We start from the raw sequence: 56,869 nt of genomic DNA on the forward strand, positions 1-56,869 counted from the left end.
ACGCGCCGAGCCCCGGCATCATCGGCGCGTGGCGGGCATAGGCGGTGAGCCCGGACGCGGACGGCACCGGCGCCGCGCGAACCGCCGCCTCGAGCTCGGCGGCGAGCGTGGCCTGCATCCGGGCGTCGGCGAGTTCCTTCCAGTTGATCACGCCATACAGGAAATCGATGCCCGCGTCGCTCGACGAGAATGGCATGAGGATGCCGCGGTACAGCGTCGTCCGCCCGCGGCTGTTGACGAATTCGGCCTCGAACCCGATCGGCGCGCGATTCGCGATGATCTGCAGATAATGATCGGTCAGCCGCGACAGCAGCGACCGGCTGGGCACGTCGGCGATCGACGTGATCGGCCCGACCAGTCCGCATTCCTCGCGCAGCTTGGCGCCGAGATAGGCGATTCGCGGATCGTCGATCGTCATCACCGCTGCGGCATCCCGATCCGCACCCGTGCCCGGATCGGTGCGGAAGTCGAGCAGCACGCTGTGCGGGCCGAAATCGGCGATCGAGCCGGGATCGAGGTCCGCGATCGTCGGATAGGGGCGTCCCCTCAGCAGTGACACCCAGTGGTTATAGGCGCGGACATGCATCCGGCGTTCGTCCCCGCCCAGATCGAACATCACGTCGTTGACGCCCGCGTCGGTCGCCCCGCCGGGAAGCCCCGTGCCGGCCTCGTCGATCTCGCCGTATTCGCCGTCCGGCTCGCGTCGCATGCCCATACCGAAAACTTCCCCGTTCACTTACGGCTGCTTGTGCACGCTGCTTGGTAAACGGCACGTAAATGCGGGTTAGCGCTTGTCACGGCAAATTTCCCCTGTTAAGCGCCGCCCCCTCGACCGGAGATATCCGTCATCGGGCCGCTTTAGCTCAGCTGGTAGAGCATCGCATTCGTAATGCGGGGGTCACAGGTTCGAGTCCTGTAAGCGGCACCATACTACAGAAGCGCGGTTGAGCAGGGCGAATTTCAAGATTTGCTCGCGTTGCGCGCTGACTCGTAGGATAATGTTGCTCAGATGTTCTCACCGCAGCAATAGGCGGGGGATGGCATGGTCCAGACATCAGGCATCCGTAAGCGGACCGCATTTTCACGGTGGCTACGGACGGGCATGGTGCCATCGGCGCTAGGTCCTGACGGTCTCGAACTCAAATCAATCCATGGCATGATCCGGCGGACGGCCGGTTTACATTTGCAGGCGCGGGGCGCCGTGATGGACCGACCCAAACCGATACGACGAGCGCCAGAAACGATCGTGCGCGTCTGGGAGCGGTCGCGCTCCAAGCCTAGGGGATAGTTATACATCGCGGACCGCAAAACCGCCAAAGGCTGAAACGCCCCGCGCCCGATCGCTCACAGGCGACGACCCGAAATCGGTAGAACGCAGGTCGGCCAAGGTGCAGTCCACGCGGATCCCGGGAGCGCGGCCCGGTGGTCAGCCGAACCCCGTCGCCGAATTCGTTGATGGCGTCGGTCAGGGACTTATGATGTTGGGGAAGGAACCGTGGCGGGAGTCCATGCTGCGCTAACAACAAATCCGGTAACGACTGTTCGCAACGCCGGCCGTGGCATCGCGGCCATGATCGACACCGCAATCACTGCTGAGGATACCCCGGCCCATATCCAGGCCTCCCGCGCGGCAAGCGCCGTTGCCAACGCCTCGGCGCGGGACATCGGTCGCGCCGCAGGAAAGGTTGCTGGGAACGTCGCGCTGGCGGTAGCGCCGGGGGCGGCGCTCTCCAAGGCTGCCGCATTGCGCCGACTCGCTATCGCGAGGCCGCGTATAACCTTTGACCCGCCGCAAATCGGCTGGGTCAAGGAGACGACCACGTCAAAAAAGGCATGGAAACCCTATAACGATTCGGCGCCCGGCGCGCGCGCCGGTCAGGCGCCAACGTTGATGCGGACGATGCCCAACGGTTCTAAGCGGCCGGTGAAGTTTGACGGCATTCAGGGCGATTTTATGGTCGACCGAAAATGGGCTGTCGTAAACAGGCCTCGTTCGCGGGCCCAGATTTTGCGGCAGCCGGAGGTATTGGTACAACACCGTCTGATCGGGACGTGGGAGGTCCCTACGCCTGTCGAGAAAACCAAGGCACTGAAACTGCTCAAGCAGATGAGCATCACGAACATTCACGTAAAGGTTGTGAAGCCATGATCGCTATGCAGGTTGCAGAAATTATCGCGGAGTATGCCGTGTTCCTCGAACTGACCGACGACGAGGAACTTAACCCTGATACCGCCGTGAAAATGATGGAAGCCTTAGCTAGCCATCTTCAAGAGATGGACAAGGGATTTCTCCGTGAGCTCGTGAATGCGTTTCCGATCATAGCGGAAGAATATAGTGGCGAGGCGCAAGAGGTGGTGCGCAACATATCTTATGGCTACTATCTTGAAGAGGCCCTTGCAGTTGAAGACCCGGTCAAGATGGCTACATTGGATGCGTTGCGCGACGCGAGGGGCTGAACGGCCGTCGCTGTGACCCATGAAACCTTCTAAATCCCACTTCGTAGCGCCGCGGTTGCGCGCGAGCGTCGTGAGGCTGTGGCGCAATAGGTACGAGCGCCACTCGCGGCCCATCGGCAGTCCGAGCTTCGTAAGCATGGTGTCCCAGGCCCGGTCGACATTCTGCACCGCTCGCCCGCGATAATTGACCAGCCAGCCGCGGCCGGCGCGGTCCCTCAATTTGATTTACGTGAGGTCGCGTATTCGGCCCATAGCCAGCGATCGAGCGTCAGAAGGACGGGCAGCAAAGCTCGATGCTTCTTGTTTTGCGTCCCGCCCTGCAGGTTCAGGTCGATCGTTCGTACACCTGGCCACCACTGCAGACTGCCGCGTTGCCATAGCGGAGTGGTGACGTTAGGAGACAACATATCATCGCATATGAGGAAGTCTCTTGGCACGCTGGACGATGCGGACTGTGACACGATTATCGGGCGGGGCTGTGCCGCTTCGGCTGCGGCACACGCTTGGCGCGATCGGCATGATGGCAGGGTCGCCGGCGGTTGCGCAGGCCGTGGAGGAACCGGCGGAGCGGAACGAGATCGTCGTGCTGGGGACCCGGACATCGCGGGACGCGACGCTTTCCTCCGATCGCGCGACCGAAGTCATGTCGCAATCAAGCCGGTCACTCGAACAGGACATCCTGCGTGCGGCGGGGACGTACCGGTTGAGCGACGCGCTGGAATTGGTGAGCGGCAGCAGCCAGCAGAATAATCGCGGGGGCTTTGCCGATAATTTCGCGATCCGCGGCTTCCTGAGCACCGCCGATGGCGGCGGCGAATATTATACCGATGGCTTCATCGCCAATCGCGGCAGCGCCCCTGCGCGGGACCCCGCGACGATCGAGCGTATCGAGATCCTCAAGGGCCCTGCCGGCGCCGTCTTTGGCGATATCGATCCCGCCGGACGGGTCAATATGGTCAGCAAGACGCCGCGTTTTGCATCACAGCGTCGGCGACGCTGCACTATGGTTCGTTCGACACGCGTCGCATCGAACTCGACGCGACGGGGCCGCTGACCGGGACGCTGGCCGCGCGGATCGTGGTCGCGACCGAAGACAGCGACGGCTACCGCGATTTCGTGACGGTGAAGCGCCGCGTCGTGTCCCCATCGCTGACCTTCCGGCCGAGCGACGCCGTACAGCTCACCTATCTCGCCCAGCATATCGTCTATGACGCGCCGTTCGACCGCGGTGTGGCGGCGGTCGATGGCGATCCGCTCGCGCTGCCGGCGTCGCGGTTTCTCGGCGAACCCTCGAACGGGCCGACGCGCGCGCGCGACACCCGCCACCAGCTGACCGGCGAAGCGCGGCTGGGTGGGACATGGTCGCTCGTCGGCGGCGTCGCCTATCGGACCGGCACGTTGCGGGGCTTTTCGGCGGATCCGTCGCGCGTCGTCGACGGACACACGCTGTGGCGGCAGCGTCGCGAACGGGGTTACGAAGTCGAGGATCTGTCCGCGCGTCTCGAAGTGCGCGGCGAAGTGCAGGCGCTCGGGCTTCATCGTCCGAGCCTGGGCATCAAGGGCAACACGCTCGACTATCTCGAACTGCTGAACCGGCGAAATCCGACAGCAGACAATCCCTATGCGATCGACGTCTTCAACCCCGTCTATGGCGAGACGCAGGCCCTGCCGCTCCTGCCCAGTATCGATCAGCGCGAAACGCGGCGCGTGGTGTCGCTCTACGCGCAGGACGCCTGGGCGGTGACCGATCGGCTCGATCTCGTCGGGGGCATCCGCCTCGACGCCTATCGGCAGCAGCTCGCGCGCAATCTCGTCAAGGCGACGACCGTGTCCAGGGGGCGCCCGGTCAATTTCCGCCTCGGCGCGCGCTATGCCGTCAGCGACGCGCTCTCGGTCCACACCAACTGGGGTGAGTCGTTCCAGCTGAATTCCGGCAGTGGCGCGGGGGGTGTCGCGTTCGCCCCCGAACAGGGGCATGGCTACGAAATCGGCGCGGCGGGCCGCTGGCGCGGTATCGATGTCGGCCTGACCTGGTTTGATATCAAAAAGAGCAACGTCCTCACGACGGATCCGAACGACGCCAATTTCCTGGCGCCGGTGGGATCGCTGACGAGCCGCGGCGTCGAATTCGATGCGTCGCTGCGGCTTGCCGCGCGGTGGCAGGCAGTGGTGAACTATGCCTGGACCCGGGCGCGCACCGACGATCGGTCGTTCGCCACGCCGCTCGCGCTGAACGTCCCCGATCATTCGGCGACCGCCTTTATCGTGCACCGCTTCGATCCCGGCACCGGCCGGGACTGGCAGATCAGCGGCGGTGTCGCCTATGTCGGCAAGCGGTCCGGCGCGACCGACGCCAGCGGGCTCATGCTGCCCGACTATGTGAAGGTGAAGGCGTCCGCCGACATCCCGCTATCGAGTTCGCTGACGGTCCGCGCCGAGGTCGATAACCTGTTCGACGAGCGCTACGCGCAAAGCTCGTACAATTCGGTCTGGATCTATCCAGGCGCGCCACGCACCGTGCGCGCGTCGTTGCGAGCGGAATTCTGAATGGCGATCACGACGGACCAGACGCGCGCTGCCGCACCCGATCGCGATATCCCGCGCAGGCGACTGGAGAGCATCGACGCGGTGCGCGGGATCGTGATGATCCTGATGCTGCTCGACCATCTGCGCGAGACATGGCTTGTCCTTGTTCCCATGCCCGATCCGGTGGATGCCAACACGGTCATGCCGGCACTCGCGATCGCGCGCTTCGCCGCCAGCTTCTGCGCGCCGATCTTCGTCGCGCTGACCGGCCTTTCCGCCTATCTCTTCGGCGTCAGCCACACGCCGCGCGAAACCGCCGCGTTCCTGGCAAAGCGCGGGTTGCTGCTGATGGCGATCGACGTGCTGTACCTGTCGCCACTCTATTGGGGGATCGTGCCTCAGCCGACCTTCTGGCTGCAGGTGATCTGGTGCCTCGGCCTGTGCATGATCCTGCTCGCCGGGCTGATACGGCTCCCCCGGCCGGCACGGATCGCCCTGGGACTGGTGCTGGTGTGTGGCCACAATCTGCTCGATCCCGTTCGGCTGCACCAGGGGGACACGCTGTTTCCGGTCTGGGCGTTGCTGCACCAGCGTGACGTGATCGCCCTGCCGTTCGGGTTCCTGGCCAGGACGACCTATCCGATCCTTCCGTGGCTGGGGGTCATGCTGCTCGGTCACGCGATCGGGCCGTGGTTTGACCGCATGGTCGAATCCGCGCAGCGCAGGCGATATCTGACGCGGCTCGGCATCGGGATGATCGTTGGCTTCATCACGCTGCGCGCGTTCAACCTCTATGGCGACGCGCCCTGGCATGTGGTCGATAACAGCCCGCTGCGGACGGCGATCAGCTTCCTGTCGATGACGAAATATCCGCCGTCGCTCCTGTTCCTGCTGCCGACCCTGGGCGGCGGAGCGCTGCTGCTGGCGCAATGCGAGCGACTGGCGAGCTCACGGCTCGTGTCCGGTCTGGCCGTCTTCGGTGCCGCACCGATGTTCTTCTATCTGTTTCATCTCACCATGCTGCGCATCCTCTATCACGCGGCGCTGGCGTGGTGGGGGCCGACCGATGGTGCGGTCTTCATGGTCGACGGCTATGCTGGGTGCTCATCTGGTACGTCGTCCTGATCATACCCTTCTCGCTCCCGACGATGTGGTTCGCGCGGTTGAAGCAGCGTCGTCGGGATATCGCTTGGCTGCGCTTTTTCTGATGGCAGGTCCGCATCGGCGCGGTGACGACGCGATCACGCGGCCCCCGCCGGGCATGCCGCAGCTCAGGCGGCGTATCTGACGGCCATCGCGACGATATGCTCGATCACCTGTTCGGGGATCGGGTTGGCGACCTCCAGCCCGAATCCCCCGAGATAGGACCACGCCACCCAACCGGGATATTGGGCGAGCCCGGGTATGTCGAGCGAGAGAAACCGGCCGATCGTGACGCCATATTCGGACTGGATATTGAAACCCCGGGACGAGACATTCTGAACGATCGCCGCGTGTGTGTCGCCGAAGCCGGTGACGATCGTCACGGGGAGGCTGATCGCACGCCGCGTGCAATTGCGTCGATCGAGCAGATCGTGGCTGATGTCGCTGGCGAGGCGGCGGTAGGTCTTCATACGCCACATCTAGGCCATCAACCCTAATGCCGCGTTAAGCACGCGTCGCTCGCGTCAAAAGGCGGCGAACCCGTAATCCGCGTCCTCGTCGATACCAACCGGGGCGGGGGGCGTGGTGGTCGCCGATCGAGACGAGCGCAGGCGCGTGTCGCGCTGTAGGTCCGGTTGTTCGGTCATCTGCCGAATTGCCCCGGCGCCACGCTGCGCGCCTTCGATGCGGAATTTCGCCGCCTGGTCCGACAGCGCTGCGACTTCGGCGGTCAGGTTGCGCGCCGCCGCGGAGGTCTGTTCGACCATCGCCGCATTCTGCTGCGTTGCCTGGTCCATCGCGCCGACCGCCATGCTGACCTCGGTAATCGCGCTCGACTGCGCACGATTGTCGTCCGCGATCCCGGCGAGCAGCGTGTGCACGCCGCGCACATCCGTCGAGATCGCCGACAGCGCACCATCGACCCGCTGCACGCGTTCCACCGCGGTGCCGATATCGGCCTGCGTCGCGGTCAGCTGGTCGCGCGCGCGTCCGGCCTCCTCCTCGGCGCGCATCGCCAGCGCGGAGACGAGATCGGCGACCACCGCAAACCCGCGACCCGCCTCGCCCGCACGCCCTGCCTCGACCGCGGCGTTCATCGCCAGCACGCGCGTCTGGAACGCGATCTTGTCGAGTCCTTCGATCACGCTGTCGATCCCCGTCGCGCTTTCGCTGACCCGGGTCATCGCCTGGACCGCCTCGTCCGCGATCCTGCGCCCGTCCGCCACGGTGGTGATCGCGCCGTCCGCCCGCTCGACGGTCTGGCCCGCGGCGACCGCGGTAGCCCTGAGGCGCTGATCCATCTGCGCGATCGCCGCCGCGGTCTGCTCGAGGCTGGCCGCGTTGCTTTCGGTGCGCCGGGCGAGATCCTCGCTCGCCTGCGCGATCTCCTGTGATCCGGTCCGGATCATCATCGCCCCTTGCGCGACCGATCCGATCAGCCCGCGCAGGCTGGCGAGCGCGCTGTTGAAGTTGCTCTTGAGCCCGGTGAACGGCGCGTGCAGATCGGCGACTACCTCGCGGTCAGATCGCCCTGCGCCAGTGCGGTGAGGCCGGTACCCAGGCTGTCGACGATCAGTGCCGCCTGGGCCTGTTTCGCTGCCTCGGCCGCCTGGAGTTGGTTCCGGAACGCCAGCATCGCCTTCGCCATGTCGCCCAGTTCATCGCCGCGATCCGCGCCGGTCACCTCGGCGGCGAGATTGCCGTCGCCGAGTGCGCGCATCGTGCCGGCGAGGACCACGATCGGCCGGACGACCCGGCGCTGTGCGACCATCACGAATGCCAGCGTTCCGGCAATGCCGACCGCCAGCGTGATGGCGAGCAGGATCATCGCGATCGTGCCGAGCTGCTCCGCTTTCTCGGCGGACCGTGTCGAATTCGTCTCGATCGCATCCGACGCCGCGCCCATCGACACTTCCAGCACGCGGAACTGATCGAAGAACCCGGGCAGCATCGCACGCGCGGCGACCGGATCGCGGCCGACGCGATCGATGACCTGCGTCGCAGCGCGGACATAGGCCTCCATCGGCGCCGCCAGCCTGGAAGTTACCGCGGCGACCGCAGCATCGCCGGTGTACGCCGAATCCGCTGCGATCCCCTCGCGCAGGGCGACGAGATGCTCGCGGAAATCCTTCTGGATATCATCCGGCTTGATCGCGCTGCCGGGCTCCGCTGCCTGGAATGTCGCGAGCACGTCGCTGCGGATCGCGTCGTGCATCATGTCCGCGCCTGGTGATTGGAAAGCAGCGTCGTCGCATCGGTCAGACGGTGCAGCGCGGCGCTCTGCATCCACGCCGCGCCGATGCCGGTCGCACCGCAGAGCAGCATCAGTCCGAACAGGACCACGCCCGCCATCCGGATCATACGGGTCAGCGACATCGCATCACGCGACCGGGACTTCGTCATCATCATGTTTTGCTGGCCTGTTCCGTACTGGGACACGTTTCGATTTCTATAATAGGCGGGAATGCAGTGCTCGGAGGTGGCGCGTGGATATTATGACGGTGCCTCGACTGGTCGGACCCGCCCTATTACTCTCCGCGGCCTGGACGTTACCTGCCTGGGGGCAGTCCGGCCCGCCAGAAGTCGTGCAAGACCCCCCGCCACGTGCCGTCGCGATCACGGGACGCTATGTCGTCGATCTCATGGGCAACGTCGCTGGCGGCGACGCGCGGGGCGCGCGGGTGCTCGACAATCTCGAGGTCACGGCCGATGGCGACCTCGACCGGCTGGCCGGCTGGCGCGGCGCGCGCGCGCATCTCCATGTGCTGAGCAATCAGGGGGGGATCGATCAATGCGCTGGCGGGGACGGTGCAGGGCGTCGACAATATCGAGGTCGCTGACGGCCGCGTGAAGCTGTACGAGGCGTGGGTCGAACAGGATCTTGCGGGTGGACGCGCCGCGCTGCTGGTCGGGCTGTCCGATCTGAACGTCGACTTCTACCAGAATGACTCCGCGGGCATGCTGGTCGCGCCGGCGTTCGGCATCGGCTCGGAGCTCGCGGCGACGGGGCCCAACGGGCCTTCGATCTTCCCCTCGACCGCGCTGACGATGCGACTGAAGACGTCGATCGGCACATCTGGCTATTTCCACGCTGCCGTCGTGAATGCGCGGGCAGGGGTGTTGGGCGATACGACGGGGATCGACCTCGGAATGCACGACGGCGCGCTTCTGATCGCGGAGGCCGGGACACGCGCCAACGGCAAGCTGGCGTTCGGTGCGTGGCGCTACACGCGGCGTCAGGACGACATGCGGGCGTGCGACGGCAACGGCGATCCGGTCAAACGAACGGCGATCGGTGCCTATGTACTGGTCGATCAGCGGCTGGTCGGTGACGACGGCCGGGGCATCGATCTGTTCCTGCGCGCGGGCATATCGGACGGGAAGACGACGCCGTTTCGCGGCGGTTTTCAAACCGGGCTGCTCGCACGCGGCCTCGTTCCCGGACGGCCCGACGGGCAATTCTCGATCGGCGTCGCGCAGGGCCTGTTATCGCAGGCTCTGCGTCAGACGGTGCGCGATGCCGGCGATCACGCCGACGCCGCGGAGACGGGGATCGAGATCACCTATCAGGATCGGGCGGCGCCCTTCCTCGCGGTCCAGCCCGACGTGCAATATGTTCGCCGCGCCTATGCCGGCGCAGGCCGCCGGTCGGCGTTCGTGGTCGGGCTGCGGCTGATAGCCGAATTTTCACGTCGCTGACGGTCAGCCTCATCGCGGCTCCTGCGGATCCCCGAGGACTGGCGTTGCCGTGAGCAACGGCCAGCCGCGTCCGATCCGCGCACCCGGCTCAGGCGGCCTGTGACTGAAGCGCGTGCATGCGAGAGACGAAGGGAAGCGTTTCGACGAACGGCACGGGGCGGCTGAAATAATAGCCCTGCGCGCTGTCGCACTTCTCTGCGACCAGGATATTCAGCTGATCGAGCGTCTCGACCCCCTCGGCGGTCGACAGGATCCCGAGGCTCCCGCAGAGCCCCGTCACCGCACGCACGATCGCCAGGCTGTCGCTGTTGGTGCCGAGATCGCGGACGAACGATTGATCGATCTTGACCCGGTCGAACGGGAAATTGCGGATATGGCTCAGCGACGAATAGCCCGTGCCGAAATCATCGAGCGAGATGAGCACGCCCAGTTGCTTGATGTCACGCAACTGTTTCAGGACGCTCGCCGTGTCGTCGAGCATCGCGCTTTCGGTGATCTCCAGTTCGAGGCGGCGCGGATCGAGGCCGCTGACACGCAGCGCGTGGGCGACGACGGCCGGCAGCGTCCCCGACTTGAACTGCAGCGCGGAGAGATTGACCGCGATCTTGACGCTGTCCGGCCAGCATGCCGCATCCCGACAGGCGCGCGTCAGGACGAATTCGCCAACCGCGCCGATCAGCCCGATCTCCTCGCACACGCTGATGAATTCGTTCGGGGGGATGATGCCGCGCTCGGGATGATACCAGCGTGCGAGTGCCTCAAAGCCGACCACCGCATGCGTGCCGATCGCGACCTGCGGCTGGTAGTGAACCTCGAACTCTTCCGATTTCAGTGCACGGCGCAGTTCGATCTCGAGCTCGCGCCGGCGGGTTGCGAAGACGTGCATGTCGGGCGTGTAGAAACAATAATTGCCGCGCCCGCCCGCCTTGGCGCTGTACAGCGCGAGATCGGCATTGCGGAGCATCACGTTGGGGTCGAGCGCGTCGACCTCGACCATGGCGACGCCGATGCTCGCGCCGATCTGGATATGGTGACCGCCAATCTCGAAGGGTTGCGTCAGTGCCTCGATGATGCGGCGGCACAGTTGCTCGATCGCATGGTCCGACGTGACATGCTGGACGAGGACCGAGAATTCGTCGCCACCCAGCCGGGTCACGACGTCATGATGCCGGACCAGCGTGACCAGTCGCGATGCCACCGCGACGAGCAGCGCGTCGCCGACCGGGTGGCCGAGCGTGTCGTTGACGAGCTTGAACCGGTCGAGGTCGAGACACAGCATCGCGCAACGATCGCCGCTGCGGGCGTTGCGCATCATCTCGTCGAGCCGTTCGCGCAGCATGGTTCGGTTGGGAAGATCGGTCAGGGCATCGTGCCGCGCCAGATGCGCGAGGCGCGCGGACGCGTTGCGCGCTTCGGTGACGTCGGCAACGGTGTCGAGAAAACCGCCATCGACCAGCCGGGTGCGCTCGATCGTAATGGTCCGTCCATCCGGCCAGCGCTGTTCGATCCTCGCGCCATAGGCGGAGGCCGCGCCGTCATATTCCTCGACCAGTCGACGATGCTCGTCGGCCGTACTGACCGACAGACAGGGACTGTTGCTGAGCAGCTGGTCGAGCGTCAGGCCCGGGACGGCATGATCGAGCCCGTATATGTCGAGGAACCGCTGATTGGTCAGCACCAGCCGCCGGGACGCATCGAACAGAGCGAGCCCCTGGTTCATGTTGTCGAGCGCGGCCTTGAACCGCAGGTTCTGAAGCGCGCTTTCCGCCAGCGCGACCTCCAGCTCCTGCGCCATCAGGCGGTTCGCGCGATCCGATCGCCGCCGGTCGACATCGGTTTCGGCATAGGTCGCCGACACCAGCGCGAGCAGGCGATCCGTGTCGATCCCGCCGTCGGGCCGTCGCGCGCGTTCCGCCTGGCGTGCCGCGATCCGGTGGAGCACCGGCGGCTCGGTAGTGATCGGGGGCGGGGGCTTCACGCACATTCCCCGATCAGCGTGATCGTCATCGTCTGATTGTGGAGGCACGGCACCGCGGTCTGATTTTGCGGCGCGATCTCGCCATAGGAATAGAAGCCCGCCAGCGCGATGTCCGGGCCGAGCGCGGTGGCGACCGCGGCGATTTCCTCTTCGGTGCGCTGGCCCATCAGCAGCCTCCGCCCGACACAGCTGATCGCGAGGCACGCTGAGGGTAAAGTCCCCCACGCGGTCGTCTGGTCGAGCGCATGGTGCACCGCGGTCGACGCGCCGTTGATCAGCTCGTCGAACATCCCGCGCATCAGCCGTGCCTTCCACCCCTGCGGCATGTCGCCGGCAAAGGTCAGCGTCCCGGCGTCACGGTCGATGGCGAGCAATGTGCGCACGACGCGAACATCGGGGTGGGCGGGATCCCAGATCTCGAGCGGATAGAGCAGCCCCGATGCAGGCAGATCCACCGCCTCCTCACCGAGATAGCGCTCGTACAGCGCGAGAGCCGGCTCATGGTCGAGTCCGCGCAGTGTCGATCCCGCCGCATCGTTGATCGTGCGTACGGGGCCGAACGGCTGCCAGCCGCCCGCGCTGCCATGCGCGAACCGGACATGGTCGCCGTAGAAGCCGATGGCGGCGACGACGTCTGCGTGGTGTTCGCCGCGTGCCAGGATCCGCGTGTCCGCAAACCGCGCGCCATCGCCTGCCAGCCCGCCGCTCAGCGCGACGCGATCGCCGATCACCGTGCGCAGACCGGCGACGAGGGCGCTGCCATTGACGTTCAGGCCGTTCGACAGGACGAATATCCCCGACAGCCCGTCGGCTGAGAGGTCCTTGCCAAGCGCGGCACCGGCCGAAAACGACAGGTCGGACGATGGCAGCGGCTGGACCGCGAGGCGCAGCTCGGTCCGGTCGAATCCCATGCCGAGGATGACGACCCCGTCGTCGTCGAGCCGATCACCTTCGACCATCGTCCCCGAACTGCAGCCGACGATCATCGCGGTGTCGTAGCGGTGCGCGAGACGGTCGATGAGCGTGCGATCGGCAAGGCGGTCGGTCGGGCCGAACACGATCACCAGATCGGGGGCCGCTGGGAACATCGCCGATTCGCTGTTCGCGTTGATTTGCTTCGACCACATGAGCGCCGTCCCGGAAATGGCAGTGAACGCTGCTTGTGCCGGTGGACTGGTTTCCGGCCTGTTGCCGGCGACCTAAGGGAAACCCCTTAGTCAGCGCGTCGATTCCTCCCCCGCCGAAGCGGACGGCTCGCACATGAACGGCCTAAGCCCATTGAGAACGAAACGGGAACAGGATAGAAGTGCCGTCATCGAGTCGGCAGGAGGATCAGGTGATGGGCAGGGACGATGACGGGGTTGAAACGACGCGTGAGACATTCGGCAGGTGGCTGCTGAAACAGCGCGATCGCGGCGACTGGATCGATCCGGTCGCGGATGCAGCACGCGCCGATCGTCAGTTTCCGAAGGACGGCGACCCGGAAGCCGTACGCAAGCGCCTGCGCGAGATGTCGGCGGATGGCGATGCGTTCGCGGCGATCGACGATGCCGAACTGGACTGGATGGTGCAGTAATGGGCGCGAGACTTCGCCTGGCGCTGGTGCCGGCAGATCCGCGCCAGGCGTTGCGCCAGCTGGCCGACGAACGCGGAGAGAGCCTTTCCGCCCTGTCGCGCATGATCGACCGGTCGCCCGGCTATTTGGCGCGCTTCATCAACGAGGGGCGTCCGGCGGCCCTGACCTGCGACAATCACCAGCAGCTCTGCACGTATCTCGGCGCGGGGGAGTTCGGGCTCGGGATTCGCGACATCTGGGTCCCGCGCACATGACGCGGCGCTGCATCGGGCGCCGTGCGTGACCAATGTCCGATCCTGCAAAACCGCCCACGCGTGCGCGGCTGATCTACACCGCGCTGTGCGTGCTCGACCAGACGATCGACGATTGCTGTCCGCACCCGGTGAGGCCAAATCCGGGGCTGCGGCTGGCGTTGGCCTTGCTGCATTTCTGGGGTGAGGGCGACCGGTCGCCGTTCGACCAGTTCTGGCGGGTGGTCACCGCGGCACCCAATGCGATCACGCGGACGCCGGACACGCGGGCGACCTATGCCCGGACCTATCTTAGCGCGATCTGCCGGCAGGTCGGAATGCCGCTCAGCGTCGATATGCTGATCGGCCTGCGCAAGGCGCGCGGCCTGCCGACCTATGAACGGCCGCCCGCCGCTTGCCTGTGCCCGGTGATGGCAGAAGCGCCACAAGACGACGGCGGCGACCCGATAAAGGCCGTTGGACGCTCGCCCGATCGCGATGCTGCCGTTGGAAAAGGAGGGCAGGGCGCGTGACGGGGCGCTGTCTGTCTCGATCCGGGATTCGCGGACGACATGAGGCTTGTCCGCCGCGGCCATATTTGAGACGCTCGTCGCAGAGCTTACTGCTCCAAGACGGTAAGAGCTCGGCATCCCGCCCGCGACATCGACGGTGTCACACGGAGCGGGCGGGATGCTTCACACATTATCAACTAGTTGATCCTAATCAAGCACTCGAGGCTCTCGCCTCCAGTGACGAGTACCCTCGGCGCCCCGCCATGATCTTTCACACGGACATGCGGGGCGCTTTTCTCGTCTTTGGCCAAGACACGGGATCCATGCCGTAGCGGACAGCTGGGCGGGTCTGGCAAACGCTCCACGACTCCAGCGAGCATATACTCCCAGAGCAGCGGTTCCCGACCCGCGCTATCGATCCTGGCCGGCGAGTAATGCGCCGAGTTGTTCGAGCTGCTCCGGCAATCCTGCCGCCGAGCCCTGCAGTGCCTCGTCGAGCGCCTCCCGGGACGGATAGAATTCGCGAAACGTCAGCAGCGTCAGTGCATCGCGGTCCTCGAAGGTCACCGTCGTGATCGCGCCCTCTTCGCCTTCGTCATTGGTCCAGACGATGCGGTCGTTCGGTACCACCTCGATATACCGGCCGTAGAAGGTCATGATATCGGAGCCGCCGGCGCTGAACCCCAGCCGGTATGTGCCGCCGGTGCGGACGTCGAGGTCGCAAGCGACCAGCGAAATGCCGGCGACGGACTTCGGTACCCACCATCGCTGGAAGAGATCGGCCTGGCTCCACGCCTCATAGACCGTGCTGCGCGGCGCATCGAATATCCGCGTTACGACGAGTTCGCGATCGCCGCAGCGCTCGACCGCATTGCTACCCTGGCCGTTCATCGTTTTCCTCCTGCTTCAGGTCACGGATCACATTCTCCAATACGGCAAAGCGGGCCTCGCAAAGCTGCCGGTGTGCCTCGATCCACATCGCCCCCGCGGCGAGGCCGCGCGCGCCATCGCCAATTTGGCGCCGGTTTATCACCGGGCATATCGGCCCACAGCGTAAAAAATGCGCCAGCTATATGCGCGCTATATGCCATTTCCCGGAATCGATCTCGAATTGCTACGATCGATGCGCCTAATCGCACATCTCTGAAGGCATCGTCGTGTGACGAGCGCCGTTCAAGGGGTGCATCAATGAAGTTCCGTCATGCGGCCATGGTCGTCGCGATCCTCGCTCTTCCCGTCACCGCGCAGGCGCAATCGACACCCGGCGACAAGGCCGAGGCGGCTGCGGATACGGCCCCGCCGGCAACGCTGACGGTCAGCGGTTCGGCGGCGATCGCCTCCGACTATCGGTTTCGCGGCGTGTCGCAGTCCGACCGGGAAATGGCCGTCCAGGGCGGCATCACGGTGTCGCATGAGAGCGGACTCTATGCCGGCGTCTGGGGATCGAACCTTGCCGGCTGGGGGACGTTCGGCGGCGCCAATATGGAGCTCGATCTGATCGGGGGCTACAAGGTGAAGCTGGCCGACAATGCGACGCTCGACGCCGGGCTGACCTGGTACATGTATCCGGGTGGCGCGGACAACACCGACTTTGCCGAGCCCTATGCCAAGCTCAGCGGCACCGCCGGCCCCGCAACGCTGACCGCGGGCGTCGCCTATGCGCCCAAACAGCAGGCGATCGGCAAATGGTATGCGACCGGCGCCGATGCCGCGGCGGGCCTCTATACGAGTCCGGGCGACAAGGACGACAATCTGTACCTGTGGGGCGACGGCGCGCTTGCGCTGGCCGGTACGCCGATCACCGCCAAGGCGCATGGCGGGCATAGCTGGGGGCAGGACGGGCTAGGCCCCAACGCGACCGCGGTCGCGCCGACCGGCGAATATTGGGACTGGTCGCTCGGCGCGGATGCGACCTGGCACAACCTCACCTTCAACGTGTCGTACATCGACACCGACATTTCGGGCGCCGAGGCGATCTATCTGCGCCCCAGTTTCAGCAAGGGACAGGACGGCAGCGGCAATATCGCCGGCGGCACCATCGTCGCGTCGCTCACCGCGGCCTTTTGAGGAGAGATGGTGATGGACGACCTGATCTGGATCCTCGTCATGGTCGGGCTGGTGGCGGCGACGCTCGCTTATGCCCGGCTCTGCGACAACGCGTGAGGACGCACGCATGACGCTCGACCTCTGGCTCGCGGCGCTGACCGCGCTTGGCCTTCTCGTCTACCTGGTGGCGGTCCTGATCCGCCCCGAACGCTTCTGAAGGAGGCGGACACCATGACATTCCAGGGCTGGATCCTGATCCTCGGCTTCGTCGCCATCCTGCTCGCGCTGACCAAACCGGTCGGCGTGTGGCTTTTCACGCTGTACGAGGGACGGAGGACGCCGCTCCACATCGTGCTCGGCCCGGTCGAGCGCGGTTTCTACAAACTGGCCGGGATTGACCCGAATGCCGAGCAGGGGTGGCGGCGGTATGCGCTCCACATGCTGCTGTTCAACGTTATGTTGATGGCGTTTACTTATGCCGTGCTGCGCTTGCAGGGCGTGCTGCCGGGGAACCCGCAGGGGCTGGCCGGGCTCAGCCCGAACCTCGCGTTCAACACCGCGATCAGCTTCACCACCAACACCAACTGGCAGAGCTATGGCGGGGAATCGACGATGTCGAACCTCAGCCAGATGCTGGGGCTGACTATCCACAATTTCCTGAGCGCGGCCACCGGCATCGCGCTCGCCTTCGCGCTGTTCCGCGGTTTCGCGCGGCGCGAGTCCAAGGCGATCGGCAATTTCTGGGCGGATATGACGCGCGTCACGCTCTATGTCCTGCTGCCGATCTCGATCGTCTATGCTTTGTTCCTGATCGCCAGCGGCGTGCCGCAGACGATGGCGGGCGTCGTCGACGTCCAGACGCTGGAGGGCGCGAAACAGTCGCTTCTGCTCGGCCCGGTCGCGAGCCAGGAGGCGATCAAGATGCTCGGCACCAATGGTGGCGGCTTCTTCAACGCGAACTCCGCGCATCCGTTCGAGAACCCGACCGCGCTGACCAACCTCGTCCAGATGCTGTCGATCTTCCTGATCGGCTTCGGGCTGACCTGGACGTTCGGCAAGGCGGTCGGCAACACCAAGCAGGGCTGGGCGATCCTGTCGGCGATGCTGATCCTGTTCCTCGCCGGCGTCACCGTCACCTATTGGCAGGAAGCCGCGGGCAACCCGGTGCTCCAGCGTCTCGGCGTCGCGGGCGGCAACATGGAGGGCAAGGAGGTCCGCTTCGGGATCGCCGCGTCCGCCTTGTTCTCGGTCGTCACGACCGCGGCGTCGTGCGGTGCGGTCAACAGCATGCATGACAGCTTCACCGCGCTCGGCGGGATGATTCCGCTGTTCAACATGCAGCTTGGCGAGGTCGTGATCGGCGGCGTCGGCGCAGGGATTTACGGCTTCCTGCTGTTCGCGATCCTCGCGGTGTTCGTCGCTGGGCTGATGGTCGGGCGCACACCCGAATATGTCGGCAAGAAGATCGAAAGCCGCGAAGTGAAATTGGCGGTGCTGGCGATCGCGGTGCTGCCGTTGATGATCCTCGGGCTGACCGCGCTGTCATCGGTGTTGCAGCAGGGGCTGGCGGGGCCGCTCAACAAGGGGCCGCATGGCTTCTCGGAGATTCTCTACGCCTTCACCAGCGCGGTCGCCAACAACGGCTCCGCCTTTGCGGGTCTGACCGCCAACACGCCCTATTACAACGGGCTGCTGGGCGTCGCGATGTGGGTCGGGCGGTTCTTCATCATCGTGCCGATGCTCGCCATCGCCGGGAGCCTGGCCGCGAAGAAGTACACGCCCGAAAGCGCGGGCTCGTTCCCGACGACGGGCGGGCTGTGGGTGGGGCTGCTGGTCGGCATCATCCTCATCTTGGGTGGTCTCACTTTCCTGCCGGGCCTCGCGCTCGGTCCCATCGCCGATCATCTCGCGATGATCAGCGGCACATTGTCCTGATCGGGGGCCACCATGGCAAAGACCCAGACAAAAAGCCTGTTCACGGCCGACCTCGTCGTCCCCGCGATCAAGGCGTCGTTCCTCAAGCTCAATCCGAAGGAACTCGTTCGCAATCCAGTGATGTTCGTTACCGCCGTGGTCGCGGCGTTGATGACCGTCCTGCTCGTGGTCGGGCAGGATAACCTGTCGATCGGCTTCAAGCTCCAGCTCGTCATCTGGTTGTGGCTGACCGTGCTGTTCGGCACGTTTGCTGAAGCCTTGGCCGAAGGGCGCGGCAAGGCGCAGGCGGCGTCGTTGCGCGCGACCAAGGCGGAACTGACCGCCAAGCGGCTCAAAGGCGACGGGCGCGAGTTCGACGCGGTGCCCGCCAGCCAGCTCAAGGTCGGTGATATCGTGCTGGTCGAGACCAACGACCTGATCCCGTCGGACGGCGATGTCGTTTCGGGTGTCGCCTCGGTCAACGAGGCGGCAATCACCGGCGAGAGCGCGCCGGTGATCCGCGAGGCGGGCGGCGACCGCTCGGCGGTGACGGCGGGCACGCGCGTCATTTCCGATGAGATCCGCGTCAAGGTGACGGTCGAACCCGGCAAGGGGTTCCTCGACCGGATGATCGCGCTGGTCGAGGGGGCCGAGCGGCAGAAGACGCCGAACGAGATCGCACTGACGCTGCTGCTCGTCGGGCTGACGATCATCTTCCTGATCGCGGTCGGCACTGTCCCGGGCTTCGCGTCCTATGCCGGCGGGTCGATCCCGGTGGCGATGCTGGCGGCGTTGCTCATCACGCTGATCCCGACGACGATCGCCGCCTTGCTGTCGGCGATCGGGATCGCGGGCATGGACCGGCTGGTGCGCTTCAACGTGCTCGCCAAGTCGGGACGCGCGGTCGAGGCGGCAGGCGACATCGACGTCCTGTTGCTCGACAAGACCGGTACGATCACGATCGGCGACCGGCAGGCGAGCGAGTTCCGCGCGGTCTCCGGCACCAGCGCGCAGCAATTGGCCGAAGCCGCGTTGATCGCCAGCCTGGCGGACGAAACGCCGGAAGGCCGCTCGATCGTGCTGCTCGCGCGGCAAACATTCAACGTCGCGATCACCGCGCTCCCTACCGGGGCCGAGATCATCCCGTTCACCGCGCAGACCCGCATTTCGGGCGTGAAGATGGCCGACACCTTGATCCAGAAGGGGGCGGTGGACTCGATCCTGCGCGCCAATGCCGGATCGGGCGAAACCGCCGCGGCGACCGAACTGCGCCGGATCACCGACGAGATCGCCCGCGCGGGCGGGACACCGCTGGCGGTGGCGCAGGACGGGCGCCTGCTCGGCGCGATCTTCCTCAAGGACGTGGTCAAGGCCGGCATCCGCGAGCGGTTCGGCGAGCTGCGTGCGATGGGCATCCGCACGGTTATGATCACCGGCGACAACCCGCTGACCGCCGCGGCGATCGCGGCCGAGGCCGGGGTGGACGATTTCCTCGCCCAGGCGACGCCCGAGGACAAGCTGGAGCTGATCCGCAAGGAACAGACCGGCGGCCGGCTCGTCGCGATGTGCGGTGACGGCACCAACGATGCGCCTGCCTTGGCGCAGGCCGATGTCGGGGTCGCGATGAACACCGGCACGCAGGCGGCGCGCGAGGCGGGCAACATGGTCGATCTCGACAGCGATCCGACCAAGCTGATCGAGGTCGTCGGCCTCGGCAAGCAGCTGCTGATGACGCGCGGGGCGCTGACGACCTTCTCGGTCGCCAACGACGTCGCGAAATATTTCGCGATCATCCCGGCGATGTTCGTCGTGCTCTATCCGGGGCTCGGCGTGCTCAACGTTATGCGGTTGGGGAGCCCGAAAGCGCGATCCTGTCGGCGATCATCTTCAACGCGGTCATCATCCCGTGCCTCGTCCCGCTGGCACTACGCGGCGTCGCCTACAGGCCGATGGCAGCCGGACCGCTGCTCGCACGCAACCTCGCGGTGTACGGTCTGGGTGGCCTCGTCGCACCGTTCATCGGCATCAAGCTCATCGACCTTGTGGTCGGTGGCCTCGGTCTCGCATAAGGAAAGACAGACATGGGCAAGGATTTCACCTCCGCGCTGCGGCCGGCGATCGTCATGACGATCCTGTTCGCGGTCCTTCTCGGGCTCGTCTACCCGCTCGCCATGACCGGGATCGGCCAGGCGATCTTCCCCTCTCAGGCGAACGGCAGCCTGGTGCGCGATGCGCGCGGGACCGTCATTGGCTCGACCGTGGTGGGGCAGGCGTTCACGACCGATCGCTACTTCCAGACGCGGCCATCGGCGGCCGGCAAGGGCTATGACGGTCTGGCGTCGTCGGGGTCGAATCTCGGACCGGCGAGCCAGGCGCTGGTCGATCGCGTGACGCCCGACGTCGCGAAACGCCGTGCCGAGGGTGTGGCTGGTCCGGTGCCTGCCGATCTGGTCACCGCCAGTGGTTCGGGCCTCGACCCCGACCTGTCGCCCGCCGCCGCGCTGACGCAGGCGCCACGCATCGCGCGTGTTCGCGGCGTGTCGGTCGAGCGGGTTCGCGCTTTGGTCACGGATGCAACGGATGCGTCCATCCTCGGGGAGCCGCACGTCAACGTGCTGGCGCTCAACCGCGCGCTCGACGGCCTGTCGGCCTCGGGCGCGCCCGCGCGCTGATGCCGGTCTCGGGTGACGGCAGACCTGACCCCGACGCCTCCTGCGCGCTGCTGCGCAGGAGGGCAGGGGGCGTTTCAAGGTGTTCCTCGGCGCCGCGCCCGGAGTCGGCAAGACGTTCGAGATGCTGTCCGAGGGCGCGGCGCGGCGCCGCGACGGCGTCGACGTCGTCGTCGGCGTGGTCGAGACGCACGGCCGGGCGGAAACCCAGGCGCTGACCCGCGGCCACGAGATCATCGCGAGGCGGGCGATCGCCTATGAGGGCCGCACGCTGGAGGAAATGGATCTCGATGCGATCCTCGCGCGGGCGCCGCGTCTCGTCCTCGTCGACGAGCTCGCACATAGCAACGCGCCGGGCAGTCGCCACCCCAAACGCTATCAGGACGTAGAGGAACTGCTGGTCGCCGGGATCGACGTCTATTCGACCGTCAACATCCAGCACGTCGAGAGCCTGAACGACATCGTCGCCAGCTTCACCCGCGTCCGGGTCCGCGAGACGGTACCCGACAGCGTGCTGGAAATGGCCGAGATCGAGGTCGTCGACATCCCGCCCGACGAGCTGATCGAGCGACTGCGCGCGGGCAAGGTGTATCTGCCGCACGAGGCGACGCGGGCGCTGTCGCACTTCTTCTCCAAATCGAACCTGTCCGCTTTGCGCGAACTGGCGCTGCGGCGCGCGGCACAGGCGGTCGACGCGCGGATGCTCGACGACGTTCGTGCACTCGGGCTCGGCGGCACCTGGGCGGGCAGCGACCGGATCGTCGTCGCGATCAACGAACTGCCCGGTGCCGACACGCTCGTGCGCGCCGCCAAGCGCGTGGCCGACGGTCTGCGTGGCCCCTGGACCGCGCTCTTCATCGAAACCCCGCGCGTCGCGAATTTCTCCGACGCCGAACATCAACGCGTTGCCGCGGCGATGACGCTGGCGACGCAGCTCGGTGCAGCCGTCGCGACGGTGCCTGCGACCGATGTGGTGGCGGGTATTCAGGGCTTTCTCGCCGATGCCCGCGCGACGCAGCTGGTCATGGGAAAGTCGCACCGGTCGCGGTGGTTCGAGTTCCTGCACGGTTCGGTCGTCGACCGCGTGATCCGCGATACCCCGGGGGTCACCGTCCATGTGCTGCCCGTGGCTGCAGACCCGCGCGGCCGGGAACGCGGCCGGCGCCGGCCGGCGCGGTGGGGTACGCCCGCCGGCTATATAGTTACGACCGCACTCGTCGCGAGCGTCACCGGCGTCGCCAGTGCCCTGTTCCACATCCTCGATCTCGGCAACGTCGCGCTGTTGTACCTGTTGCCGGTCATGGCCGCCGCCAGCCTCTATGGCCTGCGGACCGGTCTTTACGCGGGGATCGCCTCCAGCCTTGCCTACAACTTCTTCTTCCTGCCGCCGGTCGGTACGCTGAGCATCAGCAATCCCGAAAATCTGGTCTCTGTCGTCGTCCTGCTCGCCATCGCGGTCGCGACGAGCCAGCTGACCTCACGTGTCCGGGCGCAGGCGGATCTGGCCGCGGCGAGTGCGCGGACCAACGCGACGCTTGCCGGTTTTCTGCGCCAGATCACGAGCGTCAACGACATCGACGTCGCGGCGCAGATGATCTGCGACGACGTCCGCGGGCTGCTCGACGTACAGGTCGTCCTGCTGGTGCCCGGGATCGGCAAGAGCCTGGAGATCCTCGCGGCCAGCGATGCCGGCTATCATCTCGGCACGATGGATACCGCCGCGGCGACCTGGGCGCTGGACACGGGGATGGCGGCCGGGAAAGGATCGGGCACGCTTGCGGCATCGGAGTGGCTGTTTCAGCCGCTGAAGGCCGGCGGCCGCGTGCTGGGCGTGCTGGGCGTGGCGAAGGATAGCGCGGCCGACCCGGTCCGCGCCGACCAGCTGCCGCTGCTCAGCAGCCTGCTCGACCAGTCCGCCTTGGTGCTCGAGCGGTTGCGGCTCGAGGTCGAGATGCGCGATGTCGAGACCGTGCGGACGCGCGACCGCCTGCGCGCGGCGCTGCTGTCGTCGGTGAGCCATGACCTGCGCACGCCGCTTACCGCGGTCATTGCCGCGGCGGACCAGCTCGAGCATGGCGCGACGCCCGACCTGATCGCGACGATCAAGGCCGAGGCCGCGCGGCTCAATCGTTTCGTCGCCAATCTGCTCGACATGGCCCGGGTCGAGGCGGGCGCATTGAAGCTTAACATCGAACCGACCGACCTCAGCGATGCGGTCACCGGCGCGGCGCACGATGCGCGGCGCGCGCTGGAGGGCCATGCGGTTCGGCTCGACGTCCCGCCCGATCTTCCACTGGTCTACACCGACCCGCAGCTGCTCCATCATTGCCTGCTCAACCTGCTCGACAATGCGGGGCGCTACGGCGATCCCGGGACCGAGATCGTGATCGAGGGGCGGCACCGGTTCGGCGAGCTTCGTCTGGCGGTCATGGATCACGGACCCGGCCTGCCGCCGGGCAAGGAAACCGAAGTGTTCGAGACGTTCCGCCGCCTCGAAGGGTCCGATCGCGCGGTGGGTGGAACGGGGCTCGGCCTCGCGATCGTCAAGGCGTTCGCGGAGGCGATGGACATGATGGTCGAGGCCGGGAACCGCAACGATGGTAGCGGAGCCGCCTTCGCACTGATCTTCCCCCGCGCGCTCATCGTCCGCGACCTCAAACCCGAAAGCATCGCCTGAATGCCCGCAAAGATTCTCGTGGTGGACGACGAAGCCGCGATCCGCCGCCTGCTGCGCAACACGCTCACCCGCGCGGGCTATGCCGTGGTCGAGGCCGAGGACGGGCGGCAGGCGCTGCAGCAGGCGGCGGTCGAGCATCCGAGCGCGGTCCTGCTCGACCTCGGTCTGCCCGACCGCGACGGGTTGAGCCTCATCCCGCTGCTGCGGACGCACGGCGATGCCGTGATCCTGGTGGTGTCGGCACGCGATGCGGTCGACGAGAAGGTCACGGCACTCGACCTGGGGGCGGATGATTTCATCACCAAGCCGTTCGACAGCGAGGAACTGCTCGCCCGCCTGCGCGTGGCGCTGCGTCATCATGGACTGTCTGAAACCACGCCTAAGATCGTGCGCACCGGTGACGTCAGCATCGATCTCGATCGTCGGGTCGTGTTCCGCGGCGACGAGGAACTGCATCTCACTCGCAAGGAGCATGACGTGCTCGCGGTGCTCGCCCGGCACATCGGCCGCGTCGTGACGCATCAGCGCGTGCTCGCGGCGGCCTGGGGCGGCGAGGAAGACCCGCGCGTCGAATACCTCCGCATCGTCATCCGCAACCTGCGGCAGAAGCTGGAGCACCCGGGACCAGTCGGCAGCGTGATCGCCAACGAACTGGGCGTCGGCTACCGCTTGCGTGCCGATGCGTAGCGAGGTCCTTGCGGATATCTCGATTGACATAGCATCGACGGGCACCGCGACTTGGATGCCTGACCGATGCCGGTGTCCTCGTCAGGCGGCCGTGCTGACGGGCGTTTCCGAAATGAGCGACAGATACAGGTTCGCGAGTTCGTAATGGCGGGCGCAGGCGCTTGGATCTTCGGTGGCGGCGGCCATTGCAATTTCCTGCTCGGCTCGCCGTTCGAAATAGCACCGATCTGCGTCCGTCATCGTCAAGCCCCTCGCGCAGCATCGCCCGCGTGTGTTCCGCCGCCGGCGAGTGCCAGCCATGCGGCGTCCTAGGCGCGGGACCAGATCGCGACAAGACCTATTGTTCGCTATATGTTCTTTGGCTAAGGACCCTCAATCCGTGGCGAAGTCCGTGCGTGTCGGTCGGACTCCGGAGGGCTCGTGCAGTACAGTTCTGGGTGCGCGTCCGTTGACGAATGGATACATGCCAAATCGGGCTGAACTATAGCCGTTTGGGATGTTCATGAAAAGTAAATAGAAATTGTTCTCAGATGCATCCATGGCTTATGATTTCTCCATGACCGATCTATCCTATCCAGTCGGTGATGATACCCAGCGTGTGGTGCTGCAACTCCAGAACGCGATACTCAAGAGGATTGCACGGGGCGAGAGTCTGGACGTGACCTGCCGGTCGTATGCGAGAAGGTCGAGCAGCTGGTGCCCGGCGTGATCTGTTCGGTCCTGACGGTCGACCGCGCGGGCAGGATGCATCCGCTGGCCGGCCCCAGTCTTCCGGAGTCGTATTCGCAGGCGATCGATGGCGCCGCGATCGGGCCGCTGGCGGGGTCGTGCGGCACCGCCGCGTATCTTGGCACCGACGTCAGCGTCGCGGATATCGCGACCGATCCGCGCTGGGCCGATTTCAAGCATCTGGTGGCGCCGCTTGGTCTGCGCGGCTGCTGGTCGAGTCCGATATCAAATCCGGACGGCGTTACCGTGGCGACCTTTGCCTTTTACTACCGCGAAGCGCGGGGGCCGACGGCGTTCGAACGCGTGCTCGTCGAGCATTGCCTGCATCTCTGCCTGATCGCCATTGACCGCCATAATCGCGTCGTCGAACATGAGCGGCGCGCCTTTACCGACACACTGACCGAGCTGCCCAACCGGGCCGCCTTCAATGCGGCATTGGCCGATATCCGGGAACGGGCGGTCGAGCGCTGGGCGCTGTTCGTGCTCGATCTCGACAATCTGAAGGTGATCAACGACACGTTCGGGCATCCGGCCGGCGATGCTGTCCTGCGAATCGTCGGTCAGCGCATCGCGGCGGCGGGGGAGCCCGGGCGGACCTTTCGGGTCGGCGGCGACGAATTCGCGCTGATCCTGGAGTCGGCGGACGATCTAGCCGAACCCGATGCGATCGCGCAGCGGATCCTCGATGCGCTGGGCCGACCCGCCGATTGCGGCGGCCAGATCGTCGTGCCGCGCGCGACCATCGGTGGCGCGGTCTATATCGCGGGCGATCCCGTCACCGACCTGTGCGCCAGAACGCTGATTTCGCATTGTATCACGCAAAGGATACCGCGCGCGGCAGCTTCGTGATGTATTCGGCCGCGCTGGGTTCGAGCATGACGCGGCGCCTGCACGCGATCCGCGATGTCAGCGCAGCACTCTGCGACGGACGGATCGAGGCCTATTACCAGCCGATCTTCCGGCTTGACACGCGTGAGATCGTCGGTCTGGAAGCGCTGTGCCGGATGCGCATTGACGACAGGATCATTTCCGCCGCCGCGTTCCACGAAGCCACCAGCGATGCGCGGGTTTCGACCGCGCTGACCGAACGGATGATGGGGCTTGTAGCCGTCGACATCCGGACCTGGCTCGATCTGGGTCTCGCGGTCCAGCATGTCGGGATCAACGTCTCGTCGGAGGATTTGAGCGGCGGGGCGATTGCGCGCGTGCTCGCATCAGCGTTCGAACGCCATGACGTCTCGCTCGAGCATGTCATCTTGGAGGTCACCGAGACCGTGTATATGGGCCGAGGCGACCAGGCGATCCAAGAGGCGATCCGCGCACTCCGCGACCACGGCATCCGGGTGGCGCTCGACGATTTCGGGACCGGTTTCGCGTCGCTCACGCATCTTCTGACGGTGCCCGTCGACGTGATCAAGATCGACAAGACGTTCGTCGATCATCTCGAACCCGACAGTGTCAGCGCGACGATCGTCGAAGGGCTGATCCGTGTCGCCAAGAAGATGGGCATCCGGATCGTCGCGGAGGGAATCGAGTCGGACCGGCAGATCGCGCAGCTTCGCGCGATCGGCTGCGTGCTTGGCCAGGGATTCGTATTTTCCCCCGCGGTCGACCGGGATGCGACGACCGCGCTCCTGGCGAAGCACGGGCAGCGCGAGGCGCGGCGTGTCGGCAGCGGCGCGATGGCACGGGCCTCGTGAGGATGCGGCCGACCTAGTGCCGGCGGTACCGCGAAATCCGGGCGCTGCGCTGCGCTCGCAGCCCGGCTTTACTGATAGCGGAGCGTCCTTTCGAACCCTTCATTGGTCTTGGTCATCTTGGCAATCTTGCGCAGCTGGCTGCGGACATGGCGCTGGAACCGGATATCGTCATAGATACCGGTTGCGGTATAATCGTCCTGCGCGATCAGGTCCTTGAGCCGTTTTGCAAAACCGGCCTGATCCGCGGTGCAGTCCGGTGCCTGAAGCGCCCGACAGGCCCATTCCTCGGCGGCCGCCTTGTCATAATCGTCCTGCGCCTCGTAGCCGCGCCGGTCCGCCATTGCCTGGTCGAGCTTCGCCGCGGCGAGCCGCCGCTCGAGCCAGATTTTGACTAGGGTCCCGTCCCACGCCGCGCTTTTGGTATTCGCCGGATCATTCATCGTTCGCTCCAATGCATTCCGGCATATGCGCAAATCGGGGACGTTCAAGCGCGTTTGCGGGCGCCGCTCTGCGTATCGGGGTGATACGCAGGTCGGTGCACGATCGAGCGCGCGCAGCGATGGAGCGCATTGACGGTGTCATCCGTTGACGAGGCCGATCAGACAATCGCTCCAACCGACAGGATCCCTTATGCTTCGTTCCCTTCTGATAGGCCTGGTGGCCGGACAGCGTGCGATGACGCCACTTGCTGCACTAGCCGGCGCCGCCCAGCGCGGCACACTCCCCGAGGACACCGCCGGGGCGCGTCTGATGGCGATGCCGCTGATCACCGCCGGGGGCGTGGCGATGGCCGCGGCCGAAATGGCCGGCGATAAGATGAAGACCGCGCCCGATCGTACGGTGTTCCTCGGTCTGCTCGCGCGCACGATCACGGGCGGCTTTGCCGGCGCGGCGCTCGCCCCGCCAAAGCGTCAGCTGACGGGCGCAGCGCTCGGGATCGGTGCGGCGATCCTGTCATCCTATGGTGGCCTCGCCGCCCGCAAATGGGCGATGGAACGCTGGGGGCAGACGAGCACCGGGTTCGTCGAGGACGCGATCCTGATGTCCGCGGCGACCGCGATCGTTCACGCCAGGCCGGCGCACGCCTGACGCCGGATCGCCGTCAGCGGCGGCCACCACGCCTCCGCTGACGGCACGATCTCCGACTAGATCTGGCTGTCTTCAGACTTCGCTTCGCCACAATACATCAGATATCGATCTATTGCCTCCGGCTCCGCCTTCTCGCGCACAAACAACAGTGATAAGCGCGAGATATTACGGGGGGGATCTATGATTCGAGCAATCATTCTGGCTGCGGCATTTGCGGCGACGGTTCCGGCAGGGGTTTCGGCGAAGGATGATCCGAACACGCTGACGCACGGCATGGTGCAGATGAACCTGAAGGTCGGCACCACGACGCAGGCACAGATCATCGAGGCGTTTGGCGGGCCCAACATTACCACTATCGATGGTTCCGGACAGGAAATGTGGGTCTATGACCGCCATGCCACGGTGTCTTACGACAAGACATCGGGGTTTTCGATCGGCCTGTTCGGCGGCGGTGGTGGCGGCGGCGCCGCGGGGCTGGGCGGTCTGGGGTTCAGCAACAAGAAGTCGCGGTCGAGCCAGTCGTCGCGCGCCATGACACTCGTGATCAAGTTCGACGCGAACAAGGTGGTCAGCGATTTTCAAAGCCGCAGCAGTTCGTTTTAAGGGGGAATATCAATGAAGAAGCTTATCGTAGCGCTCGCCATGGCGGGTGCGTGCCTCGACGCGTCTGTCGTCCTTGCAAAAAAGCCGGTCGTCATGTCGTCGCTCGAACTCCAGCAACTGCAGGGTCGGGACATTGAGGCGAGCAAGGATCAGGTGTTCGGCGCCGTCATGTCGGTGCTGCAGGATTCGGGCTATCGTATCCAGGCCGCCGACAAGGACACCGGGCTGATCACCGGTATCGCCTCGACCAAGGGCAAGATGTCGTACAGCCTGTGGACCGGTTTCGGTAAATCGAAGAAGACGCCGATCGTCTCGGCCTTTATCGAGCAGACCAGCCCGTCGACGACGCATGTGCGGCTGAGCTTCGTCATGGGGAAAGTCAAATCGACCGTCTATGGCTCCGGGGCGCAGGACGAAGAGCCGATCTACGACGTGTCGGTCTATCAGACGGCGTTCGAGCAGATCAACCAGACCGTGTTCATCCGCCAGACGATGAAATCCCCGGCCGCGACGGTGGCGTCGCCGGGTGCGCCGATCGCCGCGACGCCTGTCGCCACCACGGTCGCGCCCGCCGCGCCGTCCGCCCCCAAGTGACGATCGGTCAGGCGGGCGGTACGCCGCCCGCCTGATCATGGTTGTGGGTGATTGCCGCTTGGCGTTGGCGCGCGGCCCGCTGCCGCGCTGGGTAGTTCGACACTTATAGCAGGGTGCGGCCCGTTGGCGCGGCGGTGCGGGTCGGAAAGACGGGGCCGCGCACCGTCATCCGGCTGGCCGGATAGGGGCGCTGCAGTGCCACGACGTCGTCGTAGCGACCGGTGAGCCAGAGCGCGTGACTGTCCGGATGTAGGATGGTGATCATCGCCTTGGGGTGGATCGGCGCGACCAGGTCATTCGCGTCGCAGGTGACCATCGCGAAATAGCGCTGCTCGCCGATCTGGCGCCAGAATCCGGCGATCGCAAACACGTCCTGGTCGATGACGTCGAACCACATCTCGCCCTTGATGGGCTTTTTCCCGTCGCCGCGATCAACGGGGTCGGGCGTCCATTCGCAGAATTCGGTGAGCGGGATCAGGCACCGGTTTTCGGGGTTCGCCGCGAGCGCTTTCCACTGTGGGAGCGCGAGGTTGCGGACATTGGTCATCGGCCATGGCGCCTGCCCGGCGGTCACGTCCCACTGCATCACGTCGAGCCCGCGGGCCCCGTCCTGCTCGCGGATCACATAGGCGCGGCTTTTGGGATAGAGCTCGGTCGGATTGAACCGGTTATCCATCGGCCTTGGCGTCAGCCAGCCCGCGCCAAAGACCTGGGTCAGGGTTTCGGGCTCGCCCTCGAACCGCGCGCGATTACACATGGGGTGGGGATGCGATGCGATCGGCGGTCGCGCAAGCCTGCGGAAAGGAGCACCGCCCGGTCACGGCCGGCGCTCCGCCGTCTCCGTTGCCGGCTTCGGCTTCACGTAGCGGTCCAGCCAGTCCGTCATCTGCCACAGCGTCTCTTCGGTCGACTCCAGCGCGCGATAGCCGTGCGGCTCGTTCGGCAGGACGACGTAGCGCACGGTCGCACCATTGCCCTTGAGCGCAGCGTACATGCGTTCGGACTGGATCGGGAAGGTCCCGCTATTGTCGTCCGCGCCGCCGTGGATCAGCAGGATCGGCGCCTTGATCCGGTCGGCATAGGTGAACGGGCTCATTTCGGTATAGGTCGCGTCGCCTGCCAATAGGTCCGCTGTTCGGCCTGGAAACCGAACGGGGTCAGCGTGCGGTTATACGCGCCCGACCGGGCGATGCCTGCGCGGAAGAGATCGGTATGCGCGAGCAGATTGGCGGTCATGAACGCGCCATAGCTGTGCCCGCCGACCGCCATGCGGGTCCGGTCGGCGACCCCGAGCTTGACGACGGCATCGACCGCCGCCTGCGCATTCTGCTGGAGTTGCTTGACGTAGGTGTCGTTCGCCTCCGTGCCGCCTTCGCCGATGATCGGCATCGCCGGATTGTCGAGGATCGCATAGCCCTGGGTCAGCAGGAACAGGTGGCTGATGCCGCGTGGGCGCACGAAGCGATTGCCCTGGTCGACGGTCTGCCCGGCGACCTTCGCATCGGTGAATTCGGCGGGGTACGCCCAGAGCAAGGTCGGCAGCGGCCCGTCGCGCTTCGCATCATAGCCCGCGGGCAGGTAGAGCGACCCGGACAGCGCAAGCCCGTCGGCGCGGGGATAGGTGATCGTGCGCTGCGTCACGCCGGCGAACACCGGGGCAGGATCGGCGAACGCGGTGACCGGCTTGGCACTGCCGCCCCTGACGCTGCGCACGACGTAATTGGGGGCGAGCTTCGCACTTTCGCGGCGCGTGAGGATGCGCTGCCCGGTATCGTCGAGCATCGCGACGACGGTTTCGTAATAGGGCGGCTTGGCGGACCATAGCCGCGTCTGTTCGCCGCCTGTAAGCGGCAGCGTCGCAAGGAAGGGGAAGGCGCCCGCCTTGGTCGCACCGTCGCCGGTGACGTAGACGGCCTTATGGTCCGGGGTGAAGCGCATCACCGGTTTGCCCGCGGCGTTCGATTCGACGACCGGCCGACCCGGGTCGCCATATTGGTCCTGATAATTGCGGGTCAGCAGCGTGCGCGCCTGGCCCGGTCGCGCCGGTGCGACCGCGAGCCGGTGTTCGGTCCGCGACCGCCATTCGCGATCGACGACCATCGCGAAGCCGTCATCGCCCCAGAAGGTCGTCGCATAGCGCGCCGGGGTCATCGCCAGATCGACCGGCGCTGCTTCGAACGGTGCTGCCTGCATCTTGACCACGTCGTGGAAGGCGACCTTCGCACGCGGATTGCCGCCGTCGAGCGCTTCCGCCCAGACGAGCGTGGCGGGGGCGTCGGATCGCCACATCGCCTCGCGCGGTCCCTTGACGGCGGCGTCGAAGTCGACCGGAAGATCGTCGGCGAGCGGGCGATCGACCAGCGTCCGTACCCGCTGGCCATCGATCGTCGCGACGGCGATCTCGGTCGGGAAATAGCGCGCGGGCAGCAGATAGGAATAGGGGCGCTTGAGCCGTTCGGTCAGCAGATACCGGCCGTCGGGCGAGACGCTGAACTCGGTGATGAGCCCGGGTGCCCCGATCGGCCGGGCGGCACCCGACAGCGCGATCCGGACGAGCTGGCCCGTGAAATAATGATCGAACAGGGCCTCGTCCTGCGCATCGCCGAGCAGATCCTCATAGGTTCGCGCCGCCGACGATCGGCCTGCACTTTCCTGGACGACGGGGCCCGTCGGCGTGTCGCCGGCGACCGGCGCGGGGCCGCGGTTCGCGGGGACGGTGTAGGCGATCAGCGCCGTGCTGTCGGGCATCCAGGCGAACGGCGTGCCGAACGTGCCGTTCAGGCCGCTGGCCACCATGCGCGCGCTGCCGTCACGCTCGGCGATCCACAGCGAGAGACCGTCGGGCTGCTGTGCGTAGAAGGCGAGGCGGGTGCCGTCGGGCGACCAGTCGGGTGCGGCAAAGCGTAGTCCGGCCGCAGCGCGACATTAATGGTCTTGCCGCTCGCCAGATCCTTGAACTGCAGCGCGTTCAGCCACTGCACGCGGACCTCGGCCTGGCCGTTGGTCGCGGGATCGATGCGATAGCCACCGAGCCGCAGGATCGGTTTGGACAGATTGGCGATCGACGGAAGATTCTCGCGACCGAGGATCGCGAGCGTCCGGTGGTCGGGGCTGACAGAGACGCCTGGGGTCGGGGGTGTCTCCAGCGCCCGTGCGATCGCATCGGGCGCGCGGTGATAGGGCGTGCCCGGCGTCTGCGCGCTGGCGCCGGAGACGACCGCGCTGGTCGTGACGAGGAGGAGAGCGATCAAACAGGCACTGGCGCGCATTCATAACTCCTTGTTCTGATATGTCAGGGGTGTGGCATGTCGGGCGTGCCGGCACCAGCGGGCCCGGCCTGCGTGGCAGCTGGCACCTTAGAATTCGCGGATGATGCGCAGGCCGACGCGCGGTCGGAATGGACCCGACACGGCCCGTTCGGCGCCCGCACCGATCTGCGCCGAGACCTTCCGCCCGATCGCGCGGTGCAGCTGTGGCATCAGGAGCCAATGGCCGCTCGCCCCCGTCTGCCGGTTTACCTCGAACCCGAGCACGGTGCCGTTATCGACATCCCAGAATGTCGAGTGATTGACGATCAGCCCGGTGCCCTTCGTGCTCCTGAGCGTCACGTCGCCCGCGCCGATCATCGTCATCGTGCTCAACCGTTCGCCGAAGCGGTTGCCGAGCAGATAGACCAGGCTGCTCGACCAGCCCCCGTCGCTGCGATTGTGAAGCCCGAGATACTGGACGCCGTGGATGCTGCGTCCGCCGCGAAACGTGCCGAACGTCCCCTGCAGCCCCATTTTGAGATCGGTCGGCCGGCCATTGGTGAACGGCAGCTCAAGCTCGACCGCAAAGCCGTCGGCGACCGCATATTCGACCTCGGGAGCCCATTCGACATGGCGCGACGGTCCGCTGAGATTGACCTGGGCGAGCGTGTTGGTCTCGAGCTCGCCGCGCCGTGCGCCGAGTGGCCGGACCATGTCAAAGATCATCGGTTCGGGGATGGCGGGGATCGCCGCGGACGTCGCCCCCGCGATCGCGGTCGCGCCCGGCACCGGCTGGGCGTCTGCCGATCGCGTTTGCGCGGCCGCACCGGTGCTGGCGGCTAGGAGGGCGGGGGCGCAGAACGCTGCGAGGGAGAACGGGGCGCAGGGCCGCGCGCGGATGATCATGGTGACGGGTTCCGATGGCTGGAGCATGAGGACATGCGCTCATCGCCGCGCCGACTTACGCCGACCTTACGCGGGCCCGCAGGTCGACTTCATGAAGCGCGAACAGCACCATCCGATGGCCAGCGGGATCAGGAAATAGACCATCCGATAGGCTAGCAAGGCGGCGAACAGCGTCGCGCGGTCGATCTCGGGAAGGCTTGCCAGCATCACCGCTTCGAACACGCCCACGCCGCCCGGCGCGTGGGTGATGAGTCCCGTCGTGATCGCCACCAAATAGCCGAGCAACAGGCCGGGAAGCAGGGCAAGCGACGCGCCGGGCAGCAGGACGATCAAGACCAGCGCCGCGAGGACGAGATCGATGCTCGCCAGCATCATCTGGATCAGCGCCTGCCGCGTGCGAGGCACGGGGATCGAGCGGCCGAATGCGACGATCATCCGACCGCCGCGCCGGTGGAGCAGGATCAGCACTACGCCCAGCAGGGCAAGGCTCGCCGTGCCGATCGCGGCGTGGACCGGGTAGGACATCGCAATGCCGGCAATCGCCAGCTTGTCGGGACTGGCGACAAGCCCGATCCCCAGCAGTAGGAGCACCCCGGACCAGAAGGTCAGGCCGGTCAGCACCATGACATGACCGACTTCGCCGATCGTCAGCCCTGCGGGCCGGTAGATCCGCAACCGTGCGGTTCCGCCGGTCAGCAGCGCGAACCCGAAATTGTGACTGAAAACATAGCTGGTGAACGAGGCGAGCGCCGCCCGGGGATAGGCGACGCGTCGCCCGATGACCCGCAGCGCGATCACGTCATAGCCGGTCAGCACGCCGTAGCTGGTTGCGGTGATCCCGGCCGCGAGCAGCAGCCGGACCCAGCCGATCCGCGTCAGCGCGTCGCGGATGTCGGTCCAGTCGACCCCGTCGAGCAGGCTTGCGAGCGCCGACAGGGCGATCGCGACGACGGCGAGCATCGCGGCAGCAGCGGCTGCCGTTCGCACCGACGACGATGACAGGAGACGTCGCCAGCCTGACGGCGTCCGGGCGCTGCACTGTTCTGTCATGACGCTCAGCCCGCGGCCAACCGGTTCCGCCAGAGTGCCGGCGCGGCACCCGGATCGGCGGTTGCCGACACCGTGTCCGTGCCCAATAGCGCACGATAGGCGTCGAGGACCATCGCCGACGCCGTGTCCCAGTCATAGGCCGCGCTTGCCGCACGTGCGGCCCGGCCCATCGACGCGCGCAGATCCGAGAACAGCGCAAGACGGCGAACCGCGGCAACCGCCGCATCGAGATCGTTCGCGGCGAAGAACATGCCCGTTTCCTTGCGCAGCAGGTTGCGTCCGCTGGGGATGTCGACGCACACGCTCGGCAATCCCGATGCCATCGCTTCCAACGTCACGTTGCCAAAGGCTTCGGTAATGCTCGGATTGACGAAAATATCCGCGCTGGCGACTGCGCGGGCCAGTCTGTCGCCCGACAGGCTGCCGAGGAGGATCGCGTCCGGCAGGCGCCGCGTTAGCCAGTCCCGTTCGGGCCCGTCGCCGACGATCACGGCCCGGATCGTGGCGGATGATCCGCACAGATCTCCGCTACCCTTGCGAACCGCGTCGACGATGTCGGCGAACAGCGCCGGTCCCTTCTCGCGGACCAGCCGGCCGAAGAAGAGCAGGACGATGTCGGTGTCGGCGATGCCCATGTGCCGGCGCCAGGCCAGGTCGCGGTGGCGCGGAGAGAAGGCGTCGCGATCGACCCCGCGACCCCAGAGACGTGTCCGCTCGCCAAGCCCCTTGGCGGAAAACTCGGCGGCGATGGGAGGGGTGGGCACGAGGATCGCGTCGCTGCCGGTGTAGAACCGGTCGAGATGCCGTTCCATCGTTGGCCGGATCAATCCCGCACCATAGAATTGCGCATAGGTCTCGAACCGCGTGTGCAGGCTGACGACGACCAGGACGCCCATCGTCCGCGCCAGCCGCTGCGCGGCAACGCCGGTCCAGTCGGGGGCGGACAGGTGGACGATGTCGGGGCGGAAACATTCGACATCGCGCCGGACCGCCGCCGGCAATCCGAGCCCCAGCCGATACTCGCCGCGACCCGGAATGCGAACCGACGGGACCGACACCAATGTGCCCTTGGGGTCAAAGGCGGGGCGGGGCGATGTCGGTGAATAGACCCGGACGTCGACGCCGTCGCGCTCAATATACCCAACAAGGCGGTTGAGCGCCTGGTTGGCGCCGTCGCGCAGATAGTTGTAGTTGCCCGAGAACAGGGCGACCCGGCGCGGCTGGTAGGGCGCCGCACGGACGCGGGACACCGCGGCGCGGGTCGCTGCAAGCCGTTCGAACGGGCCAAGGATATCGGACATGGAGACACTCTGATTTTTGCTGACGGCGCATCGCGCGACATCGATCGGGATCGAGGATCGGTCGGCCTATCCCGTCCGGCTTACGCCAGCCTTACAGGCGGCCATCGGCGCGGGCGGTGCGCTCCGGGCAGCCCGACCGGGGAGCGTCGATGCGGATCCTGATCGTCGAGGACCATGCCGATCTGGTCACGATGCTGATCCGGCTGCTCGGCGAGGCGGGCTATGCCGCGGACGCGACCGCGACGGCCGCCGATGCACGGCTGATCCTGTCCTATACGCGCTATGCCGCGGTCATCCTCGATCTCGGGCTGCCGGACGGCGATGGCCTGTCGGTCGTGCGCGAATTGCGTGACCGCGACGATCCCACGCCGGTCATCGCGCTGACCGCGCGGGCGAGCGTCGCACACCGCGTGACCGGGCTTGAGGCGGGGGCCGACGACTATCTCGCCAAGCCGTTCGCGCCCGAGGAACTGCTCGCGCGCATCCAGGCGCTGCTCCGGCGCAGCGGCACGATTGTCGACCGGACGATCGATTGCGGCAATGTCCGGTTCGATCCGGCAACGCGCGAGGTCACCGTTGCCGGCCGGCCGACCGTTTTGTCCGCGCGCGAACTGGAGGTGCTCGCCGGGCTGATCCGCCGCACGAGCCGGGTGGTGACCAAGCAGCATCTCGAACAATTGCTGTTCGGGCTCGCCGACGATCTCGGGTCGAATGCGGTCGAGGTCTATGTCCACCGGCTGCGGCGTCGCCTGGCGGAGTCGCAGGCGACCGCGGATATCGTTACGGTCCGAGGAGTCGGCTACATGATGCTGGAGCGGGACGCGTGACGCGGCCGCCACGGTCGCTGATGGCGCAGATCCTGCGCTGGCACGCGATCGCGGTGCTGATCACCGCCGTCGCGGTGGCCGGCGGGGTCTATCTGTTTCTCGACACGACGGCGGCGCGGATCCAGCATCAGACGGTCCACGTCCATGCCCAGGCCCTGCGCCAGGCGCTGTCGCAGGACGCGACCGGAAGGTTGCACCTGACCCAGGACGGGACCAGCGCCGCGGTGTTCGCGCCGGGGGCGGGCTTTGCATTCCGCATCGTCGATCCGCGTGGTGCGGTCCTGTTCCGGTCGGACTCGCCGATCCTGGTGCCGCTCGCTGCCATCCCGCTGAGCGACGAGGAGCGTTTCTTCCGCCGGCAGTCGCGGCACGCCTTCTATGCCGGCGCCAGCAGCCCGGTGCGCGTCGGGAGCGCGCGTGTCTGGATCGTCGTCCTGCAGAACCTGACCCACCCGGACTATATTCTCGACGACCTGCTGGCGCAGTTCCTGCTCTACGGTCTGGCGATCGTGACGCCGGTCCTGCTGGTTCTGCTGGCGATCGACGTGCTGATCATCCGGCGTGCGGTCGCGCCGGTACGGCGAGCCTCCGCATCGCTGCGGACGGACGATGCGCTGCCGCTCGATTTGCGGCTGCATGACGACCGGCTTCCGGCCGAGGTGCGTCCGCTCGCGCGTGCGGTCAATGCGCTGCTGGAGCGTCTGACGTCGAGCTACCGCATGCAGCGCGACTTCATCGCCGATGCGGCGCACGAACTGCGCACGCCGATCGCGGTGGCCAGGCTTCGTGTTGAGGAGGTCGAGGATGCGACGTTGCGAGCGACGCTGCGCAGCGATCTCGACACGCTCGGCCGCATCGTCGAGCAGGTGCTGGAGATCGCCGAGCTCGAAACCGTCGCGCTGGATACCGCGGCATCGGTCGATCTCGTCGCGATAGCGACCGACGGCGTGGCCTCGATCGCGCCGCTGGCGATCCGTCAGGGCAAGTCGATCGCGCTGTCGACGGAGGCGGACAGCGTGATGGTCGCGGGCCATGCGGCCTGGATCGCCAAGGCGCTGGGCTGCCTGATCGAGAATGCGGTCAAGCATAGCGGTCCTGGCTGTCGGATCGACGTGACGATCGGGACAGACGGCACGCTGGCGGTCTGCGACGACGGCCCCGGCATCCCCGAGGCGGATCAGCCGTCGATCTTTCGCCGTTTCTGGAAACGCGATCGTGCCGCATCCGCCAGCAGCGGGCTGGGGCTGGCGATCGTCGCGCAGGTCGCGGAGGCGCACGCGACGCGGGTGGTGCTCGCGTCGCGGCCGGGGCGGACCCGGTTCGCGATTACCTTCCGCACCGCATTGATGCGCCGCTGATCGCGACCCCATCTTCGCCACTGACGCGCTCTTATCGGGCATTGCACCATGGTCCACATAGCGGGCACGCGGTCGCAGAGGAATTTGGTATGACGAGTATTGCGGACGACCGTGGCCCCTTGGAGCCGGATGCGTCGATGCCAGGCCCGCCGGGCGGACACCATCTCGGTCGGGGGCTGACGTTCGTGATGGCCGCGGCGGCCGGCGTTGCCGTCGCCAATATCTATTACAACCAGCCCATGCTGGGGATCATCGAGCGCGACCTGCCCGGGGCCGCGACCAGCCTGGTGCCGACCGCGACGCAGCTTGGCTATGCCGCGGGGCTGTTCCTGCTGGTGCCGCTCGGCGACCTGGTCGAACGCCGGCGCCTGATCGTCGTGCAGTTCTTGGGGCTGGCCGCGGCCCTGATCCTCGCGGCGATCGCCCCGAGCGCGGCGATGCTGATCGCCGCGTCGCTGCTCGTCGGGATATTGTCGACCGTCGCGCAACAGGTCGTGCCGTTCGCCGCGCATCTCGCAAGCCCGGAACGACGCGGTGCAACGGTCGGGACGGTCATGGCGGGGCTGTTGTGCGGCATCCTGCTCAGCCGGACGCTGGCGGGTTTCGTCGCGACGCATGCCGGGTGGCGAGCGATGTTCTGGCTGGGCGTGCCGATGGCGCTTGGCGCGGGGTGGTGATGGCGTTGCGGCTGCCGCGCAGCGTCCCGACCGCGGATCTCGGTTATGCAGGGCTGCTGCGGTCGCTCGGCGGTCTCTGGCGGGAGTTCGGCGCGCTGCGCAAGGCCGCCATCACGCAGGCGCTGCTGTTCGGCGCGTTCAGCGTGTTCTGGACGATCCTCGCGATCCATCTGCAGAGTCCGCGCTTCGGTCTGGGGGCGGATATCGCGGGTCTGTTCGGGGTGGTCGGCGCGGTCGGCGTGCTCGCCGCGCCGGTCGCCGGGCGTATCGCCGACCGCCGCGGTCCCAGGCTGGTGATCCTGCTCGGGGCCGTGCTGACGCTGGCAAGCTGGGCGGTCTTTGCGCTGTGGAGTTCGATTGCCGGGCTGGTGGTCGGCGTGATCCTGCTCGATTTCGGTGTGCAGAGCGCGCTCGTCTCCAACCAGCATGTGGTTTACGCGCTGCGGCCCGAGGCCCGCGCCCGGCTCAACACGATCTTCATGGGGGCGATGTTCCTCGGCGGCGCGGCGGGATCCGCCGGCGCGACCTGGGCATGGCACATGGACGGCTGGGTCGCGGTCACGGGCCTGGGCGCGGCCTTGTCCGCGGCGGCGGTGCTGCTTCAGGTCGTCGCGGCCGGACGCCGGCGCTGATCCGTCGACGCGCCGCCGATTTCAGCCACTTGCGCCGATCGCCCCTGCGGGCAACAACCATGCCGGGTCCTGGGAGTTCGCCAATGCATCGTCGCACCTTCATCGCATCGCTGCCGGCGACGGCGCTGCTTCCGACACTCGCATCTGCGCAGCGCGGTACAGCCAGCACCGACCCCGCCCCCGGCCCGGGTCAGGGGGCAGCACCCGCGACGGATACCAATCCTACATTCTGGGCGCCCGGCGAGGAGCGCTTCCTGCGCCCCGACGTCCATGCCGGCGACCGGCCGATCGGCGCGAGCTTCGCGTCGCGCACCGCGGTCTACGGCCTCAACGGCGCGGCGGGGACCGCGCATCCGCTCGCGACGCAGGCGGGAATCGACATCCTGCGGTCGGGTGGGTCGGCGGTCGATGCGGCGATCGCGATCAACGCGTGTCTCGGCTTCCTCGAGCCGACGTCGAGCGGGATCGGTGGGGATGCCTATGCGATGATCTGGGATCCCAAGGCCAAGGCGGTGGTCGGCCTCGCGGGGTCGGGCGCATCGCCGCGCGGCCTGAGCCTGGAAACGGTGCGATCGCGCGCCAGGAACGGCGCACTGCCGCCGCTCGGCGCACTTAGCGTGTCGGTGCCGGGGACGGTCGATGCGTGGTGGACGATGCACCAGCGCTACGGGAAGCTGCCCTGGGCGGACCTGTTCCAGCCCGCGATCGCGCTCGCCGAAGCGGGCGCGCCGGTGCCCGACATCATTGCCTATTACATCCGCCGCAGCCTCACCGCGTTTCGCCGTCCGGGGAACGGGCTGGAGGAGTCCGTCAATGCGCTGCGTACCTATGGGCTGGCGGACGGCAAGGGGCCGGCGGCGGGGGGCGTGTTCCGCAACCCCGACCTCGCACGCACCTATCGCGCGATCGCCAGCGGTGGACGCGATGCGTTCTATGAGGGCGACATCGCGCAGACGATCGAGCGCTACTTCAAGCGGATCGGCGGGTGGCTGTCGGCGGCGGACCTCGCCGCGCACCATTCGGAATGGATCGCGCCCAGCACGACCGACTATCGCGGCACGACCGTCCACGCGCTCGGCGCGAACACGCAGGGGCTGGCGACGCTACAGATGCTCAACATCCTCGAGCGGTTCGACCTGAAGGGTGCAGGCTTCCAGTCCGCGCTGTCGATCCACTTGCAGGCCGAGGCCAAGCGCCTCGCCTATGAGGATCGCGCGCGCTATTATGCCGATCCGCACTTCGCCAAGGTGCCGGTCGAGTGGCTGATCTCCAAGGACTATGCCGCACAGCGCGCCAAATTGATCCGCCCCGACCGGTTGCTGACCCCGGTCTATCCGGGGCAGGCGCCGAGCCACGGCGACACCACCTATTTCAGCTGCGCGGACAAGGACGGCATGATGGTGTCGATGATCCAGTCCAATTTCCGCGGGATGGGATCGGGCCTCGTCGCCGATGGCCTTGGCTTCATGTTTCAGGATCGCGGGCAGCTGTTCAGTCTCAAGGACGGTCATCCGAACATCTATGCGCCGGGCAAGCGGCCGTTCCAGACGATCATCCCGGGCTTCGCGACGCGCAAGGGCGCGCCGTGGATGAGCTTCGGGGTGATGGGCGGCGACATGCAGCCGCAGGGGCAGACGCAGATCATCGTCAACCGCGTCGACTATGGGCTCGAAATCCAGTCGGCAGGGGATTCGCCGCGCTGGCATCACGAGGGATCGTCGCAATCGATGGGCGAGGATACGCCCGGGCTCGGGCCCACGGGGCTGCTCCGGCTCGAGACCGGCGTGCCGATCGCGACGCGGAAGCGGCTGGTCGACATGGGGTGGACGATCGGCGATCCCGATGGCGGCTTCGGGCGCTATGAATGTGTCGAACACCGGATGGACGGGAACACCCGCGTCTATGCCGCGGCGAGCGAGATGCGCGCCGATGGCTGCGCGCTGGCCTATTGAGTGAGCCGGGGCGGGGCCTAGCGGTCCAGCCCCAGTGCGACACGGTCGGCCGTCGCGGCGGCGAGCTCGGCGCGCGCGGAGGCGATCCGCGCCTGCGCGTCGATCAGGCGGACGCGCGCATCGGTCGCGGTCTCCTCGCGCTGGTTGACCAGGAAGAAGTCGCCCGATCCCAGTTCGAAGCGGCGGCGTTCGGCGACAGCGAGCCGGTCGGCAAGGCTGCGTTCCTCCTCCGCGATCCCGGCAAGCCGTTCGGTCGCGCCGACCGCGATGACGATGCCTTCGACCTCGATTGCGATCTGGTCGCGAAGGAAGCGGCTGCGCTGTGCCAGTGCGTCGATCTCGGCGCGGGCTTCGGCCACGCGTCCCTTGGCGGCGCGATTCTGAAGCGGGACGCTGAAGCGGAAGCCGACCGCCGCTTCGAGCGGCGTGCGGTTCGGTCCGCCCAGACCGACCGGGCCGACATCCTTGCCGACTTCGCCGCGCAGGTCGAGCCGGGGCGACAGATCGTTTTCCGCCAGCATCAGCCGCGCGGTCGACTGATCGATCCGAGTCAGGATCGCCCGGTAATCCGGCCGCGCGACCGCTGCCGCGCTCGATCCGGTCGGCGCGACGCCGGCAAGTGCGCTCGTGTCCGCGGGCAGCCGGTCGGGTGATACGAGCAGCGGCGCCCCCGCATCGTCGCGCAGATAGAGCGAAAGTGAGTTGGCGGCGGTGGCGATATCCTGTTCGGCACGCACGACGAGCGCGCGCCGGCGGACAAGGTTCTGGTCGTTTTCGGTCAACAGGATCTCGGGTCGTGCACCCAGCGTCACCAGCCGCCCGATCGCGCCGCGCCGCCGCTCGGCAAGGTCGAGCAGGTCGCGATAGGCACGCAGCGCAACCCTGCGGCGACCCAGGCCTGATAGGCGTCGACCGCGCGGCGCTGAACGCCGATCGCGACCATCTGCGCCTCGAACCGTGCGACGTCGATGTCCGCGCCGGCGACGCTGCGCCGCGTCCGGCGTTCGTCGACCACGCGGTCGCGCAGCAGGGCGAACAGCGCGCCGACCTTGGCCTCGCCCAGCCGGTTGGTATAGGCTTGATCCTCATAGACAGGAAAAGTGCCTCGTGACGCGCGGTAGCCACCATAGACATAGCCGCCATTGGTCGTCAGCGGCCGCGTCACACGGCTCTCGACCACCGTGCCGTCATAATAGCCCGCGACGCGCGACTTGCCGTCGACGTCGAACACCGTGTCGAACGCGCCGTCCGCCGACAGCGATCGCCCCTCCGCCTGGCGGACGCGCGCGAGTGCCTCGACGATCTGCGGGGCCGACCGCGCGGAGGCACGCAGCACCTCGTCGAGTGTCAGTGGGGCGGCTTGCGCGATCGCTGCCACCGGGGACAGCAGCATCAGCAGCGCGACGAGGAAGCGGGTCACTTCTTGCCGCCCTCCTCGTCGGAGGCCTTCGCGTCCATGCCCTTGGCCTCGCCCTTTGCCGCGCCATAGGCTGCCGCGGCCGGACGCCGGCCGAATTCGAGCGGGAAGTCGTTGAGCTGGCGCCAGAGTTCATAGCCGACCAGCACCGTCTCGCCCTGCACCCAGCCACGCACCTTGCCGCCGGGCCGGACGAATTCGCGCGCGGGCCAGGCGGGCTTGCCGGGCTGGGGCTCGACCAGGATGCGGAACAGCCCGTCTGGCGCGGCATTGGGATCGATCGTGCGGACGCGGCCGTCGAACATGCCCTGTGCAACCGACGGCCAGCCGCTGAACTGGATCGCAGGCCAGCCCTCGAATTCGAGGCGGACTGGTCGGCCGGGACGCAGCACGGGCACGTCACGGCCGTCGACGAACAGCTCGACCGCGCGTTCGACGCGCTCGGGCGCGATCACCGCGAGCACCGTACCGGGCGACACCATCGATCCGCCAGTCGTGGCGTTGAGCTGCTGGACGCGACCGTCGCGGGGTGCGCGGACCATCTGGGCGGACTGGCGGTTGAGCTGGATGTCGATCCGGTTGAGCTTGGCGCGCGCCTCGGCCAGCTTGGCGCCTGCATCGGCGACCTTGATCTGGGTCTGCTCATAGTCGCGCCGTGCCGCCAGCCCCTCGGCGAACAGCTGCGCGGTACGCGAAACGTCGATGCCGGCGACCGCGCGGCTTTGCTGGACCGCGGCGATCTCCGCCTCGACCTGCGCCCGTTCGGCGCGCAGACGCGACAGCAGATCGGGGTCGAGATCGACGACGCGGGCGATCGGATCGCCGCGTTCGACATGCTGTCCGTCATGCACGTACCAGCGTTCGACGCGGCCCGGCACGAACGCCGTCACCTGCTGCTGGCGATCGTCGGGATCGAGCGCGACGACCTGGCCGGTGCCATTGGCGGTCTGAACCCAGGGGACCAGCGCCATGATCGCGATCGCGACCGCGATGCCGATAAACAGCAGCCACGCGACCGTCACCGCGCTGCGCGGGGCGCGCATCTTCGCCAGTGTCGGGAAATGTGCGACGCGATCGGGACTATACGGCATCGTTCGACTCCGTATGCGCGTCGGCGATCAGCGCGGCATGGGTGGCGAAGCGTCGCTGGCGATGCGGTTCGAGCCGGAACCAGCCATCAAGGACGATGTCTTCGGGCCGGCCGGTACACAGCAGGGTGGTCGTCCCGGCTGCCTTCAACCGACGCAGCACGTCCGCCAGCCGCTCCGCGGGGATCAGGTCGCACAGCTGCGAGAGCATCAGCACGCGTGGTCGCACGAGCAGCGCGCTGGCCAGCTTGAGCGCGACGACCTCGCCGATCGCCAGCGGATAGCCCGACGCGGCAAGCGGGGTGTCGAGCCCGTGCGGGAACTGTGCAACCCGTTCACGCAGGCCCACGGCATCGAGGACTTCGAGCATCCCGCCCGGGTCGGATCCCGCCGCCGCGGCAAGCGACAGATATTCGCGGATCGTCACCTCGACGATCGTCGGCCGGTCGAGCACCATCACCGCGGATCGCAACAGGTACATGTCGAACGTCGCCATGTCGGCGCCCCCGACCGTGACCAGCCCGCGCTCGGGCACGATGTGCCGCTTGAGCACCATCGCCAGCAACCGTTCCGCCCCGCCATCCGCCAGCGTGACGAGCTGTTCGCCCGCCGCCAGCGAGAAGTCGAAGCGCGCACCCTCCACTTCGACCGCCTCGAGCCGGACCGCGCCATCGGCGGGCGCCTGTCCCGCGGTGGCGGCCGCCTGTTCCTGGGGAATCGCGAACAGCAGCGACAATTCCTCCGCGCTCGCGATCAGGTCGTAGAGCGTGTCGAGATACCAGCCGAGCTGCGACACGCCGTAGAAGACGCCGCTCAGGATCAGCTCGGCCGCGACCAGCTGTCCGATCGACAATTCGCCGCGCAGGATCAGATTGCCGCCGAGCGCGAGCAGCGCCGCACTGGCAAAGGCATAGAGCAGCAGGAAGGCCACGGTCTGCGCGAAGCTGTAGCGGAAATAGCGTTCGTGCCGGTCAACATAGGTTGCAGTGACGGCTTCGGACCGATCCATCGCGAAATCGAGATGGCGGCTGGATTTGTAGAAGCCGTTCGATCCGCCCAGGCTTTCAAGCCAGCGGGCGGCCTCATGCTTGGCGTGGCTGAGCGCGACCGCGGAGCGGATCGATCCGCGCGACCAGATCGTCCAGATCGCGAGCACCAGCAGGATCAGCAGGGCGTTGAACGCGAGGAAGAAGGGGTGGTAGAAGCTCGTCACGACCAGCCCGACCGCGGACTGGAGGATGATCGTGAACGCCCCGATCACCAGGCTCGGCACCGCCTTCTGCACCACGACGAGATCGAAATAGCGGTTGAACAGGTCGCCGCGATTCTGATCGGCGAAGAAGGGGTTCTGCGCGTGGACGGCGCGTTCGGTGATTTCGGCGACGACGCGCGCGAAGAACCGCCGTTCGAACAGCGCCATGACCCAGAAGCGCATCGCGCTGAGCCCGGCCACGAACAGCAGCAGCACGAGCAACAGCCCGGCCAGCGTCCATAACGGTGCGGGCAGCGCGGTGTTGGCGACGCTGTTGATCAGCAGCTGCACCGAGATCGGCGTGGCGAGCGACAACAGGCTGATCGCGACGCCGTACACCATTGCGAGGCGGAGATAGGGCGTATCGGGTGCAACGATCTCGCCCAGCCAGCCGCGCGCTTCACGCCATCCGATTCGTTTGCCTGCCACCTGCGTCATCCAACTGCTCGAGCCCGCAATTAGAATCGCCGCACAGCCTTATTGATGCAACTACGGGGCGGCTATATCGTCGATAGGATAAACCTATGGGCCGACCGCGCGCAACAGGTCGGCGATCAGGTGATAGGCGGGAGCACGGCCCGCGCCGATGCGCCACAGGAGCCCGATCTCGCGATATTGGCGACCTTGGTTGAACGGCCGCACGGTTACGTCGTCGCCGTCGCGCACTTCCTGGCGGACATAGAGCTCGGGCAGCAGGGCCAGTCCCATGCCCATCCCGGCCATCTGCCGGATCGCGTCGAGACTGGTGCCCTCGTAATCATTGAGCACGACCGCGCCGACTTCGCCGGCGATCGCGGCGACCTGTTGCGCGAGGCGATAGTCCGCGACGAGCGTCAGCAGGTTCTGGCCGCGCAGATCGGCCATCTCGATTCCAGCCTTGGGGGCCAGCGGATGGTCCGCCGCCATCGCCAGATACAGCGCCTCACGGAACAGACGCTCGGTGTGGAATCCGCGCCCGGCGACCGGCAGCTGTGCGAGGATCAGGTCGTGGTCACCCGCCGCGAGTCCCGCGGTCAGCGCGGAGGGCAGGCCTTCGCGGACATGGATGCGCAGCGTCGGATGGTCACGGTGCAGACGCGCGACGAAGGTCGGTAGCAGATAGGCGCCGAGCGTCGGCGATACGCCCAGCCGGATCGTCCCGACCAGCGCGTCCGCTGAAGCGACGCGCACTTCCTCCAGGTCCGCAAGGTCGAACAGGATCCGACGCGCGCGCTCGAGAAGCTCGCGGCCGAGCGGCGTCGGGATCGCAGGCCCGCCGCGCTCAAAGAGCGGCGCACCGAGAATCGTCTCGAGCGCGCGGATCTGTTGCGAGAGCGACGGCTGCGACACGCCCATCCGTTCGGCCGCGCGGGTGAAGCTGCCGTTTTCGGCAAGCGCGACGAAATAGCTGAGCTGGCGGATGGTGGTCCTGGGGCGATGCATGCGTCATCCTATCGCGCCCGAGCCGGCCGTGCGCACCTGTTATCGCGTCATCGCCCGGTGCGGCGATCAGGTCAGCCAGCCCCCGGTAAACCCCGCGCGCTGCAACCCGCGGCGGATATGCGGATTGCGGCGCATGGTCGTCCAGACGAGGCCGGTGCGCCAATTCTCCATCATGACCACGATCGCGCCCTGGTCGATGCCAAGATAATCGTCGTCCACCCACCCCGCAGCGGGATTGACGCTGCCATGCTTGAGCGGCACCGACGTGGCCGTCAGCGTCGGGTTGAACGAATCGAGAAAGCCGTATTTGCCGTAGATGCGGGCGCCGTAGCGGGCGTGCATCGTCTCGATCGCACGGCTCGACAATTCGGGTTCGAACGCGATCGATGCCGCCGCCGCGGTCGGGGCCAGCGTCCCGTCGTCCCGGTCGCCGACGCCGCGGGCTGCATAGCTGAAGAATTCTCGGCGGCGGCCACCGATGTCGATGGCGAAATCGCCGGGGCCGTCACACGCGGTGAGCCCCCAGACGTCGGGGCCATAGCCTACCCAGCCTTCGGGGTTGGTGATCGCATAGGCGCGCTGCGCGCGGACGGCGCGGCGGCTGTTCTCGAAATAATCGATGCCCTTCGCCGTCATGTAGCGGTCGCGAATACCGCGGAAGTCGATCCAGCAATGGCTGTACTGATGGATGAACAGCGCGGGAAACTGGACGTGCGGCTCGCCGCCCCAGCGGTCGCCCCACTGCGCGTCGAACCGGCTCGTCCACGCATCCCAGCTCTCTGCCGGCAGCGCGTGCGTCGGCGAGCCGAGCGCGAGGATATAGAGCAGCAGGCCTTCGTTGTAGATGTTCCAGTCATGCGGGATGAAGCCGCTTTCGGGATGCCAGCCCATCGCCATGAACGGTGCACGCGGGGTGATCCAGGTCCAGTCGATCGCGGCATAGAGCTGGTCCGCCAGCGCACGGATCCGGACGTCGCCCGGATGTTCGGTATCGAACCAGCTCTGTGCGAACAGCACCCCGCCGATCAGCAGCGCAGTGTCGATTGTCGACAGTTCGGCCCGCGCGAAGCGGTGACCCTTGGTCCTGCCGAGGAAATGGTAGAACAGGCCCTTGAAGCCGCTGTCGTCGCTGCGGCTGTCGCCCTGCGGGGCGGCCGCGAAGAATTCGAGCGTGGCCAGGGTCCGCGCGCGCGCCTGGTCGCGCGTGATCCAGCCATTCTCGACCCCGATCGGATAGGCGGTGAGCGCGAAGCCGACCGCGGCGATCGACGCGAAGGACGGGGTCGGCCAACGATCGGGTGCAAGACCCGTGACGGGATCGGTCGTGTCCCAGAAATAGCGGAAGCTGCGGTGATGGAGGTCCGCGAGCAAGGCGCTCGGCATCGGCGTGGCGATGGTCCCGGGGCGGGGTAGGGGCGCGCTGGGGAGGGGAGCACTGGGGCGGAACGGCGCGGCGCAGCCGGCCATGAGTCCCGCCAGGCCGAGCGTGCTGTGGCCCAGCATCTGCCTGCGATCGATCATGATATCCTTCGGGTCTGGTCTTCAAAAAAAAAAGCGGGGGCGTGGCTGGGCCACGTCCCCCGGGGGCAGGTCAGAAGGAGAAACCCGCCGACAATTTGACCGTGCGCGGAGCGTTGCCGCCCGTGCTGTAGGTCGACCGCCGACCGTAATTCGGATCAAGCGGGCTGTTGTTGAAATCGACGTAATTGCGGTCGTTCATCACGTTCAGGATATCGAGCCGCATGCGGATCCTGGTCTGATCGGAGATGAAGCCGAGCGGGACATATTTCGTGAACGCGAAATCGAGCTGTCGGCGACCCCAGAGATCGCCAAGGCCATCGGCCTCGCGCCCGACCAGCGTTCGCGAGAACGGATCCGAATTGTCGATGAACGCCTTGAGATAGATCGGCGATTCGATCTGGAACTTGGTCGAGATCGTCACCCCGATCGGCGTATCGACGCTGCCCGCGATGACGAACCGGTGACGCGGCACGCCCGACGAGCGCAAGGTCGGATAATCGGAGAGCTGGGCGAAATCGAGCGAATATGTTTCGCCGAACTGGCGGTTCTCGTCGGCCTGCGTGTAGGTGTAGGTCGCGTCGATGCTCCACGGCGAGGCCGCCGAATAGGTCTTGGTCAGCTTGAAATAGACGGCATCGGAATTGGTCTTCAGGCCATTGGTGCGAGAATGATCGACCCGAAGCCGTTCGGCGAGAAGGAGAACGGCGACTGCGGTACGTCGGTCGGGTTGGCCGGATCGTTGAAGAAGAAGCTTCCATCGGGGCGGCGGTTGCCGAGCAGGAATGCGAACCCGTCATTGCTCTCGATATGCGTGAAGCCCAGTTCGAGTTCGACCGGAGAGAAACGGCCGCGCAGACCGAGGCTGAACTGGTCCGAATAGGGCAGCTTCAGGTCGTTGTTCATCATGACGATCGCGCGGCCGCCGCCGCTCGCAGAGGTTGCCAGCTGCTGACGTCCGGCCTCGGTCAGGTAGACCGGATCCCATGCGATACAGGTCTGGCTCGGCACGCAGGGGTTGAGTGAATCATTGCCGATGAAGTTGAACGTGCGGACCTGATACGCGCCCTGGCTGACCTCCTGCTGCAGGAAGTCGAACTGGTTGCGATCATAGGAGCGGCCATAGCCCCCGAACATCGAGAAGCGTCCGGCTTCGTCGAAGCGATAGGTGAAGCCCAGCCGCGGCTGCCACGCACCCTTGAACGCCTTCCGGTTGTTGCCGGTCGAGATATAGTCGTTGATGTCGTAGTCGGCGCCAGTGAGGTTGCCGTAATTGGCGGGTGACACTGCTGCGACATTCTCTGCCGAGGTGGCATAATCGAGATAGGCCGGCGTCCGCTCATAATCCCAGCGCAGGCCAAGATTGAGCGTTAGGTGATCGGTGACGTCCCAATCATCTTGCGCATAGAAACCGATCTGGAAATTGTTCGACCGGACGTTGGGATTGCCCGCCGCGACGGCGGCGCCGAACTGGAGCTGGTAGGGCAGCGTGTCGTTGAAGGCGACGCCGGGGATTGCGTTGACGTCATAGGTATATTGCGGGTTGGTCAGGTTCTGCTCGCGCGTGTTGAGCTTCACCCATTTCGCCTTGGCGCCGACCTTGATCGTGTGCCCCTGAAGGCCGGTGAAGGTGAAATCGTCCTGGACGGTCCAGCCCTTCTGACCCTTGGTCTGGAAATTGCCACCGGCGCCGGCGCGAAGCAGATCGGTGCGCTGCGTGCCGCTGCCGATCCGCTGCGTCGCCTGGAAGAACTGCGTGATGCCGTCGGTCGCGGGCGTCGGCGAGAAGACCACATCCTCATACGAGACGCGCGCGTCGTTGATCCAAGTATTTCCCGTATGCTGCCAGCGCAGCAGGCCGCGCTTGTCGACGACCTTGTTCAGCGTCGACGTGCTCGCGGCGTTGATGCCCGTCGCGTTCTGCAGCCCGGATTCGTTGCGATATTTGCCCGACAGCTCGATCAGATCATTGTCGGTCGGCACGATATCGATCTTGCCGAAGTACAGGTCTTCCTTGAACCGCTGCGCGAAGGTACCGAAATCGTCCCGATATTGTTCGGGGATCGACGCGACCGGATAGCCGTTCTCGGGTCGCACGTCGTACGGGCTGGTGATGCGCTTGCCTTCATAGGTGAAGAAGAAGTGCGCCTTGTCCTTGATGATCGGGCCGCCCAGGGCCGCGCCGAACTGCTTGTTGCTCGTGTCCACCTTCGGGATCGTGGTCGGGAAAATCTCGCTCGGGCGACGGTCGCGCAGCTTCTGGTTGGTGTAATCGAAGAAGCCCTCGCCGTGGAATTCGTTCGTGCCCGACTTGGTCACCGCGGTGATCGCGACCGAGCTGACCTGGTCGAACTCCGCCTTGTAGTTGGACGACAGCACCTGATACTCGCCGATGCCGAGCTGCGGGAAGGGGTTGCCGGGCGACGAATCCTGGCCGGTGATGCCGTTCTTGAGGACGTAATCCTTCTGGCTGACGCCATCGACGAAGACGTTCACGGTGCGGCTGTCCTGGCCGCCGCCCTGGATGCGCGACGCGCCGCTGGCGTCCTCAATGAAGCGGACGCCCGGTGCGAGATCGGCGAAGGCAAGGAAGTTGCGGTTGTTCTGCGGCAGTTGCTCGATCAGCCGCTGTGTGATGTTGCTGCCGACCTGGCCGCCAGACAGCGAGCGGATCCGGTTGCCGGTGACGACGATCTCGTCGCCCGTGCCGCCGGCCGCCGGGGTCGCCCCGGTGTCCGCCGTCGGATCGGGTTCGGCACCGGGCGTGGCCGGCTGCGTGGCGGGGGGCGTCGCGGCGCTCGACAGGTCGAGGTCGAGCCCGGCGCTCTGCCCGACGCGCAGCGTGAAGCTGTCGGAATTGCGCATACCGGTGCGCTGCTTGATCTCGAGGCGATAGGTGCCTGCGCGCAGCGACGCGAAGTTGTAGCCGCCAGCGGCGTCAGCGGGCACCGTGCGACGCAGGCCGGTCGCGACCTCGACCGCGGTGACCTCGACGACCGGATTGTCCGCCGGCGCGGTGATCGTGCCGCGTAACGACGCCTGGCCGACCTGGGCGGCTGCCGGCGCTGGGGCGAACAGCACCCCGCCGGACAGCGCCGTCAGCGAAAGCGCTGCCGCACGCAACATCATCTTGGTCATGGTCGTTCCCCTGTTCCCGATTGATCGGGTGTCTCGTTGTGGATTGTGGATAGAAATGCGTTGGGTCGTGCCGGGTCGGGCTGGCCGGTCGATTCCCGTATGACGACGACCGGGACGCGCTGCTCGGGTAGGCCATCGTCCTGCCCGGCAATCGCGCCTGCCAGCCGTGCGACGCCGCGCGCACCGAAGGCCGCGATGTCGATGCTTGCGGTGGTCAGCGACGGCGTGATGAGCCGGGCGAGCGGGATGTCGTCGAAACCGGCGATCGCAATCTGCTCCGGAACGGCAATCCCGGCCCGTTTCAGCGTCATCATCGCGCCGATCGCCATCATGTCGTTCGCGGCGAAGATCGCATCCGCGTCGCACCCCTCGTCGAGAAGGGTCGCGGCGGCGGCGATGCCCGAGGGTTCGTTGAAGTCACCCGGCAGGATGCGCAGCGTCACGCCCGCACGCGCACAGGCGTCGCGCGCGCCGCGACAGCGTTCCTCGGCATCGATATTCCCCTCGGGGCCGGTGATATGGACCAGCCGGCGGCGGCCGGTCGCGATCAGATGCTCGACGATCGCGGCGGCGCCGGCGGCGTTGTCGATGCGCAGTTCGGCGCGGCCGGGCTGCCCCGGCGCACAGTTCAGCAGCACCGCGGGCATGTCGCGCGGCAGGTGCGCGAGCAGCTCGTCCGCCGCGACCTGAGGCGCCATCACCAGCAGCCCGTCGACCCGACCGCGCATCGCGTTCAGCGCCGCCACACCGCGCGCCGCGTCGCCGTGCATCCTCATCAGCATCAGGTACAGCCCGCGCTCCGACGCCTCGCGGTCCATGCCGCGCAGCAGTTCGGAGAAGAATTCGCCGTGGAGATCGGGGATCACCACGCCGATCATGCCCGAGCGGGCCGAGCTCAGATGTCGCGCCGCAGCATGCGGGACATAGCCGAGCCGCGTCGCGACCTCCTCGATATGCTTGCGCAATTCGGGGCGGACGCTGGCAAGCCCGTTCATCGCGCGCGACACGGTCGCCACCGACACCGCCGCCTCGCGGGCAATATCACGGATCGTGGCATGCGACATGGCTGGTCAGGATCCCCTCTGGCGTCGGCCGTCGTTCGCGGCTGGAAATGTTGTTCTTGATGTAACCGGTTACATGATCCACAAACGGGGATCAAGAACCTTGCAACGATCATCAGCCCGGTGGAGCCGGGCGGTCGAAACAGGCACGGACAAAGGGTTAGCGGATGACGGCGGCGACGATGGTACAACGGACGATTTCACGACGGGCGATGATCATGGGCGCCGGGGCGGTGACCGCCTGGGCGGCGAACCCCGCGCGCGCGCTGCTGCAGCAGACGGCACAGCCGCGTGCCCTGCCCGCATCGGTCGAAGCCGTGCTTGCGCGCATGACCGTCGTCGAGAAGGCCGGGCAGTTGACGCTGATGGCGGCGGCCTGGGCGGGGGGGGCGGCGACCGCGCTCAACCCCGCGGGCGGGTCGTCGAGTTTCGACGAACAGCTCGCGCAGGTCCGCGCCGGGCGCTGGGCGGGGTGTTCAACGGCAATGGCGCGGTGATGGCACAGCGGATGCAGACCGCTGCGATGCGCCAGTCGCGATTGAAGATCCCGCTGCTGTTCGCCGCCGACGTGATCCACGGGCTGCGGACCGTGTTTCCGGTCCCGCTGGCAGAGGCGGCAAGCTTCGATCCCGAACTTGCACGGCGTACCGCCCGGGCCGCGGGGGCCGAGGCGGCGGCATCGGGGATCGACTGGACGTTCGCGCCGATGGTCGATGTCGCGCGCGACGCGCGCTGGGGCCGTGGTGTTGAGGGGGCGGGCGAGGATGTCCTGCTCGGCCGGATGATGGCGGCCGCGCGGGTCCGCGGGTTCCAGGGCGAGCGGGGACTGGCGGCGTCGGACGCGGTCGCGGCGTGCGCCAAGCATTTCGCCGCCTATGGCGCGGGCGAAGCCGGGCTCGACTACAACACGGTGGACGTGTCCGAGCGTACGCTGCGCGAGGTGTATTTCCCGCCGTTCCAGTCGGCCTTCGCCGCCGGGGCTGCGACGACGATGGCGGCGTTCAACGAGATTTCGGGCGTTCCGGCGACCGCGAATGCGTGGCTGCTGACGCAGATCCTGCGCCGTGAATGGGGCTTTGGCGGGCTGGTCGTGTCCGACTATACCGGTGACGAGGAGCTGATCGCGCACGGTTTTGCGACGGATGCGCGCGAAGCGACCAAGCTCGCCTTCATGGCCGGCGTCGACATGAGCATGCAAAGCGGGTTCTACTTGGCGCATCTGCCGGCGCTCGTCGCGGCGGGCGAGGTGCCGATGGCGCGGCTCGACCAGGCGGTCCGCCGCGTCCTCGCGCTCAAGGTCGCGCTCGGACTGTTCGACGATCCGTTCCGGCGGATCGACCCGCGTCGCGAGAAGACGCGGATCCGGACGCGCGAGACGCTGGCGCTGGCCCGCGATGCGGGGGCGCGGTCGATCGTCCTGCTGAAGAATGAGGGCGCATTGCTGCCGCTGCCGCGACAGGGACGGCGGATCGCGCTGATCGGCCCGTTCGCGGCCGGGCAGCACGACCTGATCGGTCCGTGGAACGTGTACGGCACCGACGCCGAAGCGGTCGATCTGGTGACCGGTATCCGGGCCGCAGTGGCCGATCCGGCGCAGGTCAGCGTGACGCCAGGGTCGGGGATCGACGATCCGCTCCCCGGCGGGATTGCCGCAGCCGTGGCCGCCGCACGCGCGGCCGATGTCGTCCTGCTGGCGGTCGGCGAGAGCCAGCGCATGTCGGGCGAGGCGCAGTCGCGGGCGTCGATCGTGATCCCCGCCGCGCAGATGGCGCTGGCCGAGGCGGTGGCCGCGACCGGCACGCCGATCGTCGTGCTGCTGCGTACCGGCCGTGCACTGGTGCTCAGCGAAGCGGTGCTCAAGCGCCGGCGATCCTCGTCACCTGGTTTCTGGGGTCGCAGGACGGGCCGCGATCGCCGACATCGTGTTCGGCAAGACCGGGCCGTCGGCGCGGCTGCCCGTTTCCTTTCCGCATGCCACGGGCCAGGAGCCCTATCATTACGACCACAAGAACACCGGACGCCCCAACCCGCCAGGGCCGCTGCTCGAATACAAGGCGCGCTACCGCGAATTCGCCAATGCCGCGCTGTTCCCGTTCGGTCATGGCCTGACCTATGGTGCGATCGAATACGAAGCGCTCGATCTCGGCGCTGCGCGTCTGTCGACCGATGGCGCGCTGACGGTGCGCGCGACGATCGCCAATGGCGGCACGCGCGCCGCCGAAGAGGTCGTGCAGCTCTATATCCGCGATCTCGCGGCCAGCGTGACGCGTCCGGTGCGCGAACTGAAAGCGTTTCGCCGTGTCGCGCTGAAGCCGGGCGAGCGGCAGGTCGTGTCGTTCACGCTGCGTCGCGACGACCTACTCTTCATCGGCCAGGATCTCGTGCCGACGGTCGAGCCGGGCCGCTTCCACCTGTGGATCGCGCCGTCCGCACAGGCTGAGGGTGTATCCGGGGAGTTCCAGCTCGTCTGACGATCGTCGATGCGGTGAGGCCGCCCCTTGTGCGGGCGCGCGTGATCGGGAAAGGCGATGCGGGTGAAGCGGGTCGATCAGCATGGTGGTTCCCCGGCGGCGGCGGGACGCCTGCGCGCGCCGCTGATGCTGGCGCTGATGCTCGTCGCCGTTGCGGCATTTCGCATCCACACGGCGCAGTATTCGCTGTGGTATGACGAGCTGGCGTCGCTCGAATTCGCCCGCCAGCCCGTGGGGCGGCTGTGGAGCAGCTGGATGCTGCGCGAGACCAACCCGCCACTGTTCTACACGATGCTGTCGGGCTGGATCGCGCTTGTCGGCCAGGATGATGTCGCGGTGCGGCTCCTGCCGATCGGGATCGGGACGGCGGGGATCGGCGTGGCATACGGGCTAGGGCGAGCGGTCGGGGATGCGAAGGTGGGGCTGCTCGTCGCCGCGCTGCTGTCGCTCTCCGCGCTGGGCACGGACCTGAGCCAACAGGTGCGCGGCTATGCGCTCGCGCAGCTGGCGGTGCTGCTCGCCTGCACTGGCATGGTCCTCTATCTGCGTCGCCGGACACCGGGTGGGCTGGTCCTCTACGGCATTGCGACGCTCATCGGCCTGTATACGCATACGACGGTCGCGTGTTTGCCGGGTTGGCGGGGGTGGCAATGCTCTGGTTGCTGCGGAGTGACCGACGGGCACAGGCGCGGTGGCTGGCGACGAACGTCGCGGTGCTGGCCGGTTGGGGGTGGTGGGCGATGATCAGCGTCCGCCAGATGACGATGCCCGTGACCAATATCGCGTGGATCGCCACACCGTCCTGGCGCGACGCGGCGGCGATGACCGCACAGGTCTATCTGCCGCTCTTTCCCCATGAGACGGGGATTGCGGGTATGCTGCTGCTGGCGGGCCTGTTCGCCGGGCTCGCAGCGTGTGCGGTGCGCGAGGCGCGACCGGAAGTGCGGCTGCTCGCCGTCCTGACGATCGGCGCGCCGCTACTGCTGTTCGCGATCAGCCAGCGGGTGCCGATATTCCTGCCGCGCACGCTGAGCTGGGCGAGCGGACCAGAGCTGGTGCTCGTGGCGCTCGGTGTGACGCGGATAAGATCGCCCCCCGTCGCCCGTGCAAGCGGCGCCATCCTGCTCGGTCTGAGCGCCATCGGCCTGGCGAGCTGGCTGCCCAGCCGTGAGCGCGAGCACTGGCACCAGGCCGTGGCCTTGATTGGAAGCCATCAACCCGCGCTCGTCATCGTCGGCGACGATGCGGTCGCGCTGGCGCTTGATCGCTATCGCTCAAACGCGGAGCTCAAGGGCCCGAGACCGATCGTCGTTCAGTGGGCCTATCGTGAACGCTGGGCCGACGGGCTGTATTCGGGCCCGCATTTGTCGCCCGCCGCCGCGCTTGCGGTGATTCGCGACCGGGGTTGCGGCGCGGTGGTCGAATGGGGACCCTTTCATCCGCCGATACTTGACGATCCGGCGGTGACCGCCCGACCGCTCACCCGTGACACCGCCCCGGCGGTGACGCTGATCGATATCCCGCGGACGCGCCGAGCATGTCGGCCTTGATCTGAAGCCCGTCCACGACCGCAGGACGCCACCTTTTTAAGAGGTGCCGAAGATAGCGACCGGCCTCAGCGGCGGCGTTTGACGAGGATCGCGCGCTCTCCGGTGATCGACGCCTTGAACCCGCCAAACCCGGCCTGCCGGATGGTGATCGCGGTACCGGGCCGGGGTTGCAGCGAGAGCGGTTCGATCGTTTCCCAGACCATGCCGTTCGCCAGTTGCAGCGCGAACCGCGCATAGCTCGCCGGCTTTGCCGTGGTGATCGTGGTCTGCACCTCCGTAACGCGTGTGACGCGATCCGCCTCACCGCCGCCGAGCGGGCTCTGACCGGCATCGGCAAGACCGAATTGCTGGCGTTTGCGCTCGATAACCTTGCCACGATCGAGCGCAAGCAGGTCGCCTGCCTGGCGCGCGCGCGCGATCTGCCCGGCGGTCGTGTCGAAGCAGGCAAGCCGGGCTGCATCGCCCGGTATGTCTCGGCACGCGGCCAGCGCATCCAATGTCTTCGACGAGTCTTCTCTGGCCTGCGCGGCAACAGCCGGGGCGATCGGCAGCGCGCCGCCGAGCAGCGCTGACAGGGCAACAGAGATGGCCGATAACATTCGCATATGATCGCCTTATGAGCTTTGGCTTGGCAGAACCCGGCCTCGGGTTTCGCCATACGACACTATGTTGCGGTTATGTCACGGTGATGTCGCAAACGAAATGAGAAAAGGTCCGAATCGACGATAATTGTTGCAGCGCAATGGCGTGGCTGGATAGATCGTGACCAGAACCGGAAAAACCGGAGAAAATGCACGGTGCCTTCACCGGCAACAAAGGGGTATTTATGACATCTGCAGCTCGCGCCCATTTGCTTGCGACCACGTTGCTGATGGGGGCGACGACGTTCGCCACGCCAGCCCTCGCGCAGGTCCAGGGGGATAATTCGGGGATTCGCGCCGGGGGCGCGACCGCGACTCAGTCGACCACGCCGGGCGCCAACGCCCAGGGCGAGGTCGGCATGACGACGTCGGAAGCCGCGCCGAGCACGGAGAACAGCCAGGGTGACATCGTCGTCACCGGCTCGCTGATCAAGAATCCCGCGCTGATCGCCTCATCGCCAGTGACTGTCATCGGCCAGGAGGAAATCAAGCTTCGCCAGTCGAACACCGCCGAAGACATTCTGCGTACGC

The 56,869-nt window shown here is 66.8% G+C and carries 52 protein-coding genes, 1 tRNA gene and 5 pseudogenes (1 of these 58 cut by a window edge); 32 read left to right on the forward strand and 26 right to left on the reverse strand.

Annotation, left to right across the window (positions count from 1 at the left end; all coding sequences use genetic code 11):
* A pseudogene (locus tag NI18_RS17330) lies at positions 1 to 715 on the reverse strand (hypothetical protein); the annotation flags it as partial.
* 137 nt (positions 716 to 852) lie between these two features.
* Between NI18_RS17330 and NI18_RS17335 the strand changes: the two are divergent.
* The 6 genes from NI18_RS17335 (at position 853) to NI18_RS17355 (ending at position 6,108) form a co-directional block, all read left to right on the forward strand.
* Positions 853 to 928, forward strand: a tRNA-Thr gene (locus NI18_RS17335).
* Positions 929 to 1,570: 642 nt separating this feature from the next.
* Entirely contained in the window at positions 1,571 to 2,149 is a 579-nt protein-coding gene (locus NI18_RS17340) for a hypothetical protein (protein WP_037531773.1), read from the forward strand.
* Positions 2,146 to 2,457, forward strand: coding sequence for a hypothetical protein (locus NI18_RS17345; RefSeq protein ID WP_031440215.1), 312 nt, complete (start codon positions 2,146 to 2,148; stop codon positions 2,455 to 2,457). The genes NI18_RS17340 and NI18_RS17345 overlap by 4 nt, the downstream gene beginning before the upstream one ends.
* A 478-nt stretch (positions 2,458 to 2,935) precedes the next feature.
* Positions 2,936 to 3,511, forward strand: a complete 576-nt coding sequence (locus tag NI18_RS27295) for a TonB-dependent receptor plug domain-containing protein (RefSeq protein ID WP_306286488.1) — start codon at positions 2,936 to 2,938, stop codon at positions 3,509 to 3,511.
* Positions 3,512 to 3,534: 23 nt separating this feature from the next.
* Positions 3,535 to 5,004, forward strand: coding sequence for a TonB-dependent receptor (locus NI18_RS17350; protein ID WP_306286489.1), 1,470 nt, complete (start codon positions 3,535 to 3,537; stop codon positions 5,002 to 5,004).
* Positions 5,005 to 6,108, forward strand: a complete 1,104-nt coding sequence (locus NI18_RS17355; protein ID WP_347574879.1) for a heparan-alpha-glucosaminide N-acetyltransferase domain-containing protein — start codon at positions 5,005 to 5,007, stop codon at positions 6,106 to 6,108.
* A gap of 146 nt (positions 6,109 to 6,254) precedes the next feature.
* On the opposite strand, the gene NI18_RS17360 is transcribed toward NI18_RS17355, so the two are convergent.
* From NI18_RS17360 to NI18_RS27300, 3 genes and pseudogenes are all read right to left on the reverse strand, one after another.
* A complete protein-coding gene (locus tag NI18_RS17360) occupies positions 6,255 to 6,596 on the reverse strand; it encodes a PilZ domain-containing protein (RefSeq protein WP_037531776.1) in 342 nt (113 codons plus the stop codon).
* Between the two features lie 54 nt (positions 6,597 to 6,650).
* Positions 6,651 to 7,927: pseudogene (locus NI18_RS23620) on the reverse strand (methyl-accepting chemotaxis protein); the annotation flags it as partial.
* 413 nt (positions 7,928 to 8,340) lie between these two features.
* A complete protein-coding gene (locus NI18_RS27300) occupies positions 8,341 to 8,529 on the reverse strand; it encodes a hypothetical protein (protein WP_306286490.1) in 189 nt (62 codons plus the stop codon).
* A 182-nt stretch (positions 8,530 to 8,711) separates the two neighbouring features.
* Between NI18_RS27300 and NI18_RS27305 the strand changes: the two genes are divergently transcribed.
* On the forward strand, positions 8,712 to 8,966 hold the full coding sequence (locus NI18_RS27305; RefSeq protein ID WP_306286491.1) for a hypothetical protein: 255 nt from the start codon (positions 8,712 to 8,714) through the stop codon (positions 8,964 to 8,966).
* A complete protein-coding gene (locus NI18_RS17375; RefSeq protein ID WP_306286492.1) occupies positions 8,935 to 9,825 on the forward strand; it encodes a carbohydrate porin in 891 nt (296 codons plus the stop codon). Before NI18_RS27305 ends, NI18_RS17375 begins: the two co-directional genes overlap by 32 nt.
* A gap of 88 nt (positions 9,826 to 9,913) precedes the next feature.
* Here NI18_RS17375 and NI18_RS17380 read toward each other — a convergent pair whose 3' ends face one another.
* Positions 9,914 to 11,803 (reverse strand): EAL domain-containing protein, encoded by a 1,890-nt coding sequence (locus NI18_RS17380; RefSeq protein ID WP_198527060.1) that lies wholly within the window; start codon positions 11,801 to 11,803, stop codon positions 9,914 to 9,916.
* Positions 11,800 to 12,930, reverse strand: a complete 1,131-nt coding sequence (locus NI18_RS17385; protein ID WP_052149301.1) for an FIST N-terminal domain-containing protein — start codon at positions 12,928 to 12,930, stop codon at positions 11,800 to 11,802. Before NI18_RS17385 ends, NI18_RS17380 begins: the two co-directional genes overlap by 4 nt.
* 212 nt (positions 12,931 to 13,142) lie before the next feature.
* Between NI18_RS17385 and NI18_RS17390 the strand changes: the two genes are divergently transcribed.
* From NI18_RS17390 to NI18_RS17400, 3 genes are read left to right on the forward strand one after another with little or no spacing between them, the layout of a single operon-like run.
* Positions 13,143 to 13,379, forward strand: coding sequence for a hypothetical protein (locus NI18_RS17390; RefSeq protein ID WP_031440221.1), 237 nt, complete (start codon positions 13,143 to 13,145; stop codon positions 13,377 to 13,379).
* Positions 13,379 to 13,633 carry a transcriptional regulator gene (locus NI18_RS17395; protein WP_052149302.1) on the forward strand — a complete coding sequence of 85 codons (255 nt, stop codon included), beginning with the start codon at positions 13,379 to 13,381 and terminating at the stop codon, positions 13,631 to 13,633. The genes NI18_RS17390 and NI18_RS17395 overlap by 1 nt, the downstream gene beginning before the upstream one ends.
* Before the next feature lie 32 nt (positions 13,634 to 13,665).
* A complete protein-coding gene (locus NI18_RS17400; protein ID WP_031440223.1) occupies positions 13,666 to 14,142 on the forward strand; it encodes a hypothetical protein in 477 nt (158 codons plus the stop codon).
* A 390-nt stretch (positions 14,143 to 14,532) separates the two neighbouring features.
* On the opposite strand, the gene NI18_RS17405 is transcribed toward NI18_RS17400, so the two are convergent.
* Positions 14,533 to 15,012 carry an SRPBCC domain-containing protein gene (locus tag NI18_RS17405; RefSeq protein ID WP_031440224.1) on the reverse strand — a complete coding sequence of 160 codons (480 nt, stop codon included), beginning with the start codon at positions 15,010 to 15,012 and terminating at the stop codon, positions 14,533 to 14,535.
* A 297-nt stretch (positions 15,013 to 15,309) separates the two neighbouring features.
* Here NI18_RS17405 and NI18_RS17410 point away from each other — a divergent pair, with 297 nt between their 5' ends.
* The 7 genes and pseudogenes from NI18_RS17410 (at position 15,310) to NI18_RS17440 (ending at position 24,114) form a co-directional block, all read left to right on the forward strand.
* Positions 15,310 to 16,188: a TorF family putative porin gene (locus tag NI18_RS17410; protein ID WP_037531780.1), complete on the forward strand. Its 879-nt coding sequence runs from the start codon at positions 15,310 to 15,312 to the stop codon at positions 16,186 to 16,188.
* A gap of 106 nt (positions 16,189 to 16,294) precedes the next feature.
* On the forward strand, positions 16,295 to 16,384 hold the full coding sequence (gene kdpF, locus NI18_RS17415) for a K(+)-transporting ATPase subunit F (protein WP_037531783.1): 90 nt from the start codon (positions 16,295 to 16,297) through the stop codon (positions 16,382 to 16,384).
* 14 nt (positions 16,385 to 16,398) lie between these two features.
* Complete coding sequence (kdpA, locus tag NI18_RS17420; protein ID WP_037531785.1) at positions 16,399 to 18,102, forward strand: potassium-transporting ATPase subunit KdpA; 1,704 nt, start codon at positions 16,399 to 16,401, stop codon at positions 18,100 to 18,102.
* 12 nt (positions 18,103 to 18,114) lie between these two features.
* Positions 18,115 to 20,150: pseudogene (gene kdpB, locus NI18_RS17425) on the forward strand (potassium-transporting ATPase subunit KdpB).
* Between the two features lie 12 nt (positions 20,151 to 20,162).
* Positions 20,163 to 20,753, forward strand: coding sequence for a potassium-transporting ATPase subunit KdpC (gene kdpC, locus NI18_RS17430; protein WP_031440228.1), 591 nt, complete (start codon positions 20,163 to 20,165; stop codon positions 20,751 to 20,753).
* A pseudogene (locus tag NI18_RS17435) lies at positions 20,753 to 23,427 on the forward strand (sensor histidine kinase KdpD). The gene kdpC and the pseudogene NI18_RS17435 overlap by 1 nt, the downstream one beginning before the upstream one ends.
* Complete coding sequence (locus NI18_RS17440) at positions 23,428 to 24,114, forward strand: response regulator transcription factor (protein ID WP_031440230.1); 687 nt, start codon at positions 23,428 to 23,430, stop codon at positions 24,112 to 24,114. It begins immediately after the preceding pseudogene.
* An 81-nt stretch (positions 24,115 to 24,195) separates the two neighbouring features.
* Here NI18_RS17440 and NI18_RS25880 read toward each other — a convergent pair whose 3' ends face one another.
* Entirely contained in the window at positions 24,196 to 24,354 is a 159-nt protein-coding gene (locus NI18_RS25880) for a hypothetical protein (protein WP_156363512.1), read from the reverse strand.
* 456 nt (positions 24,355 to 24,810) lie between these two features.
* On the opposite strand from NI18_RS25880, the gene NI18_RS27310 reads away from it, so the two are divergent.
* Together NI18_RS27310 and NI18_RS27315 are read left to right on the forward strand one after the other, a co-directional pair.
* The gene (locus NI18_RS27310; protein ID WP_306286493.1) at positions 24,811 to 25,692 is read left to right on the forward strand and encodes a sensor domain-containing diguanylate cyclase; all 882 of its coding nucleotides are present in this window, start codon (positions 24,811 to 24,813) and stop codon (positions 25,690 to 25,692) included.
* 26 nt (positions 25,693 to 25,718) lie between these two features.
* Positions 25,719 to 26,543 (forward strand): EAL domain-containing protein, encoded by an 825-nt coding sequence (locus NI18_RS27315; protein WP_306286494.1) that lies wholly within the window; start codon positions 25,719 to 25,721, stop codon positions 26,541 to 26,543.
* A 68-nt stretch (positions 26,544 to 26,611) separates the two neighbouring features.
* Here the strand turns inward: NI18_RS27315 and NI18_RS17450 are convergent, their stop codons facing one another.
* Entirely contained in the window at positions 26,612 to 26,983 is a 372-nt protein-coding gene (locus NI18_RS17450; RefSeq protein WP_052149303.1) for a hypothetical protein, read from the reverse strand.
* Positions 26,984 to 27,173: 190 nt separating this feature from the next.
* On the opposite strand from NI18_RS17450, the gene NI18_RS17455 reads away from it, so the two are divergent.
* From NI18_RS17455 to NI18_RS17465, 3 genes are all read left to right on the forward strand, one after another.
* Positions 27,174 to 27,632, forward strand: coding sequence for a membrane protein (locus NI18_RS17455; protein ID WP_031440233.1), 459 nt, complete (start codon positions 27,174 to 27,176; stop codon positions 27,630 to 27,632).
* Positions 27,633 to 27,812: 180 nt separating this feature from the next.
* On the forward strand, positions 27,813 to 28,235 hold the full coding sequence (locus NI18_RS17460) for a hypothetical protein (protein ID WP_037531788.1): 423 nt from the start codon (positions 27,813 to 27,815) through the stop codon (positions 28,233 to 28,235).
* Positions 28,236 to 28,247: 12 nt separating this feature from the next.
* A complete protein-coding gene (locus NI18_RS17465) occupies positions 28,248 to 28,829 on the forward strand; it encodes a hypothetical protein (RefSeq protein WP_159511613.1) in 582 nt (193 codons plus the stop codon).
* Positions 28,830 to 28,932: 103 nt separating this feature from the next.
* Here NI18_RS17465 and NI18_RS17470 read toward each other — a convergent pair whose 3' ends face one another.
* From NI18_RS17470 to NI18_RS17490, 7 genes are all read right to left on the reverse strand, one after another.
* A complete protein-coding gene (locus NI18_RS17470; protein WP_037531789.1) occupies positions 28,933 to 29,586 on the reverse strand; it encodes an SOS response-associated peptidase family protein in 654 nt (217 codons plus the stop codon).
* Between the two features lie 60 nt (positions 29,587 to 29,646).
* A complete protein-coding gene (locus tag NI18_RS27320) occupies positions 29,647 to 29,952 on the reverse strand; it encodes a prolyl oligopeptidase family serine peptidase (protein WP_306286495.1) in 306 nt (101 codons plus the stop codon).
* Positions 29,922 to 31,625, reverse strand: a complete 1,704-nt coding sequence (locus NI18_RS17475; RefSeq protein ID WP_306286496.1) for a prolyl oligopeptidase family serine peptidase — start codon at positions 31,623 to 31,625, stop codon at positions 29,922 to 29,924. Before NI18_RS17475 ends, NI18_RS27320 begins: the two co-directional genes overlap by 31 nt.
* Entirely contained in the window at positions 31,607 to 32,098 is a 492-nt protein-coding gene (locus tag NI18_RS27325) for a hypothetical protein (protein WP_306286497.1), read from the reverse strand. The genes NI18_RS17475 and NI18_RS27325 overlap by 19 nt, the downstream gene beginning before the upstream one ends.
* An 87-nt stretch (positions 32,099 to 32,185) precedes the next feature.
* On the reverse strand, positions 32,186 to 33,010 hold the full coding sequence (locus tag NI18_RS17480; RefSeq protein ID WP_235188331.1) for a hypothetical protein: 825 nt from the start codon (positions 33,008 to 33,010) through the stop codon (positions 32,186 to 32,188).
* Between the two features lie 39 nt (positions 33,011 to 33,049).
* Positions 33,050 to 33,943, reverse strand: a complete 894-nt coding sequence (locus tag NI18_RS17485) for a lysylphosphatidylglycerol synthase domain-containing protein (protein ID WP_052149304.1) — start codon at positions 33,941 to 33,943, stop codon at positions 33,050 to 33,052.
* Positions 33,944 to 34,038: 95 nt separating this feature from the next.
* Complete coding sequence (locus tag NI18_RS17490; RefSeq protein ID WP_084215269.1) at positions 34,039 to 35,334, reverse strand: glycosyltransferase family 1 protein; 1,296 nt, start codon at positions 35,332 to 35,334, stop codon at positions 34,039 to 34,041.
* Positions 35,335 to 35,483: 149 nt separating this feature from the next.
* On the opposite strand from NI18_RS17490, the gene NI18_RS17495 reads away from it, so the two are divergent.
* The 5 genes from NI18_RS17495 to NI18_RS17510 all read left to right on the forward strand — a co-directional run bounded on the left by NI18_RS17495 (position 35,484) and on the right by NI18_RS17510 (position 40,780).
* Positions 35,484 to 36,161, forward strand: a complete 678-nt coding sequence (locus NI18_RS17495; protein WP_031440241.1) for a response regulator transcription factor — start codon at positions 35,484 to 35,486, stop codon at positions 36,159 to 36,161.
* Entirely contained in the window at positions 36,158 to 37,519 is a 1,362-nt protein-coding gene (locus NI18_RS17500) for an ATP-binding protein (protein WP_052149305.1), read from the forward strand. The genes NI18_RS17495 and NI18_RS17500 overlap by 4 nt, the downstream gene beginning before the upstream one ends.
* Before the next feature lie 89 nt (positions 37,520 to 37,608).
* Positions 37,609 to 38,196 carry an MFS transporter gene (locus NI18_RS28115; protein ID WP_347574880.1) on the forward strand — a complete coding sequence of 196 codons (588 nt, stop codon included), beginning with the start codon at positions 37,609 to 37,611 and terminating at the stop codon, positions 38,194 to 38,196.
* Entirely contained in the window at positions 38,142 to 38,828 is a 687-nt protein-coding gene (locus NI18_RS28120) for an MFS transporter (protein ID WP_347574881.1), read from the forward strand. The genes NI18_RS28115 and NI18_RS28120 overlap by 55 nt, the downstream gene beginning before the upstream one ends.
* Before the next feature lie 83 nt (positions 38,829 to 38,911).
* Positions 38,912 to 40,780 carry a gamma-glutamyltransferase family protein gene (locus NI18_RS17510; RefSeq protein ID WP_031440244.1) on the forward strand — a complete coding sequence of 623 codons (1,869 nt, stop codon included), beginning with the start codon at positions 38,912 to 38,914 and terminating at the stop codon, positions 40,778 to 40,780.
* A gap of 17 nt (positions 40,781 to 40,797) precedes the next feature.
* Here NI18_RS17510 and NI18_RS28125 read toward each other — a convergent pair whose 3' ends face one another.
* The 9 genes from NI18_RS28125 to NI18_RS17545 form a co-directional block, all read right to left on the reverse strand.
* Positions 40,798 to 41,592 carry a TolC family protein gene (locus NI18_RS28125; RefSeq protein ID WP_347574882.1) on the reverse strand — a complete coding sequence of 265 codons (795 nt, stop codon included), beginning with the start codon at positions 41,590 to 41,592 and terminating at the stop codon, positions 40,798 to 40,800.
* Positions 41,589 to 42,200, reverse strand: a complete 612-nt coding sequence (locus NI18_RS28130; RefSeq protein WP_347574883.1) for a hypothetical protein — start codon at positions 42,198 to 42,200, stop codon at positions 41,589 to 41,591. Before NI18_RS28130 ends, NI18_RS28125 begins: the two co-directional genes overlap by 4 nt.
* Positions 42,197 to 43,288 (reverse strand): HlyD family efflux transporter periplasmic adaptor subunit, encoded by a 1,092-nt coding sequence (locus NI18_RS17520; protein ID WP_031440246.1) that lies wholly within the window; start codon positions 43,286 to 43,288, stop codon positions 42,197 to 42,199. Before NI18_RS17520 ends, NI18_RS28130 begins: the two co-directional genes overlap by 4 nt.
* Entirely contained in the window at positions 43,278 to 44,966 is a 1,689-nt protein-coding gene (locus NI18_RS17525) for an ABC transporter transmembrane domain-containing protein (RefSeq protein WP_037531815.1), read from the reverse strand. Before NI18_RS17525 ends, NI18_RS17520 begins: the two co-directional genes overlap by 11 nt.
* A gap of 93 nt (positions 44,967 to 45,059) precedes the next feature.
* Positions 45,060 to 45,959 carry a hydrogen peroxide-inducible genes activator gene (locus tag NI18_RS17530; RefSeq protein WP_037531791.1) on the reverse strand — a complete coding sequence of 300 codons (900 nt, stop codon included), beginning with the start codon at positions 45,957 to 45,959 and terminating at the stop codon, positions 45,060 to 45,062.
* 66 nt (positions 45,960 to 46,025) lie between these two features.
* Positions 46,026 to 47,480 carry a glucoamylase family protein gene (locus NI18_RS17535; protein WP_037531793.1) on the reverse strand — a complete coding sequence of 485 codons (1,455 nt, stop codon included), beginning with the start codon at positions 47,478 to 47,480 and terminating at the stop codon, positions 46,026 to 46,028.
* Between the two features lie 70 nt (positions 47,481 to 47,550).
* On the reverse strand, positions 47,551 to 47,967 hold the full coding sequence (locus tag NI18_RS27330; protein WP_306286498.1) for a hypothetical protein: 417 nt from the start codon (positions 47,965 to 47,967) through the stop codon (positions 47,551 to 47,553).
* A 161-nt stretch (positions 47,968 to 48,128) separates the two neighbouring features.
* Complete coding sequence (locus NI18_RS17540; RefSeq protein ID WP_306286499.1) at positions 48,129 to 50,615, reverse strand: TonB-dependent receptor; 2,487 nt, start codon at positions 50,613 to 50,615, stop codon at positions 48,129 to 48,131.
* Complete coding sequence (locus tag NI18_RS17545) at positions 50,612 to 51,679, reverse strand: LacI family DNA-binding transcriptional regulator (RefSeq protein WP_084215270.1); 1,068 nt, start codon at positions 51,677 to 51,679, stop codon at positions 50,612 to 50,614. The genes NI18_RS17540 and NI18_RS17545 overlap by 4 nt, the downstream gene beginning before the upstream one ends.
* A gap of 179 nt (positions 51,680 to 51,858) precedes the next feature.
* Here NI18_RS17545 and NI18_RS17550 point away from each other — a divergent pair.
* The 3 genes and pseudogenes from NI18_RS17550 to NI18_RS17560 all read left to right on the forward strand — a co-directional run bounded on the left by NI18_RS17550 (position 51,859) and on the right by NI18_RS17560 (position 55,697).
* Positions 51,859 to 54,147: pseudogene (locus NI18_RS17550) on the forward strand (glycoside hydrolase family 3 N-terminal domain-containing protein).
* A 57-nt stretch (positions 54,148 to 54,204) separates the two neighbouring features.
* Entirely contained in the window at positions 54,205 to 54,891 is a 687-nt protein-coding gene (locus NI18_RS17555; RefSeq protein WP_037531795.1) for a glycosyltransferase family 39 protein, read from the forward strand.
* Positions 54,798 to 55,697, forward strand: coding sequence for a hypothetical protein (locus NI18_RS17560; RefSeq protein ID WP_128082301.1), 900 nt, complete (start codon positions 54,798 to 54,800; stop codon positions 55,695 to 55,697). The genes NI18_RS17555 and NI18_RS17560 overlap by 94 nt, the downstream gene beginning before the upstream one ends.
* 65 nt (positions 55,698 to 55,762) lie before the next feature.
* On the opposite strand, the gene NI18_RS17565 is transcribed toward NI18_RS17560, so the two are convergent.
* Complete coding sequence (locus tag NI18_RS17565; protein WP_152555446.1) at positions 55,763 to 56,302, reverse strand: hypothetical protein; 540 nt, start codon at positions 56,300 to 56,302, stop codon at positions 55,763 to 55,765.
* 221 nt (positions 56,303 to 56,523) lie between these two features.
* On the opposite strand from NI18_RS17565, the gene NI18_RS17570 reads away from it, so the two are divergent.
* A protein-coding gene (locus NI18_RS17570; protein ID WP_084215271.1) for a TonB-dependent receptor crosses the window boundary here: on the forward strand, positions 56,524 to 56,869 show its start. 2,780 nt of this gene lie beyond the right edge of the window; the window shows 346 of its 3,126 coding nt (coding positions 1-346); it begins with the start codon at positions 56,524 to 56,526; its stop codon lies off the right edge, out of view.

The sequence above is a fragment of the Sphingomonas sp. Ant20 genome, assembly GCF_000783375.1.
Lineage (GTDB): Bacteria > Pseudomonadota > Alphaproteobacteria > Sphingomonadales > Sphingomonadaceae > Sphingomonas > Sphingomonas aerolata.

What these genes read in the sequence shown, in the direction of transcription:
- NI18_RS17340 (WP_037531773.1), top strand. Translation starts at nt 1,571, where the DNA reads ATGATCGACACCGCAATCACTGCTGAGGATACCCCGGCCCATATCCAG.
- NI18_RS17345 (WP_031440215.1), top strand. Translation starts at nt 2,146, where the DNA reads ATGATCGCTATGCAGGTTGCAGAAATTATCGCGGAGTATGCCGTGTTC.
- NI18_RS17355 (WP_347574879.1), top strand. Translation starts at nt 5,005, where the DNA reads ATGGCGATCACGACGGACCAGACGCGCGCTGCCGCACCCGATCGCGAT.
- NI18_RS17360 (WP_037531776.1), bottom strand. Translation starts at nt 6,596, where the DNA reads ATGAAGACCTACCGCCGCCTCGCCAGCGACATCAGCCACGATCTGCTC.
- NI18_RS27300 (WP_306286490.1), bottom strand. Translation starts at nt 8,529, where the DNA reads ATGACGAAGTCCCGGTCGCGTGATGCGATGTCGCTGACCCGTATGATC.
- NI18_RS17385 (WP_052149301.1), bottom strand. Translation starts at nt 12,930, where the DNA reads ATGTGGTCGAAGCAAATCAACGCGAACAGCGAATCGGCGATGTTCCCA.
- NI18_RS17390 (WP_031440221.1), top strand. Translation starts at nt 13,143, where the DNA reads ATGGGCAGGGACGATGACGGGGTTGAAACGACGCGTGAGACATTCGGC.
- NI18_RS17395 (WP_052149302.1), top strand. Translation starts at nt 13,379, where the DNA reads ATGGGCGCGAGACTTCGCCTGGCGCTGGTGCCGGCAGATCCGCGCCAG.
- NI18_RS17400 (WP_031440223.1), top strand. Translation starts at nt 13,666, where the DNA reads ATGTCCGATCCTGCAAAACCGCCCACGCGTGCGCGGCTGATCTACACC.
- NI18_RS17405 (WP_031440224.1), bottom strand. Translation starts at nt 15,012, where the DNA reads ATGAACGGCCAGGGTAGCAATGCGGTCGAGCGCTGCGGCGATCGCGAA.
- NI18_RS17410 (WP_037531780.1), top strand. Translation starts at nt 15,310, where the DNA reads ATGAAGTTCCGTCATGCGGCCATGGTCGTCGCGATCCTCGCTCTTCCC.
- kdpF (WP_037531783.1), top strand. Translation starts at nt 16,295, where the DNA reads ATGACGCTCGACCTCTGGCTCGCGGCGCTGACCGCGCTTGGCCTTCTC.
- kdpA (WP_037531785.1), top strand. Translation starts at nt 16,399, where the DNA reads ATGACATTCCAGGGCTGGATCCTGATCCTCGGCTTCGTCGCCATCCTG.
- kdpC (WP_031440228.1), top strand. Translation starts at nt 20,163, where the DNA reads ATGGGCAAGGATTTCACCTCCGCGCTGCGGCCGGCGATCGTCATGACG.
- NI18_RS17440 (WP_031440230.1), top strand. Translation starts at nt 23,428, where the DNA reads ATGCCCGCAAAGATTCTCGTGGTGGACGACGAAGCCGCGATCCGCCGC.
- NI18_RS25880 (WP_156363512.1), bottom strand. Translation starts at nt 24,354, where the DNA reads ATGACGGACGCAGATCGGTGCTATTTCGAACGGCGAGCCGAGCAGGAA.
- NI18_RS27315 (WP_306286494.1), top strand. Translation starts at nt 25,719, where the DNA reads ATGACGCGGCGCCTGCACGCGATCCGCGATGTCAGCGCAGCACTCTGC.
- NI18_RS17450 (WP_052149303.1), bottom strand. Translation starts at nt 26,983, where the DNA reads ATGAATGATCCGGCGAATACCAAAAGCGCGGCGTGGGACGGGACCCTA.
- NI18_RS17455 (WP_031440233.1), top strand. Translation starts at nt 27,174, where the DNA reads ATGCTTCGTTCCCTTCTGATAGGCCTGGTGGCCGGACAGCGTGCGATG.
- NI18_RS17460 (WP_037531788.1), top strand. Translation starts at nt 27,813, where the DNA reads ATGATTCGAGCAATCATTCTGGCTGCGGCATTTGCGGCGACGGTTCCG.
- NI18_RS17465 (WP_159511613.1), top strand. Translation starts at nt 28,248, where the DNA reads ATGAAGAAGCTTATCGTAGCGCTCGCCATGGCGGGTGCGTGCCTCGAC.
- NI18_RS17470 (WP_037531789.1), bottom strand. Translation starts at nt 29,586, where the DNA reads ATGTGTAATCGCGCGCGGTTCGAGGGCGAGCCCGAAACCCTGACCCAG.
- NI18_RS17475 (WP_306286496.1), bottom strand. Translation starts at nt 31,625, where the DNA reads ATGGTGGCCAGCGGCCTGAACGGCACGTTCGGCACGCCGTTCGCCTGG.
- NI18_RS27325 (WP_306286497.1), bottom strand. Translation starts at nt 32,098, where the DNA reads ATGCGCGCCAGTGCCTGTTTGATCGCTCTCCTCCTCGTCACGACCAGC.
- NI18_RS17480 (WP_235188331.1), bottom strand. Translation starts at nt 33,010, where the DNA reads ATGCTCCAGCCATCGGAACCCGTCACCATGATCATCCGCGCGCGGCCC.
- NI18_RS17485 (WP_052149304.1), bottom strand. Translation starts at nt 33,943, where the DNA reads ATGCTCGCCGTCGTCGCGATCGCCCTGTCGGCGCTCGCAAGCCTGCTC.
- NI18_RS17490 (WP_084215269.1), bottom strand. Translation starts at nt 35,334, where the DNA reads ATGTCCGATATCCTTGGCCCGTTCGAACGGCTTGCAGCGACCCGCGCC.
- NI18_RS17495 (WP_031440241.1), top strand. Translation starts at nt 35,484, where the DNA reads ATGCGGATCCTGATCGTCGAGGACCATGCCGATCTGGTCACGATGCTG.
- NI18_RS28115 (WP_347574880.1), top strand. Translation starts at nt 37,609, where the DNA reads ATGACGAGTATTGCGGACGACCGTGGCCCCTTGGAGCCGGATGCGTCG.
- NI18_RS17510 (WP_031440244.1), top strand. Translation starts at nt 38,912, where the DNA reads ATGCATCGTCGCACCTTCATCGCATCGCTGCCGGCGACGGCGCTGCTT.
- NI18_RS17520 (WP_031440246.1), bottom strand. Translation starts at nt 43,288, where the DNA reads ATGCCGTATAGTCCCGATCGCGTCGCACATTTCCCGACACTGGCGAAG.
- NI18_RS17530 (WP_037531791.1), bottom strand. Translation starts at nt 45,959, where the DNA reads ATGCATCGCCCCAGGACCACCATCCGCCAGCTCAGCTATTTCGTCGCG.
- NI18_RS17535 (WP_037531793.1), bottom strand. Translation starts at nt 47,480, where the DNA reads ATGATCGATCGCAGGCAGATGCTGGGCCACAGCACGCTCGGCCTGGCG.
- NI18_RS17540 (WP_306286499.1), bottom strand. Translation starts at nt 50,615, where the DNA reads ATGACCAAGATGATGTTGCGTGCGGCAGCGCTTTCGCTGACGGCGCTG.
- NI18_RS17545 (WP_084215270.1), bottom strand. Translation starts at nt 51,679, where the DNA reads ATGTCGCATGCCACGATCCGTGATATTGCCCGCGAGGCGGCGGTGTCG.
- NI18_RS17555 (WP_037531795.1), top strand. Translation starts at nt 54,205, where the DNA reads ATGCGGGTGAAGCGGGTCGATCAGCATGGTGGTTCCCCGGCGGCGGCG.
- NI18_RS17560 (WP_128082301.1), top strand. Translation starts at nt 54,798, where the DNA reads ATGCTCTGGTTGCTGCGGAGTGACCGACGGGCACAGGCGCGGTGGCTG.
- NI18_RS17565 (WP_152555446.1), bottom strand. Translation starts at nt 56,302, where the DNA reads ATGCGAATGTTATCGGCCATCTCTGTTGCCCTGTCAGCGCTGCTCGGC.